At 71.9% G+C, this 43,755-nt stretch carries 32 protein-coding genes; 20 read left to right on the forward strand and 12 right to left on the reverse strand.

Going from position 1 to position 43,755, the window contains the following annotated elements; all coding sequences use genetic code 11:
* Positions 1 to 509: 509 nt before the first annotated feature.
* Entirely contained in the window at positions 510 to 1,547 is a 1,038-nt protein-coding gene (locus WBN91_RS20185; RefSeq protein ID WP_337725784.1) for a serine hydrolase, read from the reverse strand.
* Between the two features lie 109 nt (positions 1,548 to 1,656).
* Here WBN91_RS20185 and WBN91_RS20190 point away from each other — a divergent pair, with 109 nt between their 5' ends.
* On the forward strand, positions 1,657 to 2,364 hold the full coding sequence (locus WBN91_RS20190) for an SDR family oxidoreductase (protein ID WP_337725785.1): 708 nt from the start codon (positions 1,657 to 1,659) through the stop codon (positions 2,362 to 2,364).
* Here the strand turns inward: WBN91_RS20190 and WBN91_RS20195 are convergent.
* Positions 2,318 to 3,277, reverse strand: coding sequence for a helix-turn-helix transcriptional regulator (locus WBN91_RS20195; protein WP_337725786.1), 960 nt, complete (start codon positions 3,275 to 3,277; stop codon positions 2,318 to 2,320). The two genes, WBN91_RS20190 and WBN91_RS20195, sit on opposite strands and share 47 nt — an antisense overlap.
* Before the next feature lie 42 nt (positions 3,278 to 3,319).
* Here WBN91_RS20195 and WBN91_RS20200 point away from each other — a divergent pair, with 42 nt between their 5' ends.
* Entirely contained in the window at positions 3,320 to 3,949 is a 630-nt protein-coding gene (locus tag WBN91_RS20200) for an alpha/beta fold hydrolase (RefSeq protein ID WP_337725787.1), read from the forward strand.
* 34 nt (positions 3,950 to 3,983) lie between these two features.
* Complete coding sequence (locus tag WBN91_RS20205; protein WP_337725788.1) at positions 3,984 to 5,996, forward strand: hypothetical protein; 2,013 nt, start codon at positions 3,984 to 3,986, stop codon at positions 5,994 to 5,996.
* Between the two features lie 41 nt (positions 5,997 to 6,037).
* Here the strand turns inward: WBN91_RS20205 and WBN91_RS20210 are convergent, their stop codons facing one another.
* Positions 6,038 to 8,923, reverse strand: a complete 2,886-nt coding sequence (locus WBN91_RS20210; protein ID WP_337725789.1) for a glycoside hydrolase family 9 protein — start codon at positions 8,921 to 8,923, stop codon at positions 6,038 to 6,040.
* A 178-nt stretch (positions 8,924 to 9,101) separates the two neighbouring features.
* Here WBN91_RS20210 and WBN91_RS20215 point away from each other — a divergent pair, with 178 nt between their 5' ends.
* The 5 genes from WBN91_RS20215 to WBN91_RS20235 all read left to right on the forward strand — a co-directional run bounded on the left by WBN91_RS20215 (position 9,102) and on the right by WBN91_RS20235 (position 13,760).
* Positions 9,102 to 10,043 carry a zinc-binding dehydrogenase gene (locus tag WBN91_RS20215; RefSeq protein ID WP_337725814.1) on the forward strand — a complete coding sequence of 314 codons (942 nt, stop codon included), beginning with the start codon at positions 9,102 to 9,104 and terminating at the stop codon, positions 10,041 to 10,043.
* On the forward strand, positions 10,043 to 10,909 hold the full coding sequence (locus tag WBN91_RS20220; RefSeq protein ID WP_337725790.1) for an LLM class flavin-dependent oxidoreductase: 867 nt from the start codon (positions 10,043 to 10,045) through the stop codon (positions 10,907 to 10,909). The genes WBN91_RS20215 and WBN91_RS20220 overlap by 1 nt, the downstream gene beginning before the upstream one ends.
* Positions 10,906 to 11,775 carry an alpha/beta fold hydrolase gene (locus tag WBN91_RS20225; RefSeq protein WP_337725791.1) on the forward strand — a complete coding sequence of 290 codons (870 nt, stop codon included), beginning with the start codon at positions 10,906 to 10,908 and terminating at the stop codon, positions 11,773 to 11,775. The genes WBN91_RS20220 and WBN91_RS20225 overlap by 4 nt, the downstream gene beginning before the upstream one ends.
* Positions 11,776 to 11,828: 53 nt before the next feature.
* Positions 11,829 to 12,602, forward strand: coding sequence for a nucleotide exchange factor GrpE (grpE, locus tag WBN91_RS20230; RefSeq protein WP_337725792.1), 774 nt, complete (start codon positions 11,829 to 11,831; stop codon positions 12,600 to 12,602).
* A gap of 81 nt (positions 12,603 to 12,683) precedes the next feature.
* Positions 12,684 to 13,760, forward strand: coding sequence for a glycoside hydrolase family 19 protein (locus WBN91_RS20235; protein ID WP_443217758.1), 1,077 nt, complete (start codon positions 12,684 to 12,686; stop codon positions 13,758 to 13,760).
* A 34-nt stretch (positions 13,761 to 13,794) separates the two neighbouring features.
* Here WBN91_RS20235 and WBN91_RS20240 read toward each other — a convergent pair whose 3' ends face one another.
* Positions 13,795 to 14,706 carry a C40 family peptidase gene (locus WBN91_RS20240; RefSeq protein ID WP_337729395.1) on the reverse strand — a complete coding sequence of 304 codons (912 nt, stop codon included), beginning with the start codon at positions 14,704 to 14,706 and terminating at the stop codon, positions 13,795 to 13,797.
* A gap of 291 nt (positions 14,707 to 14,997) precedes the next feature.
* On the opposite strand from WBN91_RS20240, the gene WBN91_RS20245 reads away from it, so the two are divergent.
* Both WBN91_RS20245 and WBN91_RS20250 read left to right on the forward strand, forming a co-directional pair.
* On the forward strand, positions 14,998 to 15,735 hold the full coding sequence (locus tag WBN91_RS20245; RefSeq protein ID WP_337725794.1) for a lytic polysaccharide monooxygenase: 738 nt from the start codon (positions 14,998 to 15,000) through the stop codon (positions 15,733 to 15,735).
* 74 nt (positions 15,736 to 15,809) lie between these two features.
* A complete protein-coding gene (locus tag WBN91_RS20250) occupies positions 15,810 to 16,382 on the forward strand; it encodes a DUF305 domain-containing protein (protein WP_337725795.1) in 573 nt (190 codons plus the stop codon).
* Positions 16,383 to 17,062: 680 nt separating this feature from the next.
* Here WBN91_RS20250 and WBN91_RS20255 read toward each other — a convergent pair.
* The 3 genes from WBN91_RS20255 to WBN91_RS20265 all read right to left on the reverse strand — a co-directional run bounded on the left by WBN91_RS20255 (position 17,063) and on the right by WBN91_RS20265 (position 19,371).
* Positions 17,063 to 17,965, reverse strand: a complete 903-nt coding sequence (locus tag WBN91_RS20255) for a pseudouridine synthase (RefSeq protein WP_337725796.1) — start codon at positions 17,963 to 17,965, stop codon at positions 17,063 to 17,065.
* A 14-nt stretch (positions 17,966 to 17,979) separates the two neighbouring features.
* Complete coding sequence (locus tag WBN91_RS20260; protein ID WP_337725797.1) at positions 17,980 to 18,582, reverse strand: DUF4230 domain-containing protein; 603 nt, start codon at positions 18,580 to 18,582, stop codon at positions 17,980 to 17,982.
* Between the two features lie 105 nt (positions 18,583 to 18,687).
* On the reverse strand, positions 18,688 to 19,371 hold the full coding sequence (locus tag WBN91_RS20265; protein ID WP_337725798.1) for an SDR family NAD(P)-dependent oxidoreductase: 684 nt from the start codon (positions 19,369 to 19,371) through the stop codon (positions 18,688 to 18,690).
* A gap of 243 nt (positions 19,372 to 19,614) precedes the next feature.
* On the opposite strand from WBN91_RS20265, the gene WBN91_RS20270 reads away from it, so the two are divergent.
* The gene (locus tag WBN91_RS20270; RefSeq protein WP_337725799.1) at positions 19,615 to 20,820 is read left to right on the forward strand and encodes a lipase family protein; all 1,206 of its coding nucleotides are present in this window, start codon (positions 19,615 to 19,617) and stop codon (positions 20,818 to 20,820) included.
* A gap of 114 nt (positions 20,821 to 20,934) precedes the next feature.
* Here WBN91_RS20270 and WBN91_RS20275 read toward each other — a convergent pair whose 3' ends face one another.
* Positions 20,935 to 22,098: a PucR family transcriptional regulator gene (locus WBN91_RS20275; RefSeq protein WP_337725800.1), complete on the reverse strand. Its 1,164-nt coding sequence runs from the start codon at positions 22,096 to 22,098 to the stop codon at positions 20,935 to 20,937.
* A 350-nt stretch (positions 22,099 to 22,448) separates the two neighbouring features.
* Between WBN91_RS20275 and WBN91_RS20280 the strand changes: the two genes are divergently transcribed.
* Positions 22,449 to 23,648 carry a lipase family protein gene (locus WBN91_RS20280; protein ID WP_443217760.1) on the forward strand — a complete coding sequence of 400 codons (1,200 nt, stop codon included), beginning with the start codon at positions 22,449 to 22,451 and terminating at the stop codon, positions 23,646 to 23,648.
* Between the two features lie 63 nt (positions 23,649 to 23,711).
* On the opposite strand, the gene WBN91_RS20285 is transcribed toward WBN91_RS20280, so the two are convergent.
* On the reverse strand, positions 23,712 to 24,914 hold the full coding sequence (locus WBN91_RS20285; protein WP_337725802.1) for a DUF6801 domain-containing protein: 1,203 nt from the start codon (positions 24,912 to 24,914) through the stop codon (positions 23,712 to 23,714).
* A 274-nt stretch (positions 24,915 to 25,188) separates the two neighbouring features.
* Here WBN91_RS20285 and WBN91_RS20290 point away from each other — a divergent pair, with 274 nt between their 5' ends.
* From WBN91_RS20290 to WBN91_RS20315, 6 genes are read left to right on the forward strand one after another with little or no spacing between them, the layout of a single operon-like run.
* Positions 25,189 to 25,983, forward strand: a complete 795-nt coding sequence (locus WBN91_RS20290; protein WP_337725803.1) for an SDR family oxidoreductase — start codon at positions 25,189 to 25,191, stop codon at positions 25,981 to 25,983.
* A complete protein-coding gene (locus WBN91_RS20295; RefSeq protein WP_337725804.1) occupies positions 25,983 to 32,714 on the forward strand; it encodes an SDR family oxidoreductase in 6,732 nt (2,243 codons plus the stop codon). Before WBN91_RS20290 ends, WBN91_RS20295 begins: the two co-directional genes overlap by 1 nt.
* Complete coding sequence (locus WBN91_RS20300; RefSeq protein WP_337725805.1) at positions 32,711 to 35,020, forward strand: acyltransferase domain-containing protein; 2,310 nt, start codon at positions 32,711 to 32,713, stop codon at positions 35,018 to 35,020. The genes WBN91_RS20295 and WBN91_RS20300 overlap by 4 nt, the downstream gene beginning before the upstream one ends.
* Positions 35,017 to 35,292: an acyl carrier protein gene (locus WBN91_RS20305; RefSeq protein ID WP_337725806.1), complete on the forward strand. Its 276-nt coding sequence runs from the start codon at positions 35,017 to 35,019 to the stop codon at positions 35,290 to 35,292. The genes WBN91_RS20300 and WBN91_RS20305 overlap by 4 nt, the downstream gene beginning before the upstream one ends.
* Complete coding sequence (locus WBN91_RS20310) at positions 35,293 to 36,096, forward strand: alpha/beta fold hydrolase (protein ID WP_337725807.1); 804 nt, start codon at positions 35,293 to 35,295, stop codon at positions 36,094 to 36,096.
* Positions 36,093 to 37,229, forward strand: a complete 1,137-nt coding sequence (locus WBN91_RS20315; protein WP_337725808.1) for a glycosyltransferase — start codon at positions 36,093 to 36,095, stop codon at positions 37,227 to 37,229. Before WBN91_RS20310 ends, WBN91_RS20315 begins: the two co-directional genes overlap by 4 nt.
* On the opposite strand, the gene WBN91_RS20320 is transcribed toward WBN91_RS20315, so the two are convergent.
* Positions 37,212 to 38,018, reverse strand: coding sequence for an ABC transporter permease (locus tag WBN91_RS20320; RefSeq protein ID WP_443217759.1), 807 nt, complete (start codon positions 38,016 to 38,018; stop codon positions 37,212 to 37,214). The genes WBN91_RS20315 and WBN91_RS20320 overlap by 18 nt on opposite strands.
* 107 nt (positions 38,019 to 38,125) lie before the next feature.
* Here WBN91_RS20320 and WBN91_RS20325 point away from each other — a divergent pair, with 107 nt between their 5' ends.
* Both WBN91_RS20325 and WBN91_RS20330 read left to right on the forward strand, forming a co-directional pair.
* On the forward strand, positions 38,126 to 38,854 hold the full coding sequence (locus WBN91_RS20325; RefSeq protein ID WP_337725809.1) for an SDR family oxidoreductase: 729 nt from the start codon (positions 38,126 to 38,128) through the stop codon (positions 38,852 to 38,854).
* A 77-nt stretch (positions 38,855 to 38,931) separates the two neighbouring features.
* On the forward strand, positions 38,932 to 42,147 hold the full coding sequence (locus tag WBN91_RS20330; protein ID WP_337725810.1) for a S8 family serine peptidase: 3,216 nt from the start codon (positions 38,932 to 38,934) through the stop codon (positions 42,145 to 42,147).
* Positions 42,148 to 42,190: 43 nt separating this feature from the next.
* Here WBN91_RS20330 and WBN91_RS20335 read toward each other — a convergent pair whose 3' ends face one another.
* Both WBN91_RS20335 and WBN91_RS20340 read right to left on the reverse strand, forming a co-directional pair.
* A complete protein-coding gene (locus WBN91_RS20335; RefSeq protein ID WP_337725811.1) occupies positions 42,191 to 42,796 on the reverse strand; it encodes a hypothetical protein in 606 nt (201 codons plus the stop codon).
* 77 nt (positions 42,797 to 42,873) lie between these two features.
* Complete coding sequence (locus tag WBN91_RS20340; RefSeq protein WP_337725812.1) at positions 42,874 to 43,554, reverse strand: aspartate/glutamate racemase family protein; 681 nt, start codon at positions 43,552 to 43,554, stop codon at positions 42,874 to 42,876.
* Between the last annotated feature and the right edge of the window lie 201 nt (positions 43,555 to 43,755).

A 43,755-nucleotide genomic window follows, 5' to 3' on the forward strand; every position in this document is an offset into this window, starting at 1 on the left:
CACGCCGAGCCATCCACGCCGAGCCATCCACGCCGAGCCATCCACGCCGAGCCATCCACGCCGAGCCATCCACGCCGAGCCATCCACGCCGGGGCGAGCCGCGCCGGGGCGAGCCGGGTTGGGTCGAGCCGGGTCGTGTCTGGTTGCGCCGACGCGGAGCGCCGCCGGACCGGGGCTGGGCGGGCAAGTTGGGTCGAGCTGAGTGGCAGCCGGGGCGAGTGGCGGCGGAGGCGAGTGGCAGCGGCGAGTGGCGGCGGGGCCGAGTGGGCGCGAAGAGAGTGGGCGCGAAGAGAGTGGGCGCGAAGAGGGTGGGCGGCGAAGAGCGTGGCGTGAGGAGGGTGGAGTGGGCTGCCTCGGTGGGCCGTTGGTTTGCGGCGTGCCGGCCTCCGGCCCCCGCTTCCATCATCCCACGAGGTACCGACAAAGACGGGCCTGAAAGGACCGGAGTGCGTCCACAACGGGCGGGTCGCACGTCGTCCATCCCCGGGGCGACGTGCGACCCGGCCGGGTCAGCCGCCGTTCGAGGCGCGGTACGGCTGGGGTGAGTACGCGCGGGGTTGGGTGGTGGTGATGCGCAGGATCGAGTCGTACAGGGTGCGGCCCAGGGCGGCTCGGGCGCGGAGGGCCGGGTGGGTGGCGCTGTAGTTGTCCGCGTTCGCCGCCTGGTCGCCTGTGAACTGGCCCGACGCGAACAGCGAGTACGTCACGACCGGCTTCCCCGCCGCGTCGAAGACGATGCCCGCTTCGTTGCGGCCGTCCTCGAACCAGCCCGCCTTGGTGGCCACGTTCAGCCGTTCGGCGGACGACAGGTTGAGCCGGATGCCGTCCGTGAACGACGTCAGCGACCGCAGCACCTTCAGCAGGTGCTCCGTCGACCCGGCCGACAGCAGCTCACCGCGCACCAGCTTCTGCAACAGCGTGAAAGTCTCGCGCGGCGTGGTCGTCCCCAGGAAGAACCGGTTCGGGTTGGCCACCGGCACGACCTGCGTGTGCACGAAACCCTTCGAACGCAGGATCTCGTTGAGCTCCAGCGCCGGCACGACGAGCCCGCACAGCCGGACCGCCGTGTTGTCCGACACGGTCAGCAGCGCCGCCAGCGCGTGCCCCACGGTCACCGAGCTGGGGTACGCCCCGTCGAGCCCGAAGATCCCGTCGGTGTCCTGGATCACGATGGCCGCGGTCACGTCCACCCGCTGGTCCAGGGTGATCAGGCCACGGTCGACCTTGTCCAGCACCGCGACCGCCACTGCGATCTTGTTCACGCTGTACGCGTCGACCACCCGGTCGGCGTTGTCCTCCACGGCCGTCTTGACGACGCCGTCGGGGTCGGCCACGCCGATGTAGGACGACCACGTGCCGCCCGCGAAGTACGTCTCACGCTGGTACTTCCGCGCGATCTTGCGGCGCGCGAGGTCGGCGGTGGTCGGGATCAGGGCGTCCCACTCGGCGTCGGTCTCCTGCGCCGCCGCCGTGCCGGTGGTGCCCAGCACGGCGCCGGCCGCGGCGACCGAGCCCAGACCCAGCGCGAACCTGCGGTTGATGTTCATGTGCCCCCAATCGATGGATGTCCGCCACTAAAGACGCCGCCGATGGCGGTTTTGTTGCCTCGGGTGGCGTAACGCGGTGAGCTGATCCAACCAGCAGTAGCCTGCCGACATGGGTGAAGGGGTATTCCTCATCACGGGCGCGTCCCGCGGCATCGGGCTGGCCACCGCGCAGGCCGCGGCCGAGGCCGGGTACCGGCTGGTGCTCACCGCGCGGGACGTGGACAAGCTCGCCGAGCACGCCGCGCGCCTGGGCGGACCGGACCGGGTGTGGGTGGCCTCCTGCGACGTGCGCCGGTGGGAGCAGGTCGCCGCGCTGGTCGGGCGGGTGGAGGAGGACTGGGGGCGGCTGGACGTCGTGTTCGCCAACGCGGGCACCAGCGTCGTCACCTCGTTCACGTCCTCGCGGGGCGCGCCGCCGTCGCAGTGGGCCGACATGGTCCTGACCAACGTGTGCGGACCGGCGTTCACCGCCCGCGCCGCCCTGCCCGCCCTGATCCGCAGCGGCGGCCACCTGGTGCTCACCGGGTCGGCGGCCGGGCGCGGGGTGCGGCCGGGCAACCTGTACTCGGCGACCAAGTGGGCGGTCACCGGGCTGGCGCAGGCGATCCGCGCCGAGTGCGTCGGCACGGGCGTGCGGGTGACGCTGGTCCAGCCGGGGCTCACCGACACCGGCGGCATCCCGGCCTCGCGGCTGGGCGACCCGAAGCTCGCGCCGGCGGACGTGGCGCGGGCCGTGCTCTACGCCGTCTCCCAACCATCCACTGTGGACGTCAACGAGATCCTGGTGCGGCCGGTGGGCCAGGACGCGTACCGCTGAGCCGCGCGCCCACCGCCCGCAGCGCCCCGACCACCTCGTCCGACGCGTCCAGGGTGTACTCGGCGGCGCACAGCAGCAGGTCGGCGGCGATCGGCTCGATGGTGTCCGCGCCCAGGTGCACCCGGCACGTGCCCGCGGTCACCGGCTCGACCTTGCCCGGCAGCGCCACCACCAGCCGGGCCTCCACGACGTCGGCAGGTGCGTGCACGAGGGCGGTCGCGGTGTACCGGTAGGGCGCGGACGTCAGCCGGCGCGCTACGAACGCACCTGGCTCCTCGGGCAGGTCGCGCGGCGGGAACCGGTGCCCGGTGGTGCGCGGCGTGCCGATCCGGTCCACCCGGAACATCCGCCAGTCGTCCTTGGCCGGGTCGAACGCGAGCAGGTACCACAGCCGGAACAGCGTCACCAGGCTGTGCGGCTCGACCTTGCGCTCCGCGCCCTTGTAGGCGAACCGCACCGCCTCCCGGTCCCGGCACGCCGCCGCCAGCACGCCCAGCGCCGCCGGGTCGGACTCGGGCGCGCCGCCGAACGGGATCCGCGACACCGCCGACCCCAGCGCGTCGATCTGCCGCCGCAACCGGTCGGGCAGCACCGGTTCCAGCTTGGCCATCGCCCGGAACGCGCTCTCCGCCATGCCCCGCGTGGCCGCCGCCGTCCGCAACCCGATGGCCACCGCCACCGCCTCGTCGTCGTCCAGCAGCAGCGGCGGCAGGTCCCGGCCGGACGCCAGCCGGTACCCGCCCGTCGTGCCGGTGCTGCCGTGGACGGGATAGCCCAGCTCGCGCAGCCGGTCGATGTCGCGCCGCACGGTCCGGTCGGTGACGCCGAGCCGCTCCGCCAGTTCGCCGCCGGTCCAGTCCCGGCGGCCCTGGAGGAGTGACAAGAGTCGCAACATGCGGGCGGGCATGTTCATTACGGACATCCTATGTCCTAAACCGGATCTAGTGTCGATCACATGACGACATACGTGCTGATCGCAGGCGCCTGCCACGGCGGCTGGTACTACGAGGAGATCACCGCCCGGCTGCGGGCGCAGGGCCACCAGGTGCACGCGCCGACGCTGAGCGCTGTCGGTAACTGGGAAGAGCACGTCGAGCAGGTGCTCGTCCTGATGGACGGCCTGGAGGACGTCGTGCTGGCCGGGCACAGTTACGGCGGGATGGTGATCACCGGCGTCGCCGACCGCGTGCCGGAGAAGGTGAAGTCCCTGGTCTACGTGGACGCCCTGGTGCCCCGGGACGGCCAGTCCGCGTGGGACCTGGTGCACGGCTTCTGGCGGCAGTGGTACATCGACGGCGTGGCGGGAGACGGTCGCGGCGTGGCCCCGATGCCGTTCTTCGACGAACGCGCGTTCGCCCACCCGATCGCGTCCCTGCTCCAGCGGACGTCCCTGACCGGGGCCGTCGACGGCGTCGCCAACCGGTGGTTCCTGTACTGCGAGCAGACGCAGGAAAGCCCGTTCACGCAGTTCCGCGACGCTTTCCGGAACGACCCGGGCTGGGAGGTGCGCTCGCTGGACGTGGGCCACGACTTCCTGGACGGTGGGGCGGAGGAGTTCCTGGACGTCCTGAAGGCGGCCGGCTGACCACCGCGCTCGTCGGGTCCGCCACCATGTCCGCGTGGGCTTACACAGGTGGTGGGTGGCGGCCGGCGCGTTCGCGGTCGGCGTGGTGGGGCTGCTGCTGTGGCTGTCCGGCAGGGACGAAGCCCTCGACACCGGCGACAAGCTGGCCAGCGTCGCCGGCGCGGTGATCGCGTTCGCCGGCCTGGTGACCAGCGTGATCGCGCTGGTCGTGGCCGTGCGGGCGGGTCGGAGCACCGACTTGGAGCAGGCCGCGGACACCCTCGCCAGGCTGGTCGCGCGGCAGTGGGAGCGGGAGGCCGACGCCCGCGGCCTGACCCGTCCGCTGGACGTCCGGTGGACCTCCACCAGCCGCCCGGTCGCGCCCGCGCCCGCCGAGATCGCGGGCGACACCCGGGTCAAGCGCCTGCGGCTGCACGGGACGGTCGCCGGCTTGGCCGACTCCTTCCACCAACTGCCCGCGCGGCAGCTGGTCGTCATCGGCGAGCCCGGCGCGGGCAAGACCAGCGCGGCGATCCTGCTCACCATCGGCTTGGCGGAGCGGCGCGGACCGGGCGACCCGGTGCCGCTGCTGCTGCCGCTGTCCGCGTGGAACCCGGCCGAGCACGACGTCGAGGAGTGGATCGTCCACCGGCTCACCGTCGACCACCCGTCGTTCGGCAAGCGGGGCGTGTTCGGGCCGCAGGTCGCGCGGGCGTTAGTGGACAAGGGGATGGTGCTGCCCGTGCTCGACGGGCTGGACGAGGTCGCGCCCGCGGGCCGGGAGGCGGCGTTCCGAGGCATCGCCCGCGCGGTCGGCCGCCGGCGTCCGCTCGTGCTCACCAGCCGGTCGGCGGAGTACGAGGACACCGTAGGTGGGTTGGGCGTGCCGATCGGTCGGGCCGCGGTGGTCGAGTTGGGCACGGTCCACGCCTCCGCCGCCGCCGACTACCTGGCCGCCGGCGTGCCCGAGGGTGACACGCGCTGGGCGCCGGTGGTGTCCGAACTGCGTGACCACCCGGACGGCGCGGTGGCCCGCGCTCTCCAGACGCCGTTGGCGGTGTACCTCGCCAAGACCGCCTACACCTCGCCGGCAACCGATCCGGAGGACTTGCTGGTGCACGAGACCCCGGAGGCGGTGGAGAACCACTTGCTCGACGCCTACCTCCCGGCGCTGTACCCGCGTCCCGACCGGGCGCTGAGGAGGTTCGCCTTCCTCGCCCGCCGCATGGCCCGGCGGCCCGGCGCGGACCTGGCGTGGTGGCGGCTGTTCCTCCTGCTGCCCGGACCGCACGTGCTGGTGGCGGCGACCCGCGGTGCGTTCATCGCGCTGGCCTACATGTCCGTGATGACCATCCTGATGATCGCGGGAAGCGACCGGGACACGGTGGTGCCGATCGCCGTCCTGGTCGTGATCGCCGGCGTGGCGGTCGGGACCCTCGGCGCCGTGTTGGGTGGCCTGCGTGGGCTCGTGTGGCTCGGGGTGGCCCGCTTGACCCGGCGCGGAGAGGAGTGGCTCGTGCACTCGCCGCGGTACGGCTTCGTCGGCCCGCGGACCGCGCTGGGGTTGCTCGCCTTCGGCGGGGTGATGGGTGCGGTGGGTTTCGGGATCAACGGTCTCGTCGAGAGGGTCGCGGTGACCTGGCTCGAGGTGGCCGGTGGAGCGGCCCTCGGTGCGACGGTGGTCGTCAACATCGGCTTCGCGCCCCGGATCAAGGCCGCCGTGCCGGTCCACCCCGCGGTCAGCCTCGCGGCCGACCGCCGCATCGCGCTCACCCTGGGCCTGGCGACCGTGGTCGGTCTGACCTTCGTGTTCCAGTCCATGACCAGCTCGGTCGAGCAGATGTGGGTGGCTGTCGTGGTGGCGTTCTTCGTCGCCTCGGCGTGGCCGTTGTCGTGCGCGTGGGTGAAGTTCGAGATCGTGCGGTTCTGGTTCTGGGTGTTCCGCAAGATGCCTTGGCGGCTCATGGGGTTCATGGAAGACGCCCACCGCCGCGGTGTGCTGCGGCAGGTGGGCGGGAGTTACCAGTTCCGGCACCTGCGGTTGCAGGAGTACTTCGCCGGGAGGTGAAGGGGCCGCCGACCGGGCGCGTGGTCGGCGGCCCCCTCCGGTCAGCCCCTACTGCACGGCTGGCCGTTGACCGTGAAGTCGGTCGGTGGCGTGTGTGGCGGGACCGAGGAGGCGTTCAGTCCGATCTGGACCTTGCCGCCCACCGGGACGTTGCCGTTCCACGACGCGTTGGTCGCGGTGACCACCTTGCCGGACTGCGACCAGACCGCCGACCAGCCCTGCTGGAGCTTCTGGTCACCGGGCCACGTGAACTTCAACGTCCACGACGTCCACGGGGTCGGACTGGTGTTCTCGATGGTGATGTACGCGGACAGGCCCGTGGGCCAGGTGTTCGCCGTGTACGTCACCTTGCAGTACGTCCCACCCTCGGACTTGGTCATGAACGTCCCGATGGGGGACATGGCCGAGCGCAGGCCGACGTTGTTGCGCGCCACCACCGCGAAGCGGTACGCCGTGTTGGGGCGCAGGCCCGTCGCGGTGTACGTCGTGCCGGTGACGGTGGCGACCACGCGCAGCGCGTCACCCTCGACCGCGACCACGTCGTAGTCCTTGACGCCGCTCTCCGGGTCGGTCGACGCCGTCCAGGTCAGCTTCGCACCGGTGGTGGTGATGTCCGACGCCACGGGGGCGCCGGGCACGGTCGGCGGGGTGTTGTCGGCGGGCGCGCCGCCGGACTTCTCCGCCGCCCAGTTGGCGATCCACGCGAACGCCGAGTTCCAGTTGACCGTGACCTCGTTCAGCGAGTACGCCTCGATGTGGTCCACGAAACACTTCTGCGGCTTGCACCCGGGCAGCAGCCGCGCCGCGATCGGGTCCTGGAGGCCGCTGTTCGGGCCACCCGACAGCACGCCGGGGGGCGCGGTCGGCAGGGTCTGGTCGAGCTGGTTGGCCCAGTGCCGGTGGTGGACGTTCTTCACCGGCTGGGTGCCGTAGCCGGTCACGTACGAGTAGCTGACCGGGTTGCGGCCCAACAGGTAGTGCAGGACCTCGAACACGCCCTCGCGGTACTTCGCCGCACCCGTGAAGTCGTGCGCCAGCGCCAGAACCGACGCGTTGTTGGCGATCAGGCCGTTGGAGCCCCACTCGTAGGTGCCGTTCTCCGTCTGGTACGGCGCCGGGTAGGCCAGGGTCGTCAGCTGCGAGAGCAGTCCGTCGGCCGTGGTGGTGAACGCCTGCCGGATCGCCGCGACGTCCGCCGCGGGCAGGCCGTTGGGCACGATCGCCAGCGTGATGTCACCCAGCGGACCCGTGGAACCCCAGTCGAAACCGCGCTGGTTCAGCGACTGTCCCTTGTAGAGGGGCGAGCCGGTGAGGTCGGCGCGGTAGGACGCCTCGCCGGTGGTCGCGAACATCTCCGCCGCCGCCCAGTAGAACTCGTCGGCCAGCTTGTCGTCGCTGTAGGAACCACCGCCGGTGCCGTCGTTCGGGTCGGCGATCTTGTTCGGGTTGGCCTTCGCCGCCGCGTACGCCTTGACCGCCGCCGCCTGCGCCTTGGCCGAGAACGTCGGGTCGATCGTCTTCCAGATGCGGGCCGCCTGCGCCGCCACCGCCGCCGTGTTCAGCGTCGCCGCCGTGCTGGTCGCCGACAGTCGCCGCGCCTGCGGGTCCTGGTGCGGCAGCAGGGGCAGGCCGGTCCACTGGGCGTCGTGGATCTTGTGGTGGACCATGCCGTCGGGCGCCTGCATCTTCAGCAGGAACTCGACCTCCCAGCGGGCCTCGTCCAGGACGTCCGGGACGCCGTTGGCCTTCTCCGGGATGTTCAGCTTGCCGTCACCCAGCGCGGACGCGTCGCCCAGGCGCAGCGCGCGCTCGTAGGTGTTGAGCACCTGCCACGCCGAGATGCCGCCGTTGACCACGTACTTGCCGTGGTCGCCCGCGTCGTACCAGCCGCCGCGCACGTCGAGGGTGTAGCCGCAGGGCACGTCGGACTTGCAGGGCACGTTGTTGTCACCCTGGTTGGGCGCGACGTTGAGGTGCCCGGCGGGACGCGCGTAGGTCGCGCCGACGTGCTGCGCCTGGATCTCGATGCCGCTGCGCTGGTGGTAGAAGAACGCCAGCGAGTCGTAGCGCAGCTGCTTGAACCGGTCGGCGGAGATGTCGAACGGGAAGCTGGTGTCCGTGCCGACGGACAGCGTGTACCCGGTGCCGACGGTGTCGTAGGACGAGAAGTCGATGACGTGCGTCGAGTCGCCCGAGGCCGCGTCGAGGCCCTTGGGCGTGGTCTGGCCGGTCGCCACGGTCGTGCCGGCCGAGTTCTTCAGCGTCCACGTCTGCGGGGTGGTCGCCGTCGAGGTCAGGGTGGCGCGCTTGGGCAGGCCGGGCAGGTACGCGACCTGGTCGGCGTTGATCTTCTTCGGGGGCGGTCCGTAGTCACTGCTCGGTGGCTTCACGCCGCCGACCAGCGAGATGTTGTCCAGGCAGATCGTGTTGTTCGCCGCGTTGCCGCCGAGCTGGAAGGAGAACTGCCCGTTGCCCAGTGCGGGGAAGTCCAGCTCGGGGGTGAAGGTGAAGCTGTAGGTCTGCTTGGTGGTCGTCAACGCCACGGTGTGGCGGGCGATGGTCCGGTAGGGCGCGACGGCCTCACCCGCGTTGGCGTTGATGGACTGCGGCGTCGTGGCGTAGGCGTCGAACGACATCCGGTAGGACTGGCCGGCCTCGAACGGCACGCCGTTCTGGCCGATCAGGGCGTCCCAGGGGTTCGCGGTGCCGCCGGTCACCGCCGAGCACAGCTCACCGCCGACCACGCGGTTGGTCACGCCGGCGCTGGCCCACCACGGGTCCGCGGTGCCGGCGGAGAACGTGCCGTTGAGGAGGCGCTCGTAGTCGGCCGCGTGCGCGGTGCCCGAGGTCAACGCGCCCGTCAGGGCGGCGACGGCGAGGGTCGCGGTGGCCTGGCGGCGCCACCGGGGAGGGGGAAGCGATCTCATGGACAGGGTTCCTCCGTCTGCTCTGACGGTTGACGACGCTTCTGGGAACGCTCCCTGGGAGCGCTCCCAGAGACTGTAGGGTGACCCGCCGCACATCCACAAGGCCGAATGTTGACCTCCAGTTAGCTGGAGGTCGCAGGCTGTGCCCACGAGTCGGAACGGCCCATTGGGGGACGCGGTGCGCGCGGTGTGGATGCGGGAGTTCGGGGGACCGGAAGTGCTGGTCGCGGGGGAGGCGCCGGACCCGGTGCCGGCCCCCGGGCAGGCGTTGGTCGAGGTGGCCTACGCCAACACCACCTTCGTGGAGACGCAGTACCGGCGCACCGGCCAGGGGCCGTTCCGGCTCAGCCCGCCCGCGATCCTGGGCAACGGTGTCGGGGGCGTCGTGACCCGGGTCGGGGAGGGCGTCGACCCCGGTCTGGTCGGTCAGCGGGTGATCACCTCGACCGGCGGCCAGGGCGGGTACGCCGAGCGCGTGGCCGTGGACGCTGCCCAGGTCGTGGTCGTGCCCGACGGCGTCCCGCTGGACACGGCGGTCGCGCTGCTGGCCGACGGCCGCACCGCCCTGCTCAACCTGCGCACCGTCGGCGACGTCGCCGGGCAGCGGGTCCTGGTGCTCGCGGCGGCGGGCGGGGTCGGCACGCTGCTGGTCCAGCTCGCGAAGGCGGCCGGGGCCACCGTCGTGGGCGCGGCGGGCGGCGCGGAGAAGGGCGAGGTCGTGCGCGGTCTCGGCGCGGACGAGGTGGTCGACTACACCGAGCCCGGCTGGACCACGGACCCGGTGGACGTGGTGTTCGACGGCGTCGGCGGGCCGACCGCGCGGGCCGCGTTCGAGCTGCTGCGCCCCGGCGGCCGGATGTTCAGCTACGGCCTGGCCAGCGGCGAGTGGGCGGGCGTCGACCCGGACCGCGCCGCCGAGCGCGGGGTCACCCTGGTGGAGGGCCGCCGCCCCACGCCGGAGGAGCTGGCCGACCTGGTCGCCACCGTCCTGCGCCACGCCGCCGAAGGCGCCGTGCGGCCGGTGATCGGGCAGCGGTTCCCGCTGGAGCGGGCCGCCGACGCGCACGCCGCCATCGAATCCCGCGCCACCGTCGGCAAGACGCTGCTGGAGGTGCGGTGATGGACGTCGGCACCACGCTGCCCGGTCCCGGCCACGACCTGATCGCCTTCGCCCAGCACGCCGAGGGCCTCGGCCTGGAGTCGCTGTGGCACGGCGACCACCTGATCCCGGTGAACCCGTTCCTGGACAGCACCCTCGTGCACGCCACGGTCGCCGCCGTCACCACGAAGGTCAAGCTGGGCTTCGGGGTCATGGTCCTGCCGCTGCGCCAACCCGCGTGGACCGCCAAGCAGATCGCGACCCTGCAACACCTCTCCGGCGACCGCGTCCTGCTCGGCGTGGGCAGCGGCGGCGAGGCGCACGGCGAGGCCGCCTGGCACGCCGTGGACGTGCCCTTCGCCGAACGCGGCAAGCGCACCGACGCCATCCTGGAGGTCCTGCCCGGACTCGTGCGCGGCGAGAAGACGGTGTTGCACGGCAAGGAGATCGCCCTCTCGCCGGGCGCGACCATGCCGCCGGTCCTGGTCGGCGGGGGCGGGAAACCCGCGCTGCGCCGAGCCGCCCGCTTCGGCGACCACTGGTACCCGGCTTTCACCACGCCGCACGCCATCGGAAAGGCGTTGGTGGAACTGGAAGAACTGGCTGCTGCCTATGGCCGACCGCGCCCCGGTGTCACGGTCGGCGTCACCGTGGCGCTGGGGGACGTCCCTTCGAGCGTGATCGACCAGCGCGTGAAGGGCATGACGGACTACGGGCTGCCCGAGGAGTACGCCCGCCAGACGATCATCACCGGCAAGCCGGCCGAAGCGGCACAACGGTTCGCGGCCTTCGCCGAGGCTGGTGTAGACCGGATCGTCGCCATGCCGTTCACCGAAGATCGATTCCATCAGACAGAACTCGTAGCGGAGGCTACGGTCTTGTTGTGACCGAACGGATCGTGCGCGCCAACGGCGCGGACCTGTGCATGGAGACCTTTGGTTCCGCTGAGGACCCGGTCGTGCTGCTGATCATGGGCATGACCGGGTCGATGGACCTGTGGGAGGACGACTTCTGCCGGACGCTGGCCGCGGCCGGGCGCTTCGTCGTCCGCTACGACCACCGCGACACCGGCCGCTCGACGTCCTACCCGCCCGGTGAACCCGGTTACACGTCCACCGAACTGGTCGAGGACCCGCTGGGCATCCTCGACGCACTGGGCGTCGAGCGGGCGCACGTCGTGGGGTTGTCGATGGGCGGTGGCATCGCGCAGGCGATCGGCGTCTTCCACCCCGACCGCGTCGCCACCCTGACCCTCGTGGCCACGAGTCCAGACGGCCCCGGCGCGCCCGGCCTGCCGCCGATGGCGCCGTCGCTGCTGGAGCACTTCGCCGCCGGCGGCACGCCCGAACCCGACTGGTCCGACCGCGACTCGGTGGTCGAGTACCTGGTGGCGGCCAACCGGCCGTTCCTCGGACCGCGCCCGGTGGACGAGGACGCGGCGAGGGCGTTGGCGGGCCGGGTGTTCGACCGCTCGCCGAACATCGCCTCCAGCCTCAACCACGAGCTCGCCGGCGGCGGTGAGCCGTGGCGGGACCGGTTGGGGGAGATCAAGGCGCCCACGCTGGTCGCGCACGGCGACGCGGACCCGTTGTTCCCGCTGGGCCACGGGGAGGCGCTGGTCGCGGAGATCCCCGGCGCGGAACTGCTCGTCCTGCCCGACACCGGGCACGAGCTGCCGCGCGGGGTGTGGGACCTGTTCCTCACCCGACTGGTCGAGCACACGGACCGTGGTCCGGTGACTGCGCAGGGCTGATTCACCCGGACGGCCCGCTCAGGGCGCGCTCCCACCGGACGACCTTAGAGGGGGTGTACCGAACCGCCATCGCCCTCGTCGTCCTGGGCGCGCTGATCACGTTCACCTCCCTCGCCCTGGTGTTGTCGCCCCGCGCGCCCGACGTGGACGTGCGCGCGGTCGCGGTCAGCGCCCTGGACAGCGCTCGGCGCGCCACCGACTCCGTGGCCGTCGCCGACGAGGTCGCGGGCGTGCTGCCGCCGGGTGCCCGCGCGGTCGTGGTGCGGCCGGCGCACGACAACGAGCAGCCGTCCCGGACCGCGACACCCCGGGTGGCCGTGCTGGTCGGAGGCGTCGACCAGGCCGCCGTGGGGCTGTTGGTCGCGAGTGGCGGCATGGTCGGCGCGCACGCCACCCCCGACGGCTGGTGGGCCTCGGTGGCCGTGCCCGCGACCGTGCCGCCGCCGACCCTGCCCGCCCTGGCCCTGCTGGTCGGCGCGGTGCTGCTGGGCGCGGCGGCGACGGGCGTCAACCGGGGCCGCGCCACCCCGCCGCCCGCGAGCCGGCAGAAGGACATCCTGGTGCGCGGCCTGACCGACCTCATGCCCAAGCTGCCCGAGGGCGTGGCGTGGCAGGCGGAGAACCTGCTCGCGGCGGCCGGCGTGCGGGTGGTGGTGCCCGATGGCCGACCGGTCGACCCGCGCAGCCACCACGTGGTGGGCACCGAGCCGACCGAGGACGAGGACGCGGTGGACACCGTCGCGCGCACCGTGCGGCCGGGTTACGCGGACGGCGAGCGGATCGTCGTGTGCCCGTCGGTGATCGCGTACGTGCCGGATGAGGGGTAGTTGACGCTTGACTGGTGTAGACCAATCCGGTTGAGTGGCCCGAGTCACGTCCGAGGGCGCTCGAACGGAAGAAGAGATCACGTGTCGAGATTCCGCGCAGTGGCGGCCATCGCCACCATCGTGGTCGGGGCGGCACTGACCGTCGCAGCAGCAACGACCTCCGCCTCCGCCGCGGCGTGTGCCACGCCGTGGAGCGCGTCCGCCGTCTACACCGGCGGCATGACGGCCTCGCACAACGGGCACAACTGGTCCGCGAAGTGGTGGACCCAGAACGAAACCCCCGGTTCGGCGCAGGTCTGGGCCGACCAGGGAGTCTGCGGCGGCGGCACCACGACACCCCCGCCGCCGACCTGCTCCTACCCCGCATGGGTGCAGGGCCAGTTCTACGCCGCCGGCAGCATCGTGAAGTACACCGACGGCAAGTTCTACATCGCCGAGCACGACAACCCGGGCTACGACCCGACGATCAGCACCTGGTACTGGAACTCGTACACCTGCACGGGCACCACGACCACGACGTCCAACCCGCCCAACCAGGGCGGTTTCGTGGTCAGCGAAGCCCAGTTCAACCAGATGTACCCGAACCGGAACCCCTTCTACACCTACAACGGCCTGGTCGCGGCGCTGAGCGCGTACCCAGGTTTCGCGGGCACCGGCAGTGACACGGTCAAGAAGCAGGAGGCGGCGGCGTTCCTGGCCAACGTCAACCACGAGACCGGCGGCCTGGTGCACATCGTCGAGCAGAACCAGGCCAACTACCCGCACTACTGCGACGCGAGCCAGCCCTACGGCTGTCCCGCCGGTCAGGCGGCGTACTACGGCCGTGGCCCGATCCAGCTGTCGTGGAACTTCAACTACAAGGCCGCCGGCGACGCCCTGGGCCTACCCCTGCTGACCAACCCGTGGCTGGTGCAGCAGGACGCCTCCGTGGCGTGGCGGACCGGCCTTTGGTACTGGAACACGCAGAACGGTCCGGGCACCATGACCCCGCACAACGCGATGGTCAACGGCTACGGCTTCGGCCAGACGATCCGCAGCATCAACGGCTCCCTGGAATGCGACGGCCGCAACCCGGCGCAGGTCCAAAGCCGCGTGGACGCCTACAAGCGCTTCACCAGCATCCTCGGTGTCGCACCGGGGGCGAATCTGTACTGCTGAATCGCGGAGGGGACCCGTCGCCTGGCGGGTCCCCTCACCCCACCACACGGCGGATCGTGCTGATCGGGCCGATCGAGTCGATGTCCGCGATCCGCACCGGCACACCCTCGGTCGACGCGTGCACCGCCCGCACCCCGTCGACGGCCATCGCCACGTGCGACTGCTCGGCGTAGTAGATGATCAGGTCGCCCGGCAGCACCTGGTCCCGCGACACCGCGCGGCCCACCGTCGCCTGCGTGTAGGTGGTGCGCGGGATGGAGATGCCGGCGGCGCGGTAGGCGGCCTGGGTCAGGCTGGAGCAGTCCCACGAGTCCGGTCCGTTGGACCCGAACACGTACGGCTTTCCCCGCTGTGCCAAGGCGAACTCTAACGCCGCCCCGGCGGCGCCCGCGGGCACGGCGACGGCCGAGGTGTCGCCGGGGGCCGCGAGCGCCGCCTTGTCGGACGCCGGTAGTGACCGGTAGCGCGCCCGAGCGTTCGCGACCTGGACGTCCATCGCCTGCTTCCGCCCGGCGAGGTCGTCGACGAGCCGCGCCGCCTCCCCGGCCGCCACCGAGGCGCGCTGCTCCGCGTCGGCGGCCGTGTTCTTGGACCGTTCGGCTGAATCCACGGCGGCCGAAAGGCGGTCCAACGCCTCGCCGGTGTCGGCGGCCAGCACGCCCAGCGCGCTCATCCGGTTCAGGAAGTCCTGCTGTGAACCGGAAACCAGCAGCGCGGACAGCGTGCTGAACCGGGCGCCCTCGAAAGAGGCTTCGGTGATGAGGTCGACCTGGCCGCGGAACCGTTCCTGGTCGGCCCGCGCGTCCACGCCGAGCTGCGCTGCCGCCGCGAGGTCCGCTCGGGCCCGGTCCAGGTCGGCTTGTCGTGCGGCGAGGTCGTCCTGGGCCTTGAGGTGGTCCTGGTGGAGTTTCTCGGCTTCGCGGGACAGCTCTTCGTACTCCGCCAACGCCGGCTGGGCCTTCGCGGGTGCGGTGATTGTGAACGCCGCGAGCGCCGCTCCCGCCAGCGCTGTCGCACGTCGGACCGGATGTGGGGTCACATCCGGGGGTACGGGCGGCTGGACCAGTCGGTTCAGATCCTTGACCCGGATGACGTTGACGATTATGGTCTAGACCACCATAGCCGAGAGTGGCACTCCCATCGCGGAGCGCGACCACTCCCGGCGTGATCCGGCCGCCGCGGACATGGACCCTGCCCAGGAGACACCTCTGGGTGTCTTCTCCGAAGGAGCTGGACAATGAGCCTGAAACGCAAGCTCGCGGCGGTACTCGCCGGCGTGGGCGTGGCACCGTTCATCGTCGTGGTGTCGGCGGGATCGGCGAGCGCGCACGGCTACATCTCCTCGCCGCCCAGCCGCCAGGCGAACTGCGCCCAGGGCCGCGTCTCCAACTGCGGCCCCGTCATCTACGAACCGCAGAGCGTCGAGGGCCCGAAGGGCCAGCAGAACTGCCACGCCGGCGACAGCCGGTGGGCCCCGCTGAGCGACGAGAGCAAGGCGTGGCCGGCCGCGTCGGTCGGCAACACGGTGACCTTCAACTGGACCATCACCGCCCGCCACGCCACCACCACGTGGCAGTACTTCATCGGCGGCAGCAAGATCCACGAGGTGAACGACGGCGGCCGGCAGCCCGGCTCGACGGTCACGCACAACGTCAACCTCGGTGGCCGCACGGGCCGCATCAAGCTGCTGGCGATCTGGAACATCGCGGACACCCCGATGGCGTTCTACAACTGCGTGGACCTCCAGGTGGGCGGCGGCGGCACCCCGACAACCACCACCACCCCACCCACGACCACCACCCAGCCCACCACCACGACCACCCCACCCGCGGGCGGCACGTGGGCCCCGGGCACCGCGTACTCGGTGGGCGCCCAGGTCACGTACGGCGGCGCGTCGTACAAGTGCATCCAGTCGCACACGTCCCTGACGGGCTGGGAACCACCGAACACCCCGTCCCTGTGGCAACGCCTCTAGGCAACCTGTGTTAGAAAGCCCGTCCGCGCTGCCCTGTCACAGCGCGGGCGGGCCCCGACCCAGGGAGGACGACCTTGCGCGCAGCCGTGGTCACGGCACTGCTGTTCCTGCTGGCCTCATGCGGCTCCACCGACGGCCTGGTCCCCGCCCCGACCGGCCCCGTGTCGACGGTCGCGGAGACCAAGGAACACAACCCGATCGACGTGATGTTCTTGCAAATGGCGGTCGCCCACCACAAAACGGGCATAGAGATCGTCCGCCTGGCCAAGGACAGGTCGATCCGCACGGACATCAAGACCCTGGCCTCGGCCATCGAGGTCACACAGCTGTCCGAAGTGGACGCAATGCTCCAGTGGCTGCACGACTGGAACCAACCGGAATCCCCCGGCACAGACGCCCAACTCCACGCCAACCACGGCGGCGACCACTCCACCAGCCCCGAGGCCATCGCGGCTTTGGCGGCCACCGGCCCGGGCGAGTTCGAACGGGCGTTCCTGAACCTCCTCATCGCCCACCAGCACAACGCGGTGGAGATCGCGAAGTTCGAACGCGAGGGCGGCGTGAACCCGCAGTCGAAGGCGCTGGCGGACCGCATCTTCCAGTCGCGGACGGGCCAGATCTCGCAGATGCTCGGCTACCTGGACTGAGCCGGGGGTTGGTCGTTCGCCGTCGCGGCGCTTGCCTCCGGCCCCCGTCTCCATTGTCCCACGGACCACCGACAAAGCGCTGCGCTGCGCCTCCGGAAGCCTTGCCGAACGCGGTAGACGCCTCGGGCAGGCAGGCAGACGCTCGTGGCGGGCTGGCGGGCTGGCGGGCTGGCGGGCTGGCGGGCTGGCGGGCTGGCGGGTTGGCGGGTTGGCGGGTTGGCGGGTTGGCGGGTTGGCGGGTTGGCGGGTTGGCGGGTTGGCGGGTTGGCGGGCTGGCGGCGGCTGCCGCGCGGGACCGTTGGCGGCGGCTGATGGGCTGGCGTGGGGCTGGCGTAGTGCGGTGCGGGGTTGTCCTTCGCGCGGAGCGCGGTTGCGGTTCGCCAAGCGCAGCGCCCACGGGAAGGGCCTCGGTCTTCCTCCGTACGGCCTGGGCGCAGCCCAACCACGCTTTGCCAGGGCCGTCAACAAAATGTTGCGAGGAACGAGCAAGATTTTCTTGGCGGCCCTGGCAAAGTGTGGTTGCCTCCGGCAGGCCGTGCGGAGGAAGACCGACGCCCTTCCCCTCCGGGGGCCTGCCGCGCGGCGAGCGCTGCTTTTGATCTTGAGAGCGCGCAGCGCAAGAGCTTGAGAGCGCGCAGCGCGTCTCCAGAGAAGCGAAGCGACCCAGAGAAGCGAAGCGCCTAGAAGTCGAGCGCCAGCGAACTCTCGAAACGAAGAGGAACACGGGTGACGGGGTCGGTGAAAGCCAGAACCTTGGCGAGCAACTGCAAAGGCTCGGTGAAGTCATCGAGCGGCTTCTCCCGCAACACCGGGTAGAAGTCGTCGTTGCGGATGGGCACGCCGAGCGAAGCCATGTGCAGCCGGAGCTGGTGCGTCCGACCAGTGGCCGGCAACAGCCGGTACCGGCCCCACCCACCCCGCGCCTCGACCAACTCCACACGCGTCTCGGCGTTCGGCGGTCCCTCGACCTCCTGCGCCGTGATCACGCCCTTGACCTTCACGATCCGGCTGCGCACGACGGTCGGCAGCTCCAACTCCGGCCGGTGCGGGGCCACCGCCTCGTATTCCTTGTGCACCAGGCGATCCTTGAACATCACCTGGTACTTGCCGCGCAACGCCGGGTCGATCACGAACATCACCAGCCCCGCCGTCACCCGGTCCAACCGGTGCGCGGGGGACAGGGACGGCAAGCCCAGTTGGGTCCGCAGGCGCACCAGGGCCGTCTCCACGATGTGCTTGCCGCGCGGGATCGTGGCCAGGAAGTGCGGCTTGTCGACCACCAGGATCGCGTCGTCGCGGTGCACGACCCGGATGTCGAACGGGACCGGCACCTCCTCCGGCAGGTCCCGGTGGAACCAGACCGACGTGCCGGGGGCGTACACCGCGTCCGGTGCGACGGGGCCGTTCAGGTCGTGGATCCGGCCTTCCTCCAGCATCCGGTCGATCCGTTCCGGCGCGACGCGCGGCAGTCGTTCGACCAGGTGGTCGCGGAGGGTCGCCCACGCGCCGTCCACGGGCAGCCGCAGGCGGGCGGGGTCCAGGCCGTGGCGCTGGGGCAGCGGCGGTCGGAGCTTGCGTCTCATCTCAACGGGCGAGCTTAGTCAGCGGCGTGGAACGTGACCGAGTACCCCAGGGCGTGGAGCATCCCGGTGAGCATCTTGCGGGTGTTGTCCTCGGCACGCTCGGTCAGCCCGGAGTCCCGCGCCGCGTCCGCGATCTTCTGCTCCGCCGCCACGTAGAACGGCTGCTGGTCCTTGGTCTCCACCAGCGCCGCCAGCCGGTCCACCAACCCGCGCTCCTGCGCGAACACGTAGCACCGCTCCTGGTGCAGGTTCGGCTTGTCCAGCACGGGCGCGGGCAACGTGAGCTCCACCGACTTCGACTCCGGCGACACCTTCATCGCGTCCTCGCCCAACGAGCCGAACTCGACGTAGGCGTTGACCGTCCCGGCCGCCACGAACAGCGTCCGCTGCCCGGCGAGGACCGAGGGGACGTACCGGACGTCGTGCTCGATGTCGAGCACCACCTGGTACTCGCCCGCCGCCGCGTGGAACTGGCTCAGGTCGCGCAAGGCCTGCAACACCGCGGGGCCGCTCCGGTCGACGGTGTCCGTGCCGAACTTCGGCACCACCACGAACACCCCCACCAGCGCCACGACCGCCACCACCACCGCACCGATCACCGCGCCACGCCACTTCATGCCCGCCGAGTACCCGCCGCCACCCCCAGCGAACCCGCCACCTCGCGCCGCCCTCCACCTCCAGCGAACCCCGCCACCCCCGCCAACCGAACCCCGGCACTCCCGCTACCAGGGAATCCGCTTCCCATCCCGGAAGAACCCACCGGTCGGCCCGTCGTCCGGCAACGTCACCCCCCACACCACACTCGCGGCCCCCTGCGCAACCGGCCGCCCACCAGGCCCACCCATGTCCGTAGCCACCCACCCGGGACAGATCGCGTTGACCAGCACCCCGTCCCGCCGCAACTCCGCCGCCAACATCACCGTCAACGCGTTCAACGCCGCCTTGGACGTCCCGTAAGCCGGAGTCCCACCTCCCATGCTCGCGAACGACGCCGCCTCACTGGACACGTTGACCACCCGTCCACCACCACCGCGTCGCAACAACGGCAGCAACGCCAGCACCGTCCGCCAGGGCCCGTAGAAGTTGGTCTCCATCGCCTCGCGCACGACACCCAGGTCCGCGCTGGACGCCCGCTGCCACGAGTCGTAGTGGATGGCGGCGTTGTTGACCAGCACGTCGAGCCGGCCGTAGCGCTGCTCCACGTACGCGGCCAGGTCCCGCACCGACTCGTCCGACGTCACGTCCAGCGGGTGGTGGTCCACGCCGATCTTCTCGGCGGCCCGTTCGGCCTTGGCGGCGTCCCGCGCGGTCAGCACGACCCGGTACCCCAGGCCCCGCAACTGCCGGCACACCTCCCGCCCGATCCCGCGGTTCCCACCGGTCACGACCGCGACAGGGTCGGTCATCACACCACCTCCGCGCCCCATCTTCCCCACAACCCGACCGGAAACCCGACCGCCCACCCGACCTCGGTGGTACTACGTGCACGGGACCACCGCGCTGCGTTGATATCACCGCCGTGAAGGTCCGCGAGAGCGCTTTTGCGCGCCCGTGACAAGAAAACCGCAGCTCCTTGACCCCCGCTTCACGCGCGCGGAAAGGTTCGACGCGTTGTCGATTCCCTGCTCGACGCTCGACGAGGAGCACCCATGCGATTGTCCGCGCGCCGCTGGGCACCAGCGGTGATGGCCGGATTGCTGGCCGCAGGGCTCGTAGCGCCCACCGCCGCGCACGCGGAGTCCTTCTACGACCCGCCCACCGCCCTCCCCGGACGCAACGGCGACGTCATCCGCAGTGAGCCCGCCGACTTCTTCCTCGACCCGGTCAAGCTGCTGCGCGCACCCGCCACCGCGCGCCGGATCCTCTACCGCAGCACCGACACGCACGGCACCGCCATCGCCGTGTCGGGCACGGTCCTCACCCCGCACGCGCCGTGGCTCGGCGTCGGCCCCCGGCCGATCGTCGCCTACGCGCCGGGCACGCAGGGCGTGGGTGACGAGTGCGCGCCCTCCCGGCAGATGGCGATGGGCAGCGAGTACGAAGGGCCGTTCCTGTCCGGCCTGCTCCTGCGCGGCTACGGCGTGGTCGTCACCGACTACGAGGGTCTGGGCACGCCCGGCGTGCACACCTACGTCAACCGCGCCGCCGAGGCGCACGCAGTGCTGGACTCGATCCGCGCGGCGCAGCGGTTGCCCGAGGCGGGTCTGCCCGACGCCGGTCCGGTAGCGATCTCCGGCTACTCGCAGGGCGGCGGCGCGAGTGCGGCGGCCGTCGAGCTGTACAAGTCCTATGCGCCGGAACTGGACCTCAAGGGCGCGTACGCGGGCGCACCACCCGCCGACCTCGGCGTGGTGGCCAAGAACCTCGACGGGCACTACGCCGCCGGGTTCCTCGGGTACGCCCTGCTCAGCCTGGACGCCGCCTACCCCGAGCTGGACATCCCCGCGCTGCTCAACGACCAGGGCAAGCAGCTCATGGCCCAGGTCGAGCACCAGTGCACGGTCGAGGCGGTCGCCGCGCACGCGTTCCGCCAGTCCAAGGACCTCACCAAGGACGGCCGCCCACTGGAGGCCTACCTCACCCAGGAGCCCTACGCGTCCCGTGTCGAGCAGCAGCGGATCGGTGTGCGCAAGCCCGGCGCTCCGGTGCTGGTGGTGCACAGCGTGCTGGACGACATCGTCCCGTACGGCCAGGCCGCCGAGATGGTGCGGCGGTGGTGCGCCCAGGGGGCGAACGTGAAGTTCAGCTCCTCGTTGGCGCCGACGCACGTGGGTGGCGCGATCGCGGCCTACCTGGAGGCGTTCGCGTGGCTGGAGGCCCGGTTCGCGGGAGTGCCGGCCACGGGCAACTGCTGAACCCGGCCACGGGCAACTGCTGAAGAACGCGGAAGGGGCGCGGCGGGCGGAGACGCCGCGCCTCGAGCGGGAACGCCGCACAGCGTTCCGCCGGGGATGGGCGGAGGACCCCGGTCAGGCCGGGCGCTTGACCGGGGTGGCCGCCCGTGCGAGCAGGCGGCGGGCGCGCAGGGCGATCTCCAGGGTCAGCCGCTCGTCCGGGTCGGCGAGCCGGTCGCCGAGGAGTTCTTCGAGCTGGTGCATCCTGTAGCGGACGGTCTGCGGGTGCACGTCGAGCCGGTTCGCGATCTCGCCGATGCCGCCGCGGGTCTCCAGCCACGCCAGCAGCGTCGTCTCCAACCGCTCCCGCTGCTTCACGGTCAGCGCCTCGAAGGCCACCAGCGCCCGGGAGGTCAGCTGGCCGACCAGGAACTCGTCGGACAGCAGCGCCAGCGTCGCCAGGTGGTCGTCGCACCACGTGACGGGCGCGGCGGGCAGCAGGCCCCGGCGCACGAACCCCAGCGCGCGGCGGGCGCACGCGAGCGACTGCCGGGCCTCGGCCAGCGGGACGGTCGGCCCGACGGCCGCGCGCCGCCCGCGCAGGTCCAGGTGCGGCCGGCCCTTGGGGTTGGCCACCACCAGGCACGGCGTGGAGCTCTCCAGGTCCACCAGGACGTCCCGGCCGAGTTGGACCGACGGCAGCTGGTGCTGGTCCTCGCGGTACTCCAGCGCGACCACCGCGACCCGCTCGGGCAGCGTCCAGTCGGTCGTCCCCGCGAGGTCCGCGATGGACCGCGCGGACGCGGGCTGCTCGGCCAGCACCAGCTTGAGCAACTGCCGACGGCGGCGCTCCAGTGCCCCGTTGGCGTTGCTCTGCGCCTCGGTGTAGCCCTCGACCGCCGCGCGGCACAGCTCGTCCACCCACGCGAAGATCGCGTCGGCCACCACGAACAGGGTGTCGTTGGAGACCCCCATCTCCTTGCCGTGCTGGCTCAGGTGCCGCCACACCACGCGCGCGCCGACCCGCACGGCGGTCTGCAACGAGTCCATCGTGCGGCCTTCGAGGAATTCCATCCGACCGCTGTAGCGCAGCACGGCCTGCCAGTCGGCCTGCGGCGCGTCGGGGTCGCAGATGTTCTCGAAGCACTTCACGATGGCCATCTCGACCGCGCCGACGAGGACTTCGCGGAACTTGCCCTCCAACGGCTGCGCGTACGCGGGCACCGCGCGCCGGATCTCGCGGACCGCGTCGCGGACCAGCACGCCGGCCAGGGGCCGCATCTTCTCCGCGAGTTCCACCGGGATCGTCCCCCAAAGTTGTCTCGCGGCGCTGTACTCCGCGGTGGTCCGGGGAGCTTGCGCGGGTCGTGGGATCGTTCGCTGCCGCACCAACCCGCCGTTCAGTGAGATCGTCATTGGCCGCCTCCGCAGGGCGAAGCACCGCCCTGGGGCTTCGCCCGGTTGACGATAAATTCACACCCAAGGTGTGTCAAACAGTCTTTCTGTAACCTTGACGGTTCACTCATTCGGGTGATGAGACGTTCTTGTCCGGATCTCACAACTTCGGTTTTCGGAACCCGTGCGCGGGTGACAAGTCATTCTCGCCGCCTGGACTGCGCGCGCGCCGGTAATGCAGGGTGCATTGTCCGATCCCCTTTTCGGGAGGTACCGGTTTGCGAAAGATCTTCTCATTGTCGCTGGCGACTGCCGTGCTGGCCAGTGCCGTGGCGGGCCTCGTGCCCGCCACGGCCGCGCCCGCCGACGACGCCTTCTTCACCCCGCCGAGCCCGCTGCCCGCGGGCGCGCCCGGCGACGTCGTCCGCTCCCGGACCACGGAAGCGGGCGCCATCACCGGATCGGTGCGGGCCTGGCAGGTGATGTACCACTCGACCGACGCGCTGGGACGACCGAACGTGGTCACCGGGATGATCCTGATCCCCCGTTCGGTGGACCCGGCGACTGCGCCGATCGTCTCCTTCGCCTCCGGCACGTACGGGCCGGCGTTCCGCTGCACGCCCTCGGAGATGGAACGCATCGGCGCGTCCTACGAGCAGCCCGCCATCAACGACATGCTCAACGCGGGCTACGCGGTCGTGATGACCGACTACGAGGGCTACCACCCCGACCCGAAGACCACCTACATCACGGGCCGGTCCGAGGGGCACGCCGTCATCGACGTCGTCCGGGCCGCGCAGAAACTGCCCGGGACCGGGCTGTCCAGGACCGCCAAGGTGGTCTTCCGGGGCTACTCGCAGGGCGGCGGCGCCTCCCTGTGGGCCGCCCAGCTCCAGCCCGAGTACGCGCCGGAGCTCAACCTGGTCGGCGCGGTCGGCGGCGGGGTGCCGGCCGACCTGGTGCAGGTGTCGCTGCAACTGGACGGCAAGCTCGGCTTCGGGTTCCTGGCCTACTCGCTGATCGGCCTGGACAACGCCTACGCCGAGCTGGACCTGGAGAACTACCTCAACGAGGCGGGCAAGGCCGAGTTCGCCCGCATGCAGCGCGAGGCGTGCACCCTCGAACTGCTGCTGGACTACCGCGGCAAGCGGCTGTCCGAGTACACCACCTCCAGCCCCGTGCTCACGCCCCCGTGGCTGGCCCGGGTGCAGGAGAACAAGCTGGGCGGCACGGCGATCCGCGTGCCGGTGCACGAGTACCACGGCACCCGTGACGACATCGTGGACTTCGCGCAGCACAAGGCACTGCGCGACACCTACTGCAAGGCCGGCGTGGCGGTGGACTGGAAGACCTACGACACCGATCACATCACGGGCGTCTACCTGGGCAACGCGGCAGCGGCGGCGTTCATCGCCGACCGTTTCGCGGGCCGCCCCGCCACCTCCAACTGCTGACCGCCTTGGACACACGAGGAGACCGCCGCGGTCGGACGCGGCGGTCTCCAGCGCTGTGGGGGATCAGGACGTCTTGGCGGTGAGGTTCATGTCGATCGTGTTGCCGGTGCCGGCGGTGAAGGCGCTGATGAAGTCGTTGAACGAGCCGCAGCCCTTGAGCGCCGAGATCGCGTACTCGCCGGTCAGCTTGCCGCCCTTGAGCGGGTCGAAGCCGGGCGTGGAGGCCAGGTTGATGTCAGACGGGGTGACCGTCTGGCAGGTGGCCTCGGCGCTGATCGGGATCCCGTAGACGGTGATCTGCGGCAGCTTGATGGTGACCTTGGAATTCGACTTGATGGCGCCCGACACCAGGGTGCCGGTGGTCTTGCCCTCGCTGACGAACTCGACCTTCGACTCCACCGGCACGAACCCGAACAGGGTGAACTTGCCCGAGGTCGGGTTGAGCGCCAGGTCGGCGGTGAACTTGCCGGTGGCGATCTCCAGGTCGGCGTTCAGGCTGCCGGCCAGGGCCACCGAGCCGCCCAGGTTCTTCAGCGCCGACGAGCCGGCCAGCGTGTAGGAGTACTTGATCCCGCCGGGAGGCGCGGTCGTCGTGGTCGTGGTCGGCTTGGTGGTGGTGGTGGTCGTCGTCGTGGTGGTCGTCGTGGTGGTGGTCGGGCCGCCACCGCCGCCCACGTCGAACCGCACCAGCTCGGCGTTCTGGCCCGGGTCCAGCACGCAGTTCGAGGTGAACGTGCCCAAGCCGGTCTCGGTCCCGTCGGCCTTGCGCGGGGTCAGGGTGGTGGAGTAGTTCCCCACGGTCACCGTGGTCGTGCCCGCCTTCGGGATCACCGCGGTGGGCACCGGGCCGCTCGCGACCACGTCGAACGAGCCCTCGGCCGGGACGTTGGTCTTCGGCACGGTCAGGCCGGGGATCTTGATGTCGAGCTTGCTGCCGGCGTTGTCCAGCGTCACGCCCGCCTCGGCGGAGCCCTCCACCGTCGCCGCGCCGACCAGGGACAGGCCCTGCGTGGCGGTCGGCGGCACGGTCACCGTGGCGGAGAAGTCCGTGGTCTTCAGCTCGCCGCCGACCGTGGTGGGCGTGTCGATCGTGGCCCGGATGCGCGTGGACAGCACCTGGTTGCCGATCAGCGGGAACGGACACGTGAACGTGAGCGTCTTGTCCACCTGGACCGGTGCGGCGGAGCCCGTGCCGACGCTCGTCAGCAGGCCGGCCACGACGAGCCCGGTGGTCACGCCCGCGCCCAGTATTGTCTTCAACTTCACGGGTGTTCCTTCCTCGAAATCTGCCGGAAATATGCCGACCTGGCGGAAGTTAACGAGCGGCGCAGATCACGTGCAAGAGTTCTTCGAAAATACCGCGAAATCCGCTAAACAAGCGGATCGGGATTGTGCCAGTGGGTGGCGCGGTACTCACATCGTGACAAGAATCCGGCGCGTAACACTCGTGATGCGGTGAATTTTCCAGCCGACCTTGACCCCTTCGCGCGAGCGCCCATAACTTCGGCGCGGTCGGCGTGGAGAACACCTGTGAGGCGGCATGGAAATCCGGGGCAGGGCCGTGCTCGTCACGGGTGCGGGACGCGGGATCGGCGCGGCGATGGCGGTGCGCTTCGCGGCCGAGGGGCCGCGCGGGCTCGTGGTCGCCGACCTCGACGGCGCCGCCGCCGGGCGGGTGGCCGCGCGGGTGCGGTCGCTGGGCGTGGACGCGGTGGACGTGTGCGCGGACGTCGGCGACAAGGACCAGTCCCGGGCGCTGGTGGCTCTCGCCGAGCGGGAGTTCGGGCCGCTGGACGTGGTGTGCTCCAACGCCGGCGTGGCGACGGGGGCGGGCGTGCACGCGGGCGACCAGGACTGGGCGCGGTCGTGGGCGGTGAACGTGATGGCCCACGTGTACCTGGCGCAGGCGGTGCTGCCCGGCATGGCGCGCCGGCACTCCGGGCACCTGCTGATCACCGCGTCCGCCGTGGGGCTGCTCGGGCTGCCCGGCGACGCGCCGTACTCGGTGACCAAGCACGCGGCGGTCGGGCTCGCGGAGTGGCTGGCGTTCACCTACGGGCACCTGGGCGTGCGGGTGTCCGCGCTGTGCCCGCTCGGGGTGCGCACCGACCTGCTGATGCCCGGCGTGGCGGCGGGCCACCCGGCGGCGCGGGCGGTGCTGGACTACGCGCCCCTGCTGACCGCCGAGGAGGTGGCGGAGGCCGCGCTGGAGGGGCTGGCGGACGAGCGGTTCCTGATCCTGCCGCACCCCGAGGTCGGCGAGTTGCACGCCCGCAAGGCAGCCGACCCGGACGCGTGGGTCGCTTCCCGGGGACCGGTCGAGGAGGAGGCGTGATGGGCACGCGGGACGAACTGGTCATCGGCGTCACCACCGGTCCGGACGCCGGGCTGTGCGCGGCGGTCAGCGGCGCGGGCGGGTTGGGCGTGCTCGACCTCGGCGCGGGCGACCACCGCACGCGCGACGCCCTCGCGCAGGTGCCGACCGGGGTGTCGTTCGGCGTGCGGGTGCCCGCCGGGTGCGCGCTGACCGTGGACGAGGTGCTCGACCTGCTCGGCGAGCGCGCGGCGCGGCTGGACGTCGTGCTGCTGGGCCTGGGCACGCCGTGGCAGGTCGCCGACATCCCCAACCGGCACTTCGTGTTGGCCGAGGTGACGTCGCTGCGGGAGGCGCTGGATACCGGCGCGGACGGCGTGGTGGCGTGCGGCGACGACGGGCCGTTGAGCACGTTCGTCCTGCTCCAGCAGCTCCTCGGGGCCGCCGAACTGGGCGTGCCGGTGTGGGCGCGGGGCGGCATCGGGCCGCGCACCGCCGCCGCGGCCGTCGTCGGCGGCGCGGCCGGGGTGGTGCTGGACGCGGAGTTGACCGGGCTGCCGGAGTCCTCGGCGTCCGTCTCGGGTTTCCTCGCGCCACGGTTCGCGGCTCGCTACGGCAGCGTGCCCCGGCTCGTGCGGGCCGTGCGGTCGGCGGTGGAGGAAGCGGTGCGCGCGGACCTGCGGCCGGTGCTGGGGCGCGGGTCCCTGCTCGCGACCGCGTTGGGCGTGGGGTTGCCGGTCGCGCAGGGGCCGATGACGCGGGTCAGCGACCAGCCGGCGTTCGCGGAGGCGGTGGCGCGGGAGGGCGGGCTGCCGTTCCTGGCGCTGGCCCTGGCCTCCGGGGAGACGACCCGGGACATGATGACCCGCACCCGGGACGTGCTGGGGGACCGGCCGTGGGGCGTCGGGGTGCTCGGGTTCGCCGACGACGCCGTGCGGGCCGCGCAACTGGAGGTGATCCGCGAGCTGCGCCCGCCCGCCGCGATCATCTCCGGCGGGCTGCCGGACCAGGCAGCGTCGTTGGAGGCGCTGGGCGTCGCCGCGTTCCTGCACGTGCCCTCGCCGGACCTGCTGAGCGGGTTCCTGGCGGCGGGCGCGCGGCGGTTCGTGTTCGAGGGGTCGGAGTGCGGCGGGCACGTCGGGCCTCAGGGCAGCTTCCCGTTGTGGGAGGCGCAGATCGCGGTCCTGGAGGAGTTCCTGGACTCCGGGTCCGACGGGGTGCAGGTGCTGTTCGCGGGCGGCGTGCACGACGAGCGGTCGGCGGCGATGGTGGCCGCGATGGCCGAACCGCTGGCGCGGCGCGGGGTCGGGGTGGGCGTGCTGATGGGCACCTCCTACCTGTTCACGGCCGAGGCCGTGGCGTGCGGCGCGGTGCTGCCGGAGTTCCAGCGGCAGGTCGTGTCGGCGTCGGCCACCGAGCTGCTGGAGACCGCGCCCGGCCACGTCACGCGGTGCGTGCCCAGCCCGTACACCGCGGAGTTCCGGGCGGTCGCGGCGCGCCTGTCCGGGGACCGGGAGGCGTGGGCGGAGCTGGAACGGCTCAACGCCGGGCGGCTGCGGGTGGCCAGCAAGGGGTTGCGGCGCAACGGGTCCGCGCTGGAGGCGGTGTCCGTCGACGAGCAGGTGGCGTCGGGGCTGTACATGGCCGGGCAGGTCGCGGTGCTGCGGTCCTCGGTGACCACGGTGGCCGCGCTGCACGCGTCCGTGACGGTCGACGCGGAGCGGTTCCGGGCGGCACGGGCCGAGCGGGTGCGGCACGAGCTGGGGCTGACCGACCGGCCGCAGCGGCGCGGCGGGCCGGTGGACGTGGCGGTCGTGGGCATGGCGTGCGTGTTCCCGGGCGCGCCGGACCTGGAGACTTTCTGGGCCAACGTGGTCGGCGGCGTCGACTCGGTGGGCGAGGTGCCGTCGCGGCGCTGGGACCCGGCGACCTATTTCGGCGAGGGCGCGGACCGGACGCCGTCCAAGTGGGGCGGGTTCCTGCCGGAGGTGCCGTTCGACCCACTGAAGTACGGGATCCCGCCGGCGTCCCTGGCGGCGATCGAACCGGCGCAGCTGCTGGCGTTGGAGGTCGCGCAACGGGCGCTGACCGACGCCGGGTACGGGTCCGGCGGGTTCGACCGGTCGCGGGCCGGCGTGGTGTTCGGGGCGGAGGCGGGCAGCGACCTGTCCAACGCGACGACGTTGCGGATGGTCCTGCCGTCCTATGTGGACGGTGTGCCGGACGGGCTGGCCGCGCAGCTGCCCGCGTTGACCGAGGACTCCTTCCCTGGGCGGCTGGCCAACGTGATCGCCGGGCGCATCGCGAACCGCCTCGACCTGGGCGGGGCGAACTTCACCGTGGACGCGGCGTGCGCGTCGTCGCTGGCGGCGGTGGACGTGGCGTGCAAGGAGCTGGTCAGCGGGTCGAGCGACCTGGTGTTGGCCGGCGGCGCGGACCTGCACAACGCCATCGACGACTACCTGCTGTTCGCGTCGGTCGGAGCGCTGTCGCCGACCGGGCGGTGCCGGACGTTCGACTCGTCCGCGGACGGCATCGCGCTGGGCGAGGGCGTGGCGTGCGTGGTGCTCAAGCGACTGGCCGACGCCGAGCGGGACGGCGACCGGGTGTACGCCGTGATCCGCGGTGTCGGCAGCGCGTCCGACGGGCGTGCGCTCGGCTTGACCGCGCCGCGCGCCGACGGGCAGCGGCGGGCGTTGGAGCGGGCTTACACGTCGGCCGGGATCTCGCCTGCTGCGGTGGGGTTGGTCGAGGCGCACGGGACCGGGACGGTCGTGGGGGACCGGACCGAGTTGGCGACGTTGACCGAGGTGTTCGCCGAGGCCGGGGCGGCGCCCGGGTCGTGCGCGCTGGGGTCGGTGAAGTCGCAGATCGGGCACACCAAGTGCGCGGCCGGGCTGGCGGGGTTGATCAAGTCGGCGCTGGCGGTGTTCGCCGGGGTGCGGCCACCGACGCTGTTCGTGGAGTCGCCCAACGCGGCCTGGCTACCGGACCGGTCACCGTTCGTGTTCCACCGAGTGGCGTCGCCGTGGCTTTCGCCTGCGGGGTCGCGGGTGGCGGGGGTGAGCGCGTTCGGGTTCGGGGGGACGAACTTCCACGTGGTGTTGGGCGGTCATCCCTCGGCGGCGGCTGTGCGGCACGGGATGACGCGGTGGCCTGCCGAGTTGTTCCTGTTCGGGTCGGATCGGGATGTCGCTCGGGTGCTGGCGTTGGCGGAGACGGGGTCATGGTCCTTGCGCGACTTGGCTTTCACCGCGTTGTCGTCGGGTGTCGCTGGGTTGTCGGCTGGTCCGGTGGCTGTCGCTGTGGTCACCTCTTCGGTGACTGAGTTGGTCGAGTTGCTCCGGGCGGCGCTAGAGGGCCGTGAGGTCGAGGGCGTGTACCGGGGTGGGGTAGGCGGGAAGGTGGCCGTGTTGTTCCCCGGACAGGGGAGTCAGCGGCCGGGGATGTTGTCGGAGCTGTTCGTCGCTTTCCCGGAGCTGCAACGCTTCGCGCGGATGGCACCGTCTTCGGTGTTCCCGCCGGCTCTGTTCTCGCCTGGGGACGTGCGCGATGCCGCCGCCCGCGTGCGGGACACCCGGGTCGCGCAGCCTGCTCTGGGTGCGGTCGGGTTGGCCGCGCACGAGCTGCTGCGGAGGCTCGGGGTCGAGGCGGACATGTTCGGCGGACACAGCTATGGCGAGCTGGTGGCCCTGGCGGCGGCGGGCGCGTTCGACGCGGCGACGTTGCTGGAGGTGAGCGCGGCACGGGCGTCGGCCGTGGTGGCGGCGGCGGGGGAGGACCCCGGCGGGATGGCCGCCGTGAGCGGGTCGGTGGCGGCGGTCGAGGAGGTGCTGTCGTCGGCCGGGGTGGATGTCGTCGTGGCCAACCACAACGCGCCTCGGCAGGTGGTCGTGTCGGGGCGGGACGTCGACGGGGCTTTGGCGGCGTTGCGGGCGGCGGGGATCGCTGGGAAGCGCATTCCGGTGGCTTGTGCGTTCCACAGTCCTGTGGTGGCTTCGGCTGGGGGTGCTTTCGCTTCGGTGTTGGCTGGTTGTCGGATCGGCGTGCCGGACCGTCCTGTGTGGACTAATCGCGGGGCGGTGCCGTATGGGGCGGATGTGCGGGGGGAGTTGGCGGCTCAGATCGGTGCTCCGGTGCGGTTCGTGGAGCAGGTGCGCGCGATGTACGAGGCTGGGGCTCGGGTGTTCGTGGAGGCTGGGCCGGGGACGGTGTTGAGCGGTCTGGTGCGGGAGGTCTTGGCCGATCGGCCGCACACCGTGGTGGCGTTGGAGGAGCGGCCGGGTCTGGTCGGGTTGTTGCACGCGGTGGCGAGGTTGGCCGTGGCCGGGGTGCCGGTGCGGGCGGAGTGGTTGTTCGGGGGGCGGGGTGCGCGGGACGTGTCCGGGATGGCGGCGCCTCGGACGCCGGGTTGGCTGGTGGACGGGCAGACCGTGCGCACGGCGGATGGTGCGGTGGTGCCCGGTGGCCTGGCCCCGGCCCGCCGCGTGCCTTTGACGGCGGTGCCAGCGGTTCCGGACCGGGAAGCGTTGGTCGAGGACTTCCTCCGCACCAGCCGCGAGTTCGTAGCCGTGCAACGAGACGTGATGCTCTCCTACCTAGGCACACCACCCGCCACAGACACCCACCCGATTGTTTCCGCGCCAACCGCCTCCGAGCCTCTGACCAGGCAGCCAGACCCCACACCCACCAGCGCCAACAGCCCCACCCCCACTCCTGCCGGCTCTGGCAACCCCACTTCCGACGGCACTCCTCTTCCCCCTGCTCCCGGTGGCGGCGACATCCTGACGACGGTCGTCGAGGTGATCGCCCACCGCACCGGCTACCCGACCGACCTCATCGACCCCGACCTGGACCTCGAAGCCGACCTCAGCATCGACTCCATCAAGCGCACCGAGATCGCGACCGAGCTGACCGGCCACCTGGACGCCCGCGACCGCCTGACCTCCGTGGTGAAGTCCCGCACCGCCGCCGCGATGGCCGAAGCCCTCGCCCCACCCCACCAGCCGACCGGTCAACTACCCACGGACCTCAAGTTGACCGGTCATCTACCAACTGCGGTGGCCGCGGCCGAGAAGTTGACCGGTCGTCTACCAACCACCGTGCCCGCCGCAGAGAAGTTGACCGGTCATCTACCAGCCGCCGTGGCCGCCGCCGACAAGTTGACCGGTCGTCTACCAGCGCGGGGGGCGATCGTGGCGGCCCCGGGGCGGTATGAGTTCGTGTCGGTTCCCGTGCCTGCCGAGGCGGCGATGACCGCGCTGGTCGGTGTGCACGTCGTCGTCGCGGGTGGTCCGGCCGAGTTGGCCGAGGAGGTCGCCGGGCAGTTGTCGGCGCGGGGTGCGGTGGCGGTCGTGGTGAGCGGGCGGGGGAGGGTGGACGGGCTCGACCAGGCGGGCCGGCTTGGCCAGGCGGGCGGGCTTGGCCAGGTGGGCGGGCTTGGCCAGGTGGGCGGGCTTGGCCAGGTGGGCGGGCTTGATCGGGTGGGCGGGCTTGATCGGGTGGATGGGCTGATCTCCCTGCACGCCTACGAGGACGAGCCTGTCCTGCCCACCACCTTCGACCTGTTCCGGTCGGTGCTGGGACGTGCGGGGCGCATCCTGGCCATCACCCCGGGCCGGACGCACGACGGCCTGCGCGGCTTCTTCCGCTCCCTCCACCGCGAGCACCCGGACACAACCTGCCGCCTGGTCGAACTCCCCCCGACCGCCGACCTCGACACCATCGCCCGAACCGCCGCCGACGAAGCCGCGATCCCACGCGACGAACCGGTGATCATCGCCGACGACACCCGGCACACCCTCCACCTGACCCGCCGAGACCGAGACGACAGCGCATGGCGGGACGCGCGGGTGCCGGTGGTCGAGCGTGATGCCGTGGTCCTGGTCATCGGGGGTGCGCGGGGCATCACGGCGGAGGTGGCCAAGGCGCTTGGCTGCCGGCTCGTCCTGGCCGGCCGCACCGCCCCCGCCACCGGAGACGAAGCCCAAGGCGACCCGTCCCAGAGCAGCCCGTCCCAGAGCAGCCCGTCCCAGAGCAGCCCGCCCCAGGGCGGCCCGCCCCAGGGCGGCCCGCCCCAGGGTGACCTGCACGCACTGCGCGCCCACTTCGCCGGCCAGAACCTCCCACCCCAGCAAGTCGACCGCGAAGCCCGGCGCGTCCTGGCCGCCCGGGAAGTCGCCGCCACCCTCGCCCACCTCGGCCCCCGCGCCACCTACCACCAACTCGACGTCCGCGACACCGCCGCCCTCCGCCGCCTGGTCAAGGAAGTCCACGCCGAACACGGCCGCCTCGACGGCGTCATCTACGCGGCCGGCGTGATCGAGGACCGGCTGGCCGTCGACAAAGACCCCGACTCCTTCGCCCGGGTCCACGCCACCAAGGTCGAAGGCGCGAAAGCGCTCCTCGAAGAGCTCCGCGACCTCCCCACCCCACCCCGCTTCACGGTCTTCTTCGGCAGCATCTCCGCCGCCACCGGCAACCAGGGCCAAACCGACTACGCCGCCGCCAACGACGCCCTCGAAGCCCTGAGCCAAGCCCTGAACCAAGCCCTCAGCCCCAACCGCGCACTGACCGTCCACTGGGGACCGTGGGCACCGGGAACAGGCATGGTGACCGAAGAACTCGCCCGCGCGTACGCCGAACGCGGCATCGCGGTGATCGACCCGGCCGCCGGGGTGGCCGCGCTACTCGACGAGTTGCGTGACGGCACCACGGGTGCGGTCGTTCTCACCGCCTCGGAGTGGTCATGACCGGGGTCGTCCTGCGCGAGTACGGTGCCACCGGGCGGCTCGGTGTCGTCAACCCCACGCCCGAAAGGCTCCAGCGTGCCGAGAAGGTGGCTCGCAAGGGGCGGCCGTGGCGGGGGCGGGATGACATCTGGTTCAGTCCCGAACCGTTGCGCGGCAAGGTCGTCTTCCTGTTCCCCGGGCTGGAAGCCGACTTCGCGCCCCGCGTCGAGGACCTGGTCGACCACCCGCTGTCCCTCGGCACGGACACCGTCGGCCGGCACGCGGCGGCCGTCCTGACCGCCAACACGATCGTCGACGAAGCGCTGCGCCGCACCGGCATCCGGCCCGACGCCGTCGCCGGGCACAGTGTCGGCGAGTGGAGTGCGATGGTCTCCGGCGGCCTGTTCGACCCCGCCGAGCTGCAAGACCTGCTGTGGCGCACCGACCTCGACGCCCTGCGCGTCCCCGGCCTCGAATTCGCGGTCCTGGGCTGTCCGCTCGACAAGGTCGAACTGCCGTGGCCGAACGTCGTGGTCTCGCACGAGAACTCGGCCAACCAGACGGTGGTGTGCGGGCCGGCCGACGAGATCGCCGAGTTGGCCGAGCACTACCGCCGCAAGGCCGTGATCTGCCAGGTCCTGCCCTTCCGCTCCGGCTTCCACACCCCGATGCTGGAGCCGTACCTGGAGCAGTTCCCCATCCCGAAGCTGCCGCTGCACCCCGCGCACACCCCGGTCTGGTCGGCCACCACCGCCCGCCCGTTCCCGCCGGACGAACCCGCGATCCGCGAGCTGTGCCGCCGCCACCTGCTCGAACCGGTCCGCTTCGCGACCCTGCTGCGCACCCTGCACGACGAGGGGTTCCGCACGTTCGTCCAGGCCGGTCCCGGCACCCTGACCTCCCTGGTCTCCGACACCCTGCGCGACCGCGACCACCTGGCCGTCGCCGGCAACTCGCCGCACCGCTCGGGGATCGAGCAGCTGCGGAGGGTCGCGACCGCCCTGTGGGTCGAGGGCGGCGACCCGGACTTCAGCGCGCTCGACCCGGCGCCAGAACCGCGAGGCGCACTGGCGGAGTTCCGGGCCGTGCTGGCCGAGGCCGAAGCGGCGGTCGCGGCGGTCCTGGCCGCGCGGCAGAAGGTCGAGGTGTCCACCGCCGCGATGCCGCACCTGCTCGACCACTGCTTCGCCCACCAGCGCCCCGGCTGGCCGGACGAATCGGACCTGCGGCCCGTCATGCCCGCCACGACCATGATCGCGCACCTGGTCGAGGCGGCGGGACGGGCCGCACCCGGCCGGGTCGTCACCGACTTGCGGGACGTCCGCTTCCACCGCTGGCTGGTCGCCGCACCCGGCCACCGCGTTCCACTGTCCGCGAAAGACGGTCGAGCGAAGCTCGGCGACTACGCCGACGCCGCCGTCACCACGGCCCACCGCCACCCGCCGGCACCACGCCCCTGGAACCTCCCGCACGACGAACACGACCCGGTCCTGCCCGCGCACCGGCTCTACGACGAGCGCTGGCTGTTCCACGGCCCGAGCTACCGCGGCCTGACCCGCACGGTGGCCATCGGCGAACGCTCGATCCGGGGCCGCATCACGGTCCCCGGCGCGCCCGGAGCCCTGCTGGACAACGTCGGCCAGCTCCTCGGCCACTGGCTGGTGGAACGGCACCCGGAGCGCTGGATCGCGTTCCCCAAGGGCATCGACCACCTCCGCTGGCACGCGCCGGAGCCGCCCGTCGGGTCCACAGTGGACTGCACGATCCGGGTCACCGCGGTGACCGAGGACACCGTCCGCGCCGACGCCCAGGTGATCCGCGACGGCGAGGTCGTCATCGCCATCACCGGCTGGACCGACCACCGCTTCGACGGCGGCGCGGACGGCGGCGCGGTGCACCGGTTCCCCGAGACCAGCACCCTGTCCCGCCCCACCGCCGACGGCTGGTGGCTCGCCGTGGACAGGTGGAGCCTGGCCTCCCGCGAGTTCTACCTCCACAAGTACTGCGGCGCGGCCGAACGGGCGGAGTACGACCGGTGCCCGCCGACCCGGCGCCGCGACTGGCTGGCCACCCGCATCGCGGTCAAGGACGCCGTGCGGGGCGCGCTGTGGCGGGACGGCGCACCGCCGCTGTTCCCCGCCGAGGTCCGCGTCCGCCAGGACGGCGACCGGTTCACCGCCCACGGCCTGCACGGGCTCGTGCTGCCACCGCTGGAGGTCACCGTCCTGCGCTCGGCCGCCGCCGCGGTCGCGTGGAGCGCGTGCGCCCGGGTCGTCGGCGAGCCGGAGATCGAGGTCGTTCAACAGCAGGGGAAGGACATCGCATGACCACGACCACCGTCCTGGACGAGCTGCGCTCGATGCTGGTCCGGGTGCTCGACCAGTACGGGCTCGACGACGTGGAGATCACCCGCGAGACGAGCTTCCACGACGACCTCGGCCTGGAGAGCATCGACCTGGTGACGCTGGGCTCGCTGCTGGTCGAGCACTACGGCGAGCACGTCAACCTGGCCGCCCACCTGGCGGAGCTGGACATCGACCGGGTCATCGCGCTGACCGTGGGCGACCTGGCCGACTTCGTGATCGCGCGGGTGGCCTAGGTGGCCCTCCTCGACGTCAACGGGCTGCGCACGCACTACCAGCGGATGCCCGCGAAGAACCCGGTCGGCGCGCCGCCGCTGGCGGTGTGCGTGCACGGCCTCGGGTACGACAGCCTGGCCAGCTTCTACCTGACGTTGGCCGCGCCGCTGGCCGAGGCGGGCATCGACGTGCTCACCTACGACCTGCGCGCCCACGGCCGCACCGAGCGCCCCGCCACCGGGTACACGCTCAAGGACTTCGTGTCCGACCTGGCCGCGCTGCTCGACGGCCTGGGCGTGGACCAACCGGTGCACCTGGTGGGCAACAGCTTCGGCGGCACCATCGCGTTCAGCTTCGCCGCCGCCCACCCGCACCGGGTGCGCAGCATCGTGTCCATCGAGGCGGAGCCCGCGACCGAGCCGTGGGCGGACAAGATGGGCCGCACGCTGACCAACGTGGTGGACGAGATGGGCAAGGAGGAGAACCTCCGGTGGCTGGCCGAGACCTTCGGCAACCACCACGCCAAGCTGGCCCGCGCCGCGCACGGCATCATCCGGTCCACCTCGATCGTCGAGGAGGTGCCGGCCGGGCCGTTGCTGACAGCGCTCGACCTCCAAGGAATCCGGTGCCCTGTTCTGTCCATTGTGGGCAGTGAAGGGTTCCAGCAGGACGACCTGACCGCCGTGCAGGACGCGCTGCCGAACTGCCGCACGGTCGTGATCGAGGGCCAGAACCACTCGGTGCTGGTGGAACGGCACCGCACGGTCCGCGAGCTGGTGCTGGACTGGGTCGCCGAGCACGACGGGGAGCGTAGGGCGGCGTGAGCGGGTTCCTGTTCGTCGTGCCGCCGTTCGTCGGGCACGTCAACCCGGTGATCGGCGTGGCGGACGAGTTGCGCCGCCGCGGCCACCCGGTGGCGTGGACCGGTGACGAGCGGCTGCTGGCGCGGCTGCTGCCGGCCGACGCGGCGATCCACCCGTGCGACCCGGCGCCGCTGCCGCCCCGACCCGAGTCGCTGCGCGGGTTCGCCGCGATGCGGTTCCTCTGGGAGCAGGTGCTGGTGCCGCTGGCGGTCACGATGGCGCCGGGGGTCGCGCGGGCGGTGGGGACGGCGCACCCGGACGTGCTGGTGGTGGACCAGCAAGCGTTTGCAGGCGCGTTCGTGGCCGAGCGGGAGGGGTTGCCGTGGGCGACGGCGGCGACGACGTCCGCCGAGTTCACCGACCCGCTGGCCGGGTTGCCCGCGGTGCGAGGGTGGCTTTCCGAGCAGGTGGCGCGGGTGCGCACGGCGATCGGCGTGCCCGGCGTGACCGACCCGCGGTTCTCGCCGCACCTGGTCATCGGGTTCACCAGCGGGTTGTTGGCCGGGGACGTGGGGGAGCCGGTGCACCTCGTCGGCCCGGTGCGCGGCGGACGGTCGGGGCTGGTGCACTTCCCGTGGGACTGGCTGGACCCGTTGTGCCCCTTGGTGTTCGTCAGCCTCGGCACGGTCAGCACGGGGTCGCGGTTCCTGCGCGGGTGCGTCGAGGCCATGCGCGCGCGGCCGTGGTTGCAGGCCGTCGTGGTGGACCGCGGTGGCGAGTTGCGCGGGGACGTGCCGCCGAACGTGTTGGTGCGCGAGGAAGTTCCGCAGTTGGCGTTGCTGGAGCGGGCCAGTCTCGTGGTGTGCCACGCCGGGCACAACACGGTGTGCGAGTCGCTGGCGCAGGGCGTGCCGCTGGTGGTCGCGCCGATCCGGGACGACCAGCCGATCGTCGCCGACCAGGTGGTGGCGGCCGGCGCGGGCATCCGGCTGCGGTTCAACCGCGCCACGGCCGCGCACATCGGGGAGGCCGTGGACACCGTGCTGCGCGAGCCTTCCTACTGGGCCGGCGCCGAGCGGGTGCGGGAGTCGTTCCAGCGTGCCGGCGGCGCTCGTGAGGCGGCCGACCACCTGGAGTCACTGCTGTCCGCGTGAGCGCCGGACGTTCCGGGCCGCCATCAGGCCACCGAGAGTCGCCAGGAGTGCGTCCGTGCCCAGGGCGGCGGCCGTGGGACCGGCGGCCGGGTGGCCCAACGCCAGCGCACGGGCCGCGTCCACCGCATACGTCACCGGGTTGACCTCGGAGAACGCCCGCAGCCACCCGGGCATGGCCTCCACGGGCACGTACGCGCTGGAGCCGAACATCAGCGGGAACATCACCACGAACGACACCGCCTGGAGCGTCTCCGGCCTGCCCCGCCAGGTCGCCAGCGCCAGGAACAGCCAGGACGCCGCCCACCCCAGCGCCACCGTCACCGCCAGGGCGGCCACCAGACCTCCGACGCCGTGCGGGCGGAACCCGAGCAGCGGCACGGCCGCGAGCGTCGCCACCAGCAGTTGCGCGGTCAGCCGGACGGCGTCGGCGACCGTGCGGGCTACCAAGGGGGACAACGGGTGCACGGGCAGGGCACGCAGGCGTGCCGCGAAACCGGAGTAGATCTCGGTCAGCACGCCGACGCCCGTGCCGACCGCGGTGGTGAGCGCGATGTTGACCAAGGTCGCGGGCAGCAGGTAGTTCACGTACCCGTCGTAGGCGCGGAGCGCGGGCAGCGCGCCGACCGCGTCGAAGACCTGGCTGAACAGCAGGAGCATCACGACCGGTTGCAGCAGGCCGAAGAAGACCAGCCTCGGGTCGGCGAACGCGGCGCGCAGCGAGCGGCCGGTGAGGACCCGCACCTGCGTGGGAATTCCGTTGCCGCGCCAGCACATCCGGTGTCTGCCCACTGGTCGACTGTACTGAGTGGACGGCGGTCGTTTCTCCGGTCTTTTGGTTGATTGACGGCCGCCTTTTCGTTGGCTGCGCACAAGAAACCCGTTGGTACGCTTGCGTTGTGCGCAACACGATCCTGATCACCGGTGCCAGCGCCGGACTCGGTGCGGAGATGGCCCGCCAGTTCTCGGCGATGGGCCGGACGCTCGCGCTGTGCGCCCGGCGGGTCGAGGAGCTGGAACGGCTGCGGTCGGACCTGCCCGGGACGGCGTCCGTCCGGCCGCTGGACGTGACCGACCACGACGCCGTGTTCCGGGTGTTCGGTGAGTTCGCCGCGGAGTTCGGCACGCTGGACCGGGTGGTGGTCAACGCGGGCATCGGCCACGGGCGGCCGATCGGGACCGGCGGCTTCGCGGCCAACCGGCGCACGGCGGAGACCAACTTCGTGGCGGCGCTGGCGCAGGCCGAGGCGGCGATGGAGATCTTCTACCGGCAGGGCCACGGTCACCTGGTCTTCATCTCGTCGGTGAGCGCGTTGCGCGGGCTGCCCCGGTCCGCCACGACCTATTCGGCCACGAAGGCCGGGGTGTCGGCGCTGGCCGAAGGGATCCGCGCGGACACGCTCGGCACGGCGATCCGGGTCAGCGCCATCCTGCCGGGGTACATCCGGACGGAGATGAACGCGCGGCTGCGGGCGCCGTTCATGGTGGACGCGGTGGTCGGTGTGCGGGCGATGGTGCGGGCGATCGAACGGGAGGTGCCGTACGCCCTGGTGCCCGCGTGGCCGTGGCGGGTGCTGGCCCCGGTGATCCGGCACGCGCCGCTGGGCGTGCTGCGGCGGGTGCTCTGACCTGCGGAAAGCAACAAAACGGCGGTTCGTGACCTTGTAGTGGCGACCTGTTGGGCGTCACCTGCTGGGGAGTGTGCATGAGCCGCAGATCAAGGCGGTTGTGGGCGGTCGCGCTGGCCGTCGGCGGAGTCGTGGGAGCGGTCGTCTCCGCACCGGGAGCGACGGGTGCGCCGGAGGGCGGGCTGTCGCCGCTGGGTGCCGGGTTAGCGCGCGGGGCCGACGGGGAGGTCACGTTGGTGACCGGCGACCGGGTCGTCGTGCGCGACGGGCGGGTGTCCGTGGTGCCGGGGGCCGGTCGGCAGGGGGTCGGGTTCGCGGTGAGCACCGACCACGACGGCAGCACCCACGTGGTCCCGGACGACGTCGTCGCCGACCTCGCCGCCGACCGGCTCGACCCCCGGCTGTTCGACGTGGGCGCGCTGATCCGCGACGGCTACGACGACGCCCGGACCGACAAGACGCCGCTGATCGTCACCGGTGACACCGCGCGGATCGCCGGCGGTCAGGCGCTGGCCAGCGTGCGGGGCGTGGCGGTCGAAGCCGACAAGAAGCTGCCGTTCTGGTCGTCCGCGAGCACGGGCAAGGTGTGGCTGGACGCGCCGGTGCGGGCGAGCCTCGACCGCAGCGTGCCGCAGATCGGGGCGCCCGAGGCGTGGCGGGCCGGGCACACCGGGGCGGGCACGAAGGTCGCCGTGCTGGACACCGGCATCGACGTCACCCACCCCGACCTCGCCGACGCCGTCGTGGACTCGGCGGTCTTCGTCGCGAGCGACAACACCGACGACCACGTCGGGCACGGCACGCACGTCGCCGCGACCATCACCGGGGCCGGCCGCTACCAGGGCGTCGCCCCGGACGCGAAGCTGCTCAACGGCAAGGTGCTCGACGACACCGGCTGGGGCAAGGAGTCCGAGGCCATCGCGGGCATGGAGTGGGCCGTCGCGGCGGGCGCGGACGTGGTGAACATGAGCCTCGGGTCCTCCCGGCCCAGCGACGGCACCGACCCGCTCTCCCAGGCGGTCAACCGCCTCACCGCCGAGACCGGCACGCTGTTCGTCGTGTCGGCGGGCAACTCCGGTCCGGGGGCGGGCACCATCGGCAGCCCCGGGGCGGCGGACGCGGCGCTGACCGTGGGCGCGGTGGACCGGGACGACGCGCTCGCCGAGTTCTCCTCGCGCGGCCCGCGCCTCGGCGGCGGCGCGCTCAAGCCCGACCTCACCGCGCCCGGCGTGGACATCGTCGCGGCCAAGGCGCGCAACGGCACCATCGGCACCCCGGCGGGCGACGGTCACGTCGCCCTGTCCGGCACGTCGATGGCCGCACCGCACGTGGCGGGCGCGGCGGCGGTCCTGGCCGGGCAGCACCCCGACTGGACGGCCGACCGGCTCAAGGCGGCCCTGACCGGCAGCGCCGAGCCCGCGCCCGGCGTGAGCGCGCACCACCAGGGCAGCGGCCGGCTCGACGTCGCCCGTGCCTCCCGCCAGTCCACCACGGCGTCCCCGAGCAGCCTCGACATCGGCACCGCCCGCTGGCCGCACCACGACGACGCGCCCCTCACCCGGACCGTCACCTACACCAACGACGGCGCCACCCCGGCGACCCTGCGCGTCAGCGCGGACGTCCGCGGACCGGGCGGCACGCCGGCCCCCGCGGGCGTGGTCACCGCGTCACCGGCCGAGGTGACGGTCCCGGCGGGTGGCCGGGCCGAGGTCACCATCACGACCACCACCTCCCTGGACGCGCCGGACGGCGATTACAGCGGCACCGTGCTCGCCGCCGGCGACGGTGTCGAACTGCGCACGCCGCTGGTATTCACCAAGGAGGTGGAGAGCTACGACGTCAAGCTCACCGCGATCGACCACAGTGGACAGCCGGCGGCGTACTTCTACAACCGCTTCGCGGACCTGGAGCAGCCGATCAGGTACAGCGGCTACGACGCCGTCGAGACCGTCCGCCGCGTGCCCAAGGGCCGGTACTTCTTCTCCGCGAGCCTGCCCACCCAGATCGACGGCCAGTGGTGGAACACCACCTTCGGCGAGCCCGCGTTCGTCGTGGACCGGGACCTGCACCTGCCCCTCGACGCCCGCCAGGGCAAGCGCAACTCCGCCGCCGTCGAGCGGCCGAACGCCCGGGTCGGCTACACCGAGATGCTCCTCCAGGTCCGCGCGGCCTGGGGCGGGACGAACATCGGCGACTTCAGCGAGGACTTCGACCGCAGGCTGTGGGTGCCGTCGACCACGTCGTCGCCCGGGTCGGCCCGGTACGCCGTCATGGCGCGGATGGCCGAGCCGGACGGCGCGGGCGGGTTCGTCGGCAGCCCCTACCAGTACAACCTGTTCTGGACCCACGACGGCGGCGTGCCGCAGGACCTGCACCGCGCGTTCGCCGACCGCGACCTGGCCCGCGTGGACACCGTGAACGCGGCGCAGGCCCCCGGCAAGATGGGCTACCGGGACTACCTGGCGGGCGGCCCGATGCCGTTGCGGGTGACCGAGTACTACTCGCCCGACGCCACGTGGTCGACGTCGTTCTCGCAGATGCGGATGGAGGAGGGCTACCGCGAGACGACCCTCCTCACCGCACGGGGACGGACGTTCGAGGCCGGCACGACACGGACCGAGCGGTGGAACGCGGCTGTCTTCGGCCCAGCCCTGCCTGCTACCGACCTTCCCGACCGGTGGGCCGGTCGCAAGGGTGACGTGATGAACTTCGACATCCCCATGTACACCGACCAGGGCGATGCGCGGTACGGCTACTCCACGACGACCAAGGCGTACACGGAGCTGTTCAAGGACGGCGTGCGGATCGGCGGCATCGCCTCCGATGGAGCCGGCACGGCCAACGTGCCCGCCGAGCCGGGGAAGTACGAGCTCACCGTGCAGGCCAGCAGGTCGGAGGTGGCCGAGCTGTCCACCGACATCAGCGCGAAGTGGACGTTCGGCTCGGCCCACGTCCCCGGCGACCCGACCCCGCTGCCCTTGTTCGTGGTCCGCTTCGCCCCTCTGCTCGACGACCACAACCGAGCCCGCGCCGGCGCTCCGTTGGCGATCCCGGTGTACGCCCAGCGCAACGGCGGCGCCTCGACGGACGGCGTGCAGACCACCGAGGTCCAGGTCTCCTACGACGACGGCAAGACCTGGCGCCCCGCGCCACTGACCCGCATCGGCAAGCGGTGGTTGGCACTCGTCCACCACCCCGCTGGGGCGAAGTTCGTGTCGCTCAAGGCCAAAGCACACGACGGTGACGGCAACGCTTTCGAGCAAACCATCATCCGCGCCTACGGCCTGAAGTAGCTCCACGGGCGCTGCGCGCGCTCTTGCACGCGCAGCGCCCGTTTCAGTCGACTTGTGCGATCTCGGGCCGGTCTTCCTTGTCCTCGCCCCGCCGGCGGAGAAACGCGAAGCCCGGAATCCCCAAGATCGCCTGGCGAACATCGTTCGTGACTTCCAAAAGCTGGTGGATGTCCGGCCCAACCCGGTCCAGAGTGGACAGTATCGGCAGAACGTCCTCCAACAGGTGCTTGGTCAGAACCGGCAACTGGTCGACCAACTCGATCGCCGCGTCCACCTCGTGCGGCGACAACTCGTCGACGAACCTGGCGGCCAACGGGTGGGCACGCTGGGCCAGCGGCGCGTAGTTCTCCACCAGCTCACGGGACGTCCGAGCGGTGAGGCCCGCGTCCGCCGTGATGTGCTCGGCAGCCTTGGTCACTGCTTCGGCCCGAGCCATGAGGGCCTCCGTCCCACCAACCGCCGCACCGGCCCGGTCCACGAGGGCTTCGGTGTCGTCCAGCACGCGCTCGGTACGTGTGACCAGGTCATCGGCCCGCCGCACCACCTGCTCCGCCGCCTCCAACAGGCCAAGCACACGGCCCGGCACGGAGACGGCCGTCTCCACGGTCGAACGGGCCAGGTCGAACAGTCCGCGTGGCGTGAGGTCCATGCCTCCACTGTGCCGCACCGATCGCACAAAGGCCGAGCGAAACGCCCGCCCGCCCCCACTCTCGTCGTCCACCGCCCCTATGCCAGCGCCATATCCACAGCCGCTTCGACATGGCTGCGAGTCGAGTCCACCAACGGCACCGTGCAGTCCGATTGGTCGACCAGCAACGTGATCTCCGTACACCCCAGCACCACCGCCTCCGCCCCACGCGCCACCAGCCGGGCCATCACCTCGCGGTAGCGCTCCCGGGACGCGGGCTCGATGCGGTTGCGGGTCAGTTCCTGGTAGATCACGTCGTGCACAAGGGTCCGGTCGGGTTCATCGGGCACGATCACGTCAATGCCGTGCTCGGCCATCCGGTCCCGGTAAAAGTCCTGCTCCATCGTGAACCGAGTGCCCAACAGCCCGATCTTGCGACTGGTGAGCCGCTCGGCAGTCGCATCCACAATATGCAGAAACGGCACCCGCACCGCCCCCGCCACGGCAGATGCAACCTTATGCATGGTGTTGGTACACAACACCACCAGCTCGGCCCCCGCCCCCTCCAACGTCCGAGCAGCCTCAGCAAGCAACACCCCAGCCCGCTCCCACTGCCCGGTCCGCTGCAACTGCTCGATCTCAGCGAAGTCGACGGTCAGCAGAAGACTAGGCGCACAGTGATGCCCACCAAGCCGCCGCCGAGTCTCCTCATTGAGCAGCCGGTAATACTCCGCCGACGACTCCCAACTCATACCGCCGATCATCCCGATGGTCCGCATACACCCCACTCTGACCGCCCCCCGCCCTCCGAGCAACCAGATTCCCCCCGCCCTCCCCGCCAGCCGCAAGCCCGCTGCACCCCCTCATCACCGCCCGCACCGCTTTTCGCCCGAAGGGCGGTAACGCCGAAGGCGCAAGCCAAGCGGCAGCGACCACGGGAAGGGCCTCGGTTTCTTTCCCCGTCCGGCCTGGGCGAAGCC

Origin of the sequence: Saccharothrix sp. CCNWYY140, from assembly GCF_037401995.1 — a bacterium.
GTDB lineage: Bacteria > Actinomycetota > Actinomycetes > Mycobacteriales > Pseudonocardiaceae > Actinosynnema.

Coding starts and splice junctions, on each gene's coding strand:
- WBN91_RS20290 (WP_337725803.1), top strand. CDS start 25,189: ATGGAAATCCGGGGCAGGGCCGTGCTCGTCACGGGTGCGGGACGCGGG.
- WBN91_RS20200 (WP_337725787.1), top strand. CDS start 3,320: ATGACGACATACGTGCTGATCGCAGGCGCCTGCCACGGCGGCTGGTAC.
- WBN91_RS20210 (WP_337725789.1), bottom strand. CDS start 8,923: ATGAGATCGCTTCCCCCTCCCCGGTGGCGCCGCCAGGCCACCGCGACC.
- WBN91_RS20270 (WP_337725799.1), top strand. CDS start 19,615: ATGCGATTGTCCGCGCGCCGCTGGGCACCAGCGGTGATGGCCGGATTG.
- WBN91_RS20185 (WP_337725784.1), bottom strand. CDS start 1,547: ATGAACATCAACCGCAGGTTCGCGCTGGGTCTGGGCTCGGTCGCCGCG.
- WBN91_RS20190 (WP_337725785.1), top strand. CDS start 1,657: ATGGGTGAAGGGGTATTCCTCATCACGGGCGCGTCCCGCGGCATCGGG.
- WBN91_RS20330 (WP_337725810.1), top strand. CDS start 38,932: ATGAGCCGCAGATCAAGGCGGTTGTGGGCGGTCGCGCTGGCCGTCGGC.
- WBN91_RS20195 (WP_337725786.1), bottom strand. CDS start 3,277: ATGAACATGCCCGCCCGCATGTTGCGACTCTTGTCACTCCTCCAGGGC.
- WBN91_RS20245 (WP_337725794.1), top strand. CDS start 14,998: ATGAGCCTGAAACGCAAGCTCGCGGCGGTACTCGCCGGCGTGGGCGTG.
- WBN91_RS20300 (WP_337725805.1), top strand. CDS start 32,711: ATGACCGGGGTCGTCCTGCGCGAGTACGGTGCCACCGGGCGGCTCGGT.
- WBN91_RS20260 (WP_337725797.1), bottom strand. CDS start 18,582: ATGAAGTGGCGTGGCGCGGTGATCGGTGCGGTGGTGGTGGCGGTCGTG.
- WBN91_RS20305 (WP_337725806.1), top strand. CDS start 35,017: ATGACCACGACCACCGTCCTGGACGAGCTGCGCTCGATGCTGGTCCGG.
- WBN91_RS20340 (WP_337725812.1), bottom strand. CDS start 43,554: ATGCGGACCATCGGGATGATCGGCGGTATGAGTTGGGAGTCGTCGGCG.
- WBN91_RS20255 (WP_337725796.1), bottom strand. CDS start 17,965: ATGAGACGCAAGCTCCGACCGCCGCTGCCCCAGCGCCACGGCCTGGAC.
- WBN91_RS20220 (WP_337725790.1), top strand. CDS start 10,043: ATGGACGTCGGCACCACGCTGCCCGGTCCCGGCCACGACCTGATCGCC.
- WBN91_RS20295 (WP_337725804.1), top strand. CDS start 25,983: ATGGGCACGCGGGACGAACTGGTCATCGGCGTCACCACCGGTCCGGAC.
- WBN91_RS20335 (WP_337725811.1), bottom strand. CDS start 42,796: ATGGACCTCACGCCACGCGGACTGTTCGACCTGGCCCGTTCGACCGTG.
- WBN91_RS20265 (WP_337725798.1), bottom strand. CDS start 19,371: ATGACCGACCCTGTCGCGGTCGTGACCGGTGGGAACCGCGGGATCGGG.